The organism is Streptomyces sp. NPDC101160 (assembly GCF_044768205.1).
In the GTDB taxonomy this organism is placed as follows: Bacteria; Actinomycetota; Actinomycetes; order Streptomycetales; family Streptomycetaceae; genus Streptomyces.
The window spans coordinates 1-54598 of the sequence record NZ_JBIWPJ010000009.1 but is presented as its reverse complement, the minus strand read 5'-3'; the positions used below and the strand labels follow the sequence as shown (position 1 = coordinate 54598).

The following is a 54598-nucleotide window of genomic DNA, read 5'->3' as shown; positions in this document are numbered from 1 at the left end:
GCCGCTCGCCACCGCGCGCAAGGCCGTGACGACCCGGCGCACCCGCCCGGCGCCCCGGCCGCCCGAGGGGACCCCGCCCCGCGCGGAACTCGCCCTGCAGGCGCGCAGGGTGCTCGCCGACGCGGTGCGGATCGCCCGCTGGGCCGCGTCCGGCCGGCAGGCCGAGACGGCACTCCCCGCACTCCCGGACGGCGAACGGGCCGCCGCCGCACTGGATCTGACCCCCGGACAGGTCCGGGCCGGCTGGGACCGCGCCCGGCTCGCCGGACTCGTCGAGCTGCACGGCGGCACCGTCCGCCCCGGCTGGCGGCTGACGGCGTGGGACCGCGACGACTCCGCCGTGCTGCGCGGCTGGGTCGCCCTCTTCGACGCCTGGTCGCTCGCCCACCCGGAGCCCGAGGGCGTGGCGCCCGGCGCCGTCGCCGAGGTCGTCGAGGCCGTCCCCCAGGTCCTCTCGCTGCTCCAGCTGTCCGCGGGGCCCGTCCCCGTGACCGGCCTGCTCGACCTGCTGCGCCAGCGCGTCGCCGAACTCCGCGAGGAGCGCTGCGAGGTCCCCGCCGCCGGCACCGTGCCCGAGCCGGTCCCGGCCGCCGAGGGCCTGCCCGCGCTGCTCGACTGGGCCCTCGCGGGCCTCGCCGACGTCGGCGCCCTCACCCTCGGCGACGGCCCGGACGGCGGCCAGGCCACCCTCACCCCGCTCGGCAACTGGGCGGTCTGGGTCAAGCTGGAGCAGATCTGCGTCGCCGCCCAGAGCCCGGCCGGCAACATCGAGCAGTCCGCCGAGGACATGCTCCGCGGCTGCGCCCGGCTCACCCCCGGCCCGGCCCGCGACGAGTACCGCGCCTGGCTCGCCGCCCGCACCCTCTCCAGCGCCGTCGCCGAGCTGATCGCCGTCGCCCGCGGCGAGGACGCCCTGCTGCGCGGGCTCGCCTTCGAGGCGCTGCGGGTCGTCGGCGCCCCGGCCGAGCCCGAGGTGCGCGCCGCCCTCGCGGAACCGTCCCTCCGCCCGTACGCGCTGCTCTGGCTCGCCGAGTACGAGGGCGCCGACCCGGACGAGGCCCCCGAGGTGCTCACCCGCGAGGAGGCCACCTGGCTGTGGGTGGACACCGCGGCCGCCGTCGCCGACCACGGCGAGAGCGACCTGCTCGTCCGCCACCTCGACTCCGCCGTCCAGGGCACCGTCCCCGCCCTGCTCGACGAGGTCCGCGCCGTCGGCCATCCCCGCACCGTCCAGGTCCTGGTCGCCCTCGCCGCCGCCCACCCCGACCCGGCCCTCGCCAAGGCGGTCCGCCGCGCCGCCTTCCAGGTCCACACGGGCGGGGCCTGACGGGCCCGGCGGCGTGACCTACCCGGCGCCGCCGGGGGCGTACGTCCCGAAGCTCCAGACGTTGCCCTCGGCGTCCCGGGCCATGTAGTCCCGGGCGCCGTAGTCCTGGTCGGTCGGTGGCATCACGATCTCCGCGCCGGCCGCGACCGCCCGGGCGTGGTGGGCGTCCACGTCGGCGACGCGGACATACACCCCGACCGGGCCCGCGCCGGACATCGCCCTGTCGAACGCGCTGCCGGTGCCCTTGCTGCCGAGCATCACCGTCCCGTTGCCGTAGGACAGCTCGGCGTGCATCACCCGGCCGTCCTCGTCCTCGAACACGGCGTCCGCGGTGAAGCCGAACGCCTCGGTGAGCCGGGCGACGGCCGCCTTGGCGTCCTTGTAGAGCAGGGTCGGGCAGATGTCGGGTGCGTCCGTCATCGTGATCGCTTCCTTTCCGTTCGAGCGCCGTTCGAGTGCCGGGCCGCCGGGCCACGGGCTCCGCGTCACCGGAAGGTGTCGCAGCGCGCCATGTCGCCGGTGCTGTAGCCCGTGGAGAACCACTGCTGCCGCTGCGCCGCCGAGCCGTGCGTCCAGCTCTCCGGCGACACCCGGCCCTGGAAGCGCTCCTGGATCCGGTCGTCGCCGACCGCCGCCGCCGCGTCCAGGCCGTCGCGGATGTCCTCGTCCGTGAGCCGGGTGAGCAGCGGCCGGCCCGTCCTGTCGTCGGGCGTGGTCGTCGCGTGCCGCGCCCACACGCCCGCGTAGCAGTCGGCCTGGAGCTCCACCCTGACCGCGTTCGAGTCCGCGCCGGTCCGGCCGTCCTGGGCGCGGGCCAGCGTGCCCATCAGGTCCTGCACGTGGTGGCCGTACTCGTGCGCCACCACGTAGGCCTGCGCGAAGGGTCCGCCCGTCGCGCCGAACCTGGTGCGCAGCTCGTCGAAGAAGCCCAGGTCCAGATAGACCTGCCGGTCGCCCGGGCAGTAGAAGGGGCCGACCGCCGAGTTCGCCGTGCCGCACCCGGTCGGGACCTGGCGGCTGAACATGACGGTGGCGGCGCTCCCGTACCGCCCGCCGCGCCGCGCGTACTCGCTCCGCCAGAAGTCCTGCACGCTGTTGACGACCGCCACGATCCGGCAGTCCTCCCGGGTGTTGGCGTCCGAGCCCTTCTTGCAGGTCTGGGCCACCTGGGAGACCGACGAGGAGGTCGCGCCCGGCTCGTCGCCGCCGGCGGAGAGCCCCAGCTGTTCGGGCCCCACGCCGAAGACCAGGCCCAGGACGAGCGCCACGAAGCCGATGATCCCGCCGCCGATGGTGGCACCGCCGCCGGGAATACGACCGCCCCGGACGTCCTTGACCTCCGAGGTGTCCAGATCGGCGTCGTCGTCGAACTGCATGCCACCGCCCTCCGCCCGCCCTGTGCTTTTCTGCCGAGTATCGGTAGATCCGCCGGATGCCACCCCTTTTACGGGGCATGTGAGGTATGTCGCGTGGCCGAAAAGCAGTTGCACGTGCCCGTTAGACTTGCCGCATGGCCATTCTCCCCGTGCATTAGCGGCGTCGAAGCTCCGCCCAGCCGCCCTTCCGCCGTTTCCCACCGCCCTGGAGTCTGTCCGTGATCACCGCTTCCGGCATCGAGCTGCGCGCCGGCGCCCGTGTCCTCATCGAGTCCGCTTCCTTCCGCGTCGCCAAGGGCGACCGCATCGGCCTCGTGGGCCGCAACGGAGCGGGCAAGACCACCCTCACCAAGTGCCTCGCGGGCGAGGGGCAGCCCGCCGGCGGCACCATCAGCCGCTCCGGCGAGGTCGGCTACCTCCCGCAGGACCCGCGCACCGGCGACCTCGACGTCCTCGCCCGCGACCGGATCCTGTCGGCCCGCGGCCTCGACGTGCTGATCCGCAAGATGCGGCAGAACGAGGAGCGCATCGCCACCGGCAGCGGCGCCACCCGCGAGAAGGCCCTGCGGCAGTACGAGCGCCAGGAGACCGAGTTCCTCACCAAGGGCGGGTACGCGGCCGAGGCCGAGGCGTCCACCATCGCCGCCGCCCTCGGGCTGCCCGACCGGGTGCTCGGCCAGCCGCTGCACACCCTCTCCGGCGGTCAGCGCCGCCGTATCGAGCTCGCCCGCATCCTCTTCTCGGACGCCGACACCCTGCTCCTCGACGAGCCGACGAACCACCTCGACGCCGACTCGATCGTCTGGCTGCGCGACTACCTCAAGACGTACCGCGGCGGCTTCATCGTCATCTCCCACGACGTGGACCTCGTCGAGACCGTGGTGAACAAGGTGTTCTACCTGGACGCCAACCGCTCCACGATCGACGTCTACAACATGGGCTGGAAGCTCTACCAGCAGCAGCGCGAGGCCGACGAGAAGCGTCGCAGGCGCGAGCGCCAGAACGCCGAGAAGAAGGCCGCCGCGCTCAACTCGCAGGCCGACAAGATGCGCGCCAAGGCCACCAAGACCGTCGCCGCGCAGAACATGGCCAAGCGCGCCGAGCGCCTGCTGTCCGGCCTGGAGGCCGTCCGGGTCTCCGACAAGGTCGCCAAGCTGCGCTTCCCGGAGCCCGCGCCCTGCGGCAAGACCCCGCTCACGGCGGAGGGCCTGTCCAAGTCGTACGGCTCCCTGGAGATCTTCACCGATGTGAACCTGGCCATCGACAAGGGCTCCCGCGTCGTCATCCTCGGCCTCAACGGCGCCGGCAAGACGACGCTGCTCCGGCTGCTCGGCGGCGTCGAGCAGCCCGACACCGGCCAGGTCACCCCGGGCCACGGCCTCAAGCTCGGCTACTACGCCCAGGAGCACGAGACCCTCGACCCGGAGCGCACGGTCCTGGAGAACATGCGCTCCTCCGCGCCCGACCTCGACCTCGTCGAGGTGCGCAAGGTGCTCGGCTCCTTCCTCTTCTCCGGCGACGACGTCGACAAGCCGGCCGGCGTGCTCTCCGGCGGCGAGAAGACCCGGCTCGCGCTCGCGACCCTGGTCGTCTCCTCGGCGAACGTGCTGCTCCTCGACGAGCCCACCAACAACCTGGACCCGGCCAGCCGCGAGGAGATCCTGGGCGCGCTGCGGACGTACAAGGGCGCGGTCGTGCTGGTCACCCACGACGAGGGCGCAGTCGAGGCGCTCGACCCGGAGCGGATCATCCTGCTGCCCGACGGCGTCGAGGACCTGTGGGGTGCCGACTACGCGGACCTGGTCGCCCTGGCCTGACCCGCTGAACCCGGTGGGGATCATGTCGGGCTGGATCATTCGGCTCATGGGTGATCCTTCATCTGAGTGAGTGCGTCTCATACCCCCTGCGCGGGCCCTGCGGAATCCTTCCGCCAGGGCCCGCGCGGCGTTTTTCCGCAGGGCGCGCCGCTGACCTGGTACTTCCTGGCCGGGAGGGCTTCCGGGCGGCCGGCGAGCCCGCCGGAACGATCAATTCCGGTCGTGACGGTGTGTGCTGCCCGGCGCAAGCGAATGGCACGGACCTTGTCGAATGGGTGGCCAGGACGCACGGGAGGGGTGATCATGAGAAGTCCAGAGCGCACTTCCCATGAGGAGGCACGGGTGGCCGAGACTCTGAAGAAGGGCAGCCGGGTGACCGGCGCCGCGCGCGACAAGCTCGCGGCAGACCTGAAGAAGAAGTACGACTCCGGTGCGAGCATCCGGGCGCTGGCCGAGGAAACCGGCCGCTCCTACGGATTCGTCCACCGGATGCTCAGCGAGTCCGGAGTCACGCTGCGTGGACGCGGCGGAGCGACACGGGGCAAGAAGGCGGCCTCGGCCTGACATCGGGGCGGCTCGATCGGTCCACCGGGTCTCTCGGTGGCCACCCGGTCGACCGTGCGGTCGACCGGGTGGTTACTGTGCAGTCACTTAGCATCGGCTGCAGTGACGGATGCAGTGCTGCACCGTAACCGGGAGGCGCCCCATGACTACGCTCGACGACTCCGAGCACACTGAGCTCGTTTTCGACAAGGACGGTGTACGGCTCACCGTCGAGGACGCCGTTGCCACGGTGGCCCTGACCAACCCGGCGAAGCGCAACGCCCAGTCTCCCGCTCTGTGGCGGGCGTTGACGGAAGCCGGACGGTCACTGCCGGGCAGCGTACGGATCGTGGTCCTGCGCGGCGAGGGTAAGTCCTTCTCCGCCGGCCTCGACCGGCAGGCGTTCACGCCCGAGGGCTTCGACGGAGAGCCGTCCTTCATCGACCTGGCGCGCGGCAGCGACGAGGACCTCGACGCGACCATCGCCGAGTACCAGGAGGCGTTCACCTGGTGGCGCCGCAGCGACATCGTGTCGATCGCGGCCGTCCAGGGCCACGCCATCGGGGCCGGCTTCCAGCTGGCCCTGGCGTGTGACCTGCGGGTCGTCGCCGACGACGTGCAGTTCGCCATGCGCGAGACCAGCCTGGGCCTCGTCCCGGACCTGACCGGGACGCACCCGCTCGTCTCGCTGGTCGGCTACGCCCGCGCGCTGGAGATCTGCGCGACCGGACGCTTCGTCCACGCCGAGGAGGCCGAGCGCATCGGCCTCGCCAACATCGCCGTACCGGTGGCCGAACTCGACGCCGCCGTACGGGACTTGAGTGCCGCCCTGCTGGCCGCGCCGCGCTCCGCGACGATCGAGACCAAGGCGCTGCTCCAGGGCGTCTCCGGACGCTCGTACGAGGAGCAGCGCGTCGCCGAACGCGCGGCGCAGGCGCGCCGCCTGCGCGACCTGGCGGGCCTGGGCGACTGACGCGGCGCGGTTCGGCTTGGCCGGGACGCCGCGCCGTGACCCTGCCGGCTGTTGTCGTTCGGCACGGCTGGGCTCGGACGTCGCGCGGCGGCGTCGTCGCGGCGTCGTCGCTCGGCTCGGCGTAACCGAGTTCGATGACCGCGCCGCGCCGTCGCCGCTCGGCTCGGCGTAACCGAGTTCGGTGACCGCGCCGCGCCGTGTCGTCGCCGGTCGGCCCGGCTGAGCTCGGGCGCTGCGCCGTGGCGTCGTCGCTCGGTTCGGCGCCACCCGGCGGCCTCGCTTCACCTCAGCTCCGACACCACCACCGTGACCGTCGTCGCCCCAGGGGCGGCGGCGGTCACGGCCGTACGGGCCGCCCGCGCCACGTCCAGGGCGCGGTGGCCCGCCGTCACCGCCACCTCGATGCGCAGCCGGCCGTCCGGACCGTGCTGGAGCGCCGGGCCGAAGGCGTCCGTGAGCGCGGCCACGCCGGGCACCGCGAGGGCGGCGAGCGCCGCCGGGTCGTCGGGCGTCGGGGGCGAGGTTCGCCCGGACGGCGCAGTGGCGGCCGTCCGCTCGGGAGACGCGTCGAGCAGCTCCGTCACCCGCAGGTCCACCTCGCTCACGGCGAGGCCGAGCGCCCGCTCCGCCACGTCGAGGAGCGCCACCCGCAGCCGCGCCGCGAGCTGCGGCAGCGGGCGGCTCGCCGTCGCCGCGAAGTCCAGCGTGAGCCGCAGATCCCCGGGCGGCAGCCCGCCCGGCGGTACCGGGAAGGGCGAATCCACGGCCTCGCCCACGAGCCGGAAGCGCGGGCGGTCGGGCACCACGCCCCGTACCCCCGAGGCCGCCTCCGTCAGCGCCGCCCGTACCGCCCGCTCCGCGATCCACGCACCGTCCGCCGCGTCGCCGAGCGGCAGCAGCCGGTCCGTCACGCGCCACATCTCAGCCGTCGTCATTGCTCCAGCCTGCCGCATCCCCGGCGCGAGACCGGGTAAGCACCCGTAGTGTGAGCAAAAGAGGGGAAACGGTGACGGAAGGGACAGGCGGCTATGACCGACAGCACGCGCACCGACCAGAAGACCCAGACCCCGGTGATCAAGCGCGGCGGCGGCGACCCCGCCACCCGCGGGCGCACCACGATCGCCGACGGCGTCGTCGAGAAGATCGCCGGACTCGCCGCGCGGGACGTCGTCGGCGTCTACGCGATGGGCAGCGGCCTCTCCCGCACCCTCGGCGCCATGCGGGACCGCGTTCCGGGCGGCGGGAAGGCGACGTCCGTCACCCGTGGCGTGAAGGCCGAGGTCGGCGAGGTACAGACCGCGCTCGACCTGGAGATCGTCGTCGACTACGGGGTCTCCATCGCCGATGTCGCCGGCGCCGTCCGGGAGAACGTCATCGCCGCCGTCGAGCGGATGACCAGCCTGGAGGTCGTCGAGGTCAACATCGCCGTCAGCGATGTCAAGGTGCCGGACGAGGAGGAAGAGGAGCCGGAGTCGAGGCTCCAGTAGCCGGGCCCGGACGGCCGGCGTATGCGGAAAGCGCGAGCGGAAAGGCAAGGGCTCAGCATGAGCATGGCTGCGGTCGGCCTGGTGGCCGGCATGGCGCTGGGGTTCGCCGGATACTTCGGCGGCTTCGGCGCGTTCCTCCTGATCGCGGCACTGGGCGCGATCGGCTTCGTGGTCGGCCGGTTCGCCGACGGGGATCTGGAACCCGGCGACCTCTTCCGGGGCCGCGAGCGCGGCGAACGGCGGCGGTGACCCCGGGTGCCGGTACTGGTCAGCGAGCCGGTCGGGGCGGCCGCCCGGGGCGCCACCACGATCGCCGACCGGGTCGTCGCGAAGATCGCGGCCCAGGCGGCCCGCGAGGCGATCGACGCCGTCCCCAAGGACGGCTCGCCCCCGCACGCCTCGGTGGTCGTCCACCGTGACATCGCGCATGTCTCGGTGAGCCTCGAACTCGACTACCCCACCGACATCGGCCGCCAGTGCGGTGCCGTCCGCGGCCGTGTCCGTCACCGTGTGGAGACCCTGGCCGGCATCGCGGTCCACGAGGTCGACGTGCACGTCGAGCGCCTCCACTCCGCGCACACCGCGCACGGCCACAAACGGGAGCGGTTGAAATGACCGAGTCACACGAACCGGCCCCCGAGCGGGATCCCGTGCCCGGCTCGGACGCCGGCCCGCCCGGGTCCGACGCCCGTGGCGCCCAGCCCGTATCAGTGTCCGGCTCCTGGGCCGGCCGGTCGCCCGAGGCCGGTCCCCCGGACGCGGCCGACGCCGACGGCGTGCCCGTGCCGGCCGACGTGCCAGGGCCGCCCGTGCGTCGGTTCTGGTCCGTGCGCCGGATTCCCGCCGCCGTGCTCGCGGCCGTTCTGCTCGGCGGTGCCGGGCTGTTGCTGTACGACGTCGCCGCCGTCCGCGCCGATCACACGGCCATGGCCTGGCGCCGTTCCCTCGCGAACGACCTCGCGAGCCGCCCGATGGACGACGATTGGGTGCTCGCCGGCGCGGCCGTCGCCGTCGTGCTCGGCGTCTGGCTGCTGCTGCTCGCGCTCACCCCGGGGCTGCGCGCCGTGCTTCCCATGCGCCGCCGGCATCCCGACGTGCGCGCCGGGCTCGACCGGGAGGCCGCCGCGCTCGCGCTGCGCGACCGCGCGATGGAGGTGTCCGGCGTGCAGTCCGTGCGGGTCAAGGCCGGCCGCGCCAAGGTGGCCGTACGGGCCGTGGCGCACTTCCGTGAGGTCGACGAGGTGCGCACCGACCTGGAGGCCGTGCTCGCCACCGGCGTCGACGAACTCGCGCTCGCCCATCCGCCGGCCGTGAGGCTACGGGTGGCCCGGCCGCCCAGGAAGGGGTGACGCCGTGACCCGGGTACTGCGGCGCGTCAACCGGATCGTGCTCGCCCTCGCCGGACTGCTCCTGGTCGTGGGGGGCGGGGCCGCGCTCGTGGCCGGACTCGGCGTCTCCCTGCCGTCCTGGTGGCCCTGGTCCGGCCCCGACGACGTGGTGCTCAGCCGCGCCGAACGACAGCACTGGCGCGCCGAGGGCTGGTGGTGGCCGGTGGTCATCGCCGTGCTCGGGCTCGTCGTACTGCTCTCCCTGTGGTGGCTGATCGCCCAGTTCCGGCGGGCCCGGCTCCGCGAGGTCGTCGTCGACACGGGCGACGGCGAGGGGGCCGTGGTGCACGGCCGGACCCTGCAGGACGTCCTGGAGGCGGACGCGGCGGCCCAGGAGGGCGTCGCCCGGGCCCGGGTCGCGCTCACCGGCCGGCGCACCGCGCCGCGTACCCGGGTCGCCCTGCTCCTGGAGCCGTACGCCTCCCCGGCCGCCGCGCTGACCGCGCTCGCCGACACGGCGCTCGGCAACGCCCGTACGTCCACGGGCCTGCCCGCCCTGCCGACCGAGGCCCGGCTGCGGGCGGTCAAGCACCGGGCCCGCCGGGTGGCGTAGCCATCGGCCTCTCGGCCCCGCCGGGCCGGGGGCGCCCACTCCACCTCGCGCACCGCCCGCCCGCGGACCGCCCGGCCGCGCACCCGCCCGGCCGCGCACCCGCCCGGCCGCGCACCCGCCCGGCCGCGCACCGCCCGGCCGCGCACCGCCCGGCCGCGCACCGCCCGGCCGCGCACCCGCCCGGCCGCGGACCGTCGCGCCCGGACCGGTCCGGGCAGACCCCGCCCGCCCGGCCCGTCCGTCGGGCAGACCCGACCCGCCCCGAACCGTCAGAAGCCGCTGCGCGCCCCGCCGTCCACCGGCAGCATCACTCCCGTGAGGTACGACGCGGCGGGGGAGAGCAGGAACGCGGCCGTGCGGCCGAACTCCTCCGGCGTGCCGTAGCGGCGCAGGGGGATCGTCGCCTCGTTCGCCGCGCGGGCCGCGTCCGCGTCTCCGGACATCGCGTCGAGCGAGCGGACCCGGTCGGTGTCGATGCGGCTGGGCAGCAGGCCGACCACGCGGATGCCGCGCGGGCCCAGGTCGTTGGCGAGGGACTTGGCGAAGCCCGCCAGGCCCGGGCGAAGGCCGTTGGAGATGGCGAGGCCCGCGATGGGCTCGTGCACCGAGGCGGACAGGACGAAGCCGATGACGCCGCCTTCGGGCAGCGTCTCCGCCGCCGCGCGGGCGAGCCGTACCGCGCCCAGGAAGACGGTGTCGAACGCGGCCGACCACTGCTCGTCGGTGTTGTCGGCGGCGAAGCCCGGCGCCGGGCCGCCCACGCTGATGAGGACGCCGTCGAACCGGCCGAACCGGGCCCGCGCCTCCGCGATCAGCCGGGCCGGGGTCTCCGGGTCGGAGTTGTCCGCGGCGATGCCCGCCGCGTCCGGGCCGAGCGCGGCGGCCGCCTCGGCGACCGTCTTCTCCTCGCGCCCGGTGATCAGCACCTTCGCGCCCTCGGCGAGCAGCGCCTCCGCCGAGGCCCGGCCGAGCCCTCGGGTCGCGCCGGTCACCACGTACACACGGTCCTTCAGCCCAAGATCCATGGCCCGATTCTAGGTTGACGGCCACAGGGGTCTACGCGGGCACCCGCACGATCCCCGGTCCCGGTGCCGGTGCCGGTGCCGGTTCCGGTTCCGGTCCCGGTTCCGGTGCCGGTTCCGGCCCCGACCCCGGTTCCGGTTCCGGCCCCGACCCCGGTTCCGGCCCCGACCCCGGTTCCGGTTCCGGCCCCGACCCCGGTTCCGGTCCCCGTCCCGGTTCCGGTGCCCGTCCTGGTCCGCGCGCCGCGCTGACCAGGCCGTCCCTGCGTCACGCGCTCTCCTCGGCGGCCAGCGCCAGCGCCGCGCCCACCAGGCCGATGTGGCTGAACGCCTGGGGGAAGTTGCCCAGTTGCCGGCCCGCCACCGGGTCGTACTCCTCCGCCAGCAGCCCCACGTCGCTGCACAGCCCGACGAGCCGCTCGAACAGCTCCCGCGCCTCCTTCACCCGCCCGGTGAGCCGCAGCGCGTCCGCCAGCCAGAACGAGCACACCAGGAACGTGCCCTCCTCGCCCGGCAGGCCGTCCACCGGTGTCCCGGACCCCGCTCCCGCGCCCGGCGTCGAGTAGCGGCGCACCAGACCGCCCTGCACCAGCTCCGCCCGTACCGCGTCGACCGTGCCCACCACCCGTGGGTCCTCCGGTGGCAGGAAGCCCACCCGGGGGATCAGCAGCGTGGCTGCGTCCAGCTCGCGCGAGCCGTACGCCTGGGTGAAGGTGTTGCGCTCCGGGTCGTAGCCCTTCACGCACACCTCCGCGTGGATCTCGTCCCGCATGGTCCGCCAGCGCGCCGCGTCGCCCGGCAGCGACGGGTCGGACTCCAGGGTGCGCACCGCACGGTCGGCCGCCACCCAGGCCATCACCTTGGAGTGCACGAAGTGACGGCGCGGTCCGCGCACCTCCCACAGTCCCTCGTCGGGCTCGCGCCAGGTCGACTCCAGGAAGCCGAGCAGGCTCAGCTGGAGGTTCCACGCGTGCCGCCGCGGCGGGATGCCGGCCTCCCGCGCCCGGAAGAGGGAGTCCATCACCTCGCCGTAGACGTCGATCTGGAGCTGGTCCACGGCCGCGTTCCCGGTCCGCACCGGCGCCGAGTCGGCGTAGCCGCGCAGCCAGGGCAGCACCGTCTCGGGCAGCCTGCGCTCGCCGGCCGGCCCGTACATGATCTGCAGGTCGGCCGGGTCGCCGGCCACCGCGCGCAGCAGCCAGTCGCGCCAGGCCGCCGCCTCGTCCACGTATCCGGTGGAGAGCAGCGCGTCGAGGGTGAAGGCGGAGTCGCGCAGCCAGCAGGCCCGGTAGTCCCAGTTGCGCACGCCGCCGAGGTCCTCGGGCAGGGAGGTGGTGGGCGCGGCGACGATGCCTCCGGTGGGGGCGTAGGTGAGCGCCTTGAGGGTGATGAGCGAGCGGACGACGGCGTCCCGGTAGGGCCCCTCGTAGGTGCAGCGGGCGGCCCACTCGCGCCAGTCGGCGAGCGACTGCTCCAGGGACTCGAAGGGGTCGACGAGTTGCGGGCGCGGCTCGTGGGAGGGGTGCCAGGTGAGCACGAACGCGACCTTCTCGCCGGCGGCGACGGTGAAGCTGGAGCAGGTCGCGAACTGCTGCCCCCACGTCTTCACCGGCGGATCGCTGCGCAGCCATACGGAGTCGGGCCCGGCGACCGCCACCCGGTGGCCGTCGGCGCGGCGCACCCACGGCACGATCGAGCCGTAGTCGAAGCGCAGCCGCAGCGCAGCGCTCATCTCCACCTTGCCGCTGACGCCCTCGACGATGCGGACGAGGTCGGGTGCCCTGTCGCGCTGTGGCATGAAGTCGACGACCTTGACCTCGCCGGTACGGGTCTTCCAGGTGGTCTCCAGGACCAGGCTGTCCTCGGCGTAGCGGCGGCTGGTGCAGGACGTGGCGCCCTTGGGGGCGAGCCGCCAGTGGCCGTTGTTCTCGTCGCCGAGGAGGGCGGCGAAGCAGGCGGCGGAGTCGAAGCGGGGCAGACACAGCCAGTCGATCGACCCGTCGCGGCCGACGAGCGCGGCGGTCTGGAGATCGCCGATGAGGGCGTAGTCGTCGATACGTTGCGTCACGCTTTGGGCTGTTCCCGGAAGCGGCGACGGTCAATCAGGAGGACGGGAGGACAGGCAGGCAGGAGGGACGGCAGGCCGGCGGTCAGGCGCTCGCAGCGGCCGGTTCCGGTGTCTCCTCCGAGGCCTCGGCCTCCCGGGCCGCGGCCTCCCGGTCGCGCCGCTCGCGCCGCGCCAGGATCACCCAGCCCACCGGGACGCCGGCGGCGAACAGCCACCACTGCACGGCATAGGCCATGTGCGGGCCGATCGATTCGTGGTCGGGTCCGGGGATCAGCTCGGGGGAGCCGCCGGCCGGCTCGGGCGCGGCCTGCTCGATGTAGCCGCCGAGGACCGTGCGGCCGAGCAGCGCGGTCTGCTGCGCGCTGTTGATCAGCATGACCTGGCGGTCCGGCAGGCCCTTGAGGTCCTTGATGCCGCTGGCGCCGCTGGTCTCGTCGGCCATCAGGCGTCCGGTCACGGTGATCTCGCCCTTGGGCGCCGGCGGCACCTTCGGGAAGGACCGCTGGTCGTCGGCGGCCGGGATCCAGCCGCGGTTGACCATGACGACCTTGCCGTCCTTCAGGACGAACGGGGTCAGGACGTGTACGCCGACGCGGTCGTCGGAGGAGGTGCGGCGGCGCACCACGACCTCGTGCGCGGTGTCGAAGGTGCCGGTGGCGGTGACCTGGCGCCAGAAGTCGCCGCGCGGGACGGTGTGCCCGGGGGAGGTCAGCCGCTCGACCGGGACGGGCTGCGCCTTGAGGTTGTCCGCGATCAGGGTGTTCTGGGCGACCCGGCTCTCGTGCCGGTGGAACTGCCAGAAGCCCAGCTTGATCATCACCGGGATGAGCAGGAGGGCGATGAGGGTGAGGATCACCCACTGCCGGGACAACAGGAAGCGGTACACCCCATGACCGTACAACTCGGGCCACGGGGTGACCGCAGCGGGGGTTCCGGCCGCGGGCGACCGGAGCAGAGGATCGTTTCGTCGGACCGTTCGGACCCGTTCCGTCGGACCGTTCGGACCGGTGTCGGCGCTCACCCCACCTTGTCGACGATGCCCACCTTCCCCTCGGCGCGGGCGCAGTGGCCCCCGCAGTACCAGTGGCCCTCCACCTCGACGCCCTGTCCGATGATCTGGACCCGGCAGTGCTCGCAGATGGGCGCCATGCGGTGGATGGCGCAGGAGAAGCAGTCGAAGACGTGCACCGCGCCCTGCGCGTGCACCTCGAAGGACATGCCGTAATCGTTTCCGCAGACCTCACAACGTGCCATGCGCCACAGGGTGGCGCCACGTGCGGCGGAAGACCGGGCGGCACGCCCGGTTCCGGCGGTCCGTCACTCGTCCGCAGGCGTCACGCGCGCCGTCACGGGGGCGTGTCACCCGCGGGCGTCAGGCGTCGGCCGGGGCCACGTCCCGCAGCAGCTGGGTGTAGGCGGCCTCGTCGACGATCGGCGTGCCGAAGGACTTGGCCTTGACCGTCTTGGAGGTGGCCGCGTCCGGGTCGTTGGTCACGAGCAGACTGGTGAGCCGCGACACACTCGACGCCACGTGGAGTCCCGCCTCGACCGTGCGGTCCTCCAGGAGCTCGCGGTCGATGGAGGTGTCGCCGGAGAACGCCACCCGCATGCCCTGCTTGAGAGGTTTGTCCGACTCGTACCGTCCCGGGTTCGGGTACGGGCACGCGGGCCGCTTCCGCGAGGGCCGCCAGCCGTTCGTACGGTACGACGCCTGGTAGCCGATCCGCGGCTGCGCGGGCGCCGACGCCCACTCGGTCAGTGGACGGCATTCGAGCAGCGGCAGCCGTACGCCCCGCTCGGCGGCCGTGTGCAGGCTCGGCCGGAACGCCTCGGCGAGCACCCGGGCGTCGTCCAGCGCGTTGTGCGCACGCTGCTGCACCACGCCGAAGTGCGCGGCCAGCGACTCCAGCTTGTGGTTGGGCAGCGGCAGCGACAGCTCCTTGGACAGCGCGATCGTGCACAGCCGCTGCCGCACCGGCGCGGTGGCCTCGGCGCGCGCGTACTCACGGGCGATCATCTGCCAGTCGAACATGGCGTTGTGCGCGACGAGCACCCGGCCGTCGAGCCGGGCCGAGAACTCCTCGGCGATCTCCGGGAAGAGCGGCGCACCGGCCAGCACGTCGCTGGTCAGCCCGTGGATCCACACCGGCCCCGGATCGCGCTCGGGGTTGACCAGGGTGTACCAGTGGTCCTCGACGTTCCCCTGCGCGTCCAGCCGGTAGACGGCAGCCGACACTATCCGGTCGTCGCGGGCGAGGCCGGTGGTCTCCACGTCGACGACCGCGTACCCCTGTGGGTAGGCGGCCGGCCACGTCGCTGCTGTCGTACGGTCGTCGAGCATGGTCACTGAGAATACGGGCCCGCACTGACAGCCCGGCCCCCGGTGTCCCTTTTGTGTCCGGAACCCGTCACCGGAGGCCGGGACGAGGAGGGGCTCATCCGGTCGGCGGCGCCAGCAGCCCGGCCACCAGCGCCCGTACCGCCGTCCCGAACAGCGCCTCCGTGTCGATCGGCGCGGCGAGCGCGCGGGCGAGGTCCGGGTCCGCTTCCGCGGTGCCGGTGACGGCCGCGTCGTCCGCCCACAGTTCGGTCTCGGCGGGGGACTGGGCGGGTGAGCGCTCGCGGTTGCGTTCGACGAGGACGTGGCCCACGACCTGGAACTGGACGGCGCGGACGAGTTCGGCGGCGCGGTGGCCGCGCAGGCCGGCGGCGTGGGCCTCGTGGACGAGGGCGCGCTGGGCCGGCAGGAACATGCGTTCCGTGAGGCCGCGTTCGTGGACGAGGGCGACCAGGTGCGGGCGCTCGCGCAGGGCACGGCGGAGCAGCAGGGCGACCGAGACGATCCGCTCGGCCGGGCCGGCCCCGCGCGGGCGGAGGGTGCCGAGGTCGGCGACGGTGCGTTCGACGAGGGCGTCGAGGAGCGACTCGCGGTTGCCGACGTGCCAGTAGATCGAGGTGACGGCGGTGCCGAGTTCGGCGGCGAGGCGGCGCATGGTGAGGGCGGCCGGGCCGTGCTCCCTGACCAGGGCGGCGGCCGTGTCCAGGACCTCGTCGCGGGTCAACGCGGTGCGTGCCATCCGATCAGCTCCCCCAACTCCCGTGTGTGTCACGCCTCTTTACCCGCCGGGGTGGCCGGTGTAACTGTGTTACAGGGCCGATACCTTCCCGCATTCCCGAAGGGTGGTACGTCATGGCACGAGTACGGTACGGGGCGCGCAGCGCGGCGGAGCTCGCCGCGACGCGCGAGAAGAGCGCCGGGCTCCCCGACATCTGGTCGACCGGGGTCGTCGCGGTCTGGGAGACCGACCCGGACGTGGTGGCGGCCGTCCTGCCGCCGCCGCTCAAGCCCACCGCGCGCCCGCTGGTCCGCGTCAACATCAGCAAGGTCGACCTGCCCGGCTATCCGCTCGGCGCCGGCTCGGTGGCCGTCGCCGCCGCCCACGGCGCCACCGAGGGCTGGTATCCGCTGGTCATGCCGATGACCCACGAGCGCGCCCTGACCGGCGGGCGCGAGGTGTTCGGCGAGCCGAAGAAGCTCGGCGAGGTCGTCGTCGAACGCGACGGGCTGGTCGTCCACGCCTCCCTCGCCCGGCACGGCATCGCCTTCGTCGAGGTGCGCGGCGCGGTCTCCGGTGCGCTGCCGCTGCCCGAGCCCACCGAGAAGACCGACTTCTACTTCAAGTTCCTGCCGGCGGTCGACGGCTCGGGCTTCGACGGCGACCCCGTCCTCGTCCACTGCCTGCGCAACGAGAAGGTGCGGAAGCTGGAGCGGGTCACCGGCGACGTCGTCCTGCGCGAGTCCATGTTCGATCCCGTCGCCGACCTGCCGGTGCGCCGGCTCGTCGAGATCACCATCGGCGAGAAGACGACCGACCAGCGGGGCCGGGTCGTCGAACGGGTCAGCACCGAGGCCCTGTTGCCGTACCTCCACCAGCGGTACGACGACCCGCAGCAGGCGCTCGACGCGCCGCCCGAGGGCTCGGTGCCTCAGGGCTCGGCAAAGGGGAGCGTCTGATGGAACTGCGCGAGGGACAGGTCGCCGTCGTCACCGGCGCCGCCAGTGGCATCGGGCTCGCCATGGCCCGCCGCTTCGCCGCCGAGGGCCTCGCGGTCGTCCTCGGCGACGTCGAGGAGACGCCGCTGGCCAAGGCCGCCGAGGAGCTGATGGAGAGCGGGGCGCAGGTCCTCGCCCGTACCGTCGACGTCAGCGATCCCGGCTCCGTACGGGCCTTCGCCGACGCCGCGTACGACACCTTCGGCGCCGTGCATGTGCTGTGCAACAACGCGGGCGTCGGCTCCGGGGCCGAGGGCCGCATCTGGGAGCACGAGCCGAACGACTGGAAGTGGGCCTTCGCGGTCAACGTGTGGGGCGTCTTCCACGGCATCCAGGCCTTCGTGCCGCGGATGCTCGCGGGCGGCGAGCCCGGCCACGTCGTCAACACCTCCTCCGGCGACGGCGGTATCGCCCCGCTGCCCACCGCCTCCGTCTACGCCGTCACCAAGTCCGCCGTCGTCACCATGACGGAGTCGCTCTACGCGCACCTGAAGGCGGAGCGGGCGCGGGTCGGCGCCTCCGTGCTCTTCCCCGGGCCGCACATGCTGCGCACCGGGCTGTGGGAGTCGCACCGCAACCGGCCCGAGCGGTACGCCAAGCAGCGGCCGCGCCGGACCCCTTACCGCAGCCTCGACCAGTGGGAGGCCGCGATGAAGGAGGCCGGGCACGAGGTCGCCTTCACGCCGGTGGAGGAGGTCGCCGGGCACGTCGTCGACGGGATCAGGGCCGACCGGTTCTGGATGCTCCCGGCGAGCGAGCACAGCGACCGGCAGATCAGAGCGCGTTCGCAGTCGATGCTCGACCGCGCCAACCCGTCGTACCTGGAGAGCTTCATCCTCGACTGAGGGGCTTCGCCATGACCAACGAGCGCCATGAGGACCCGTATCTGATCATCTCGTCCGACTGTCACGCCGGGCTGCCGACCGAGCGGTACCGGCCCTATCTCGACTCCCGCTTCCACCGCGCCTTCGACGACTTCCTCGCCGGGCGTGACGCCCGCCGCGAGGCCATGACCCGGCTCGGGGTGCGCAACGAGGACTTCGCGAACAAGTGGTTCACCGACCACGAGGAGGGGCTGCGCGGCGGCTGGGACGCGGCGCAGCGGATGAAGGAGCTCGACGGCGACGGGGTGGCCGCCGAGGTCGTCTTCCCCGACGCGGACGCCGTCGACAGCCAGACCGCCGCGCCCTTCGGCGTCGGTCTGGGGCTCTCCGGCGACCAGGACCCGGAGCTCGGCATGGCGGGCGCGCAGGCGCACAACCGCTGGCTCGCCGACTTCGTGTCGCAGAACCCGGCGCGGCACTGCGGGGTGGCGCTGCTGCCCGTCACCGCCGAACCGGCCGCGGTGGTCGCCGAGATCCACCGGGCCAGGGAGTCCGGGCTCGGCGCGCTGATGATCCCGTCCATGTGGGTGGACAAGCCGCCCTACCACGACCGGCGTTACGACCCGGTGTGGGCGGCCGCCGCCGAGACCGGGATGCCGGTGGTCACCCACTCGGGCGCGGCACCGCGCCAGGAGTACGGCGACCACCTCGGGATCTACGTCTCCGAGGTGACGTGGTGGCCGGCCCGGCCGCTGTGGTTCCTGCTCTGGTCCGGGGTGTTCGAGCGGCACCCGGGGCTGCGCTTCGGGATCGCCGAGTCCGGCTGCTGGTGGCTGCCGAACCTGCTGTGGTTCATGGACCGGCTCTATCTGGGCGCGCACGGCGGCAAGAAGCTGTCCCCGTTCGCGGAGCTGAAGCGGCCGCCGAGCGAGTACCTGGACCGGCAGGTGTTCATCTGCGCGACCAACACCAAGCGGCGGGAGCTGGCGCAGCGCTACGAGATCGGCGTCGACAACATCCTGTGGGGCTCCGACTTCCCGCACCCGGAGGGCACCTGGCCGAACACCCGGGCGTGGCTGCGGAACACCTTCCACGACATCCCGGTGGCGGAGACGCGGCGGATGCTCGGGCTGGCCGCGGCGGAGGTCTTCGGATTCGATATCCAGAAACTGGATCCGATATCCAAGCGCATCGGCCCCACCCCCGCCGACCTCGGCCAGCCCGCCGACCAGGCCGCCGTCGAGGCCTCCTGGGCCCGCTCCCGCGAGGTCGGCCGGCACTGGCTCACCGACCACGACTTCCCGGTCCTGGGGGTGACGCCGTGACCTCCGACGCCACGGACCGCTACACCGTCATCTCCGCCGACTGCCACGCCGGCGCCGACCTCCTCGACTACAGGCCGTACCTGGAGAAGAGGCACCACGACGACTTCGACGCCTGGGCGGCCACCTACGTCAACCCGTACGAGGACCTGCTCGCCGACACCGCCGACCGCAACTGGAACTCGAAGCGCCGGCTGAGCGAGCTGGAGGCGGACGGCGTCGTCGCCGAGGTCGTCTTCCCCAACACCATCCCGCCGTTCTTCCCCAAGGCGTCGCTGATGGCCCAGCCGCCCACCCGGGCCGAGTACGAGCGCCGCTGGGCCGGGCTGCAGGCGCACAACCGCTGGCTCGCCGACTTCTGCGCGGACGCGCCGGGGCGGCGGGCGGGCGTGGCGCAGATCCTGCTCAACGACGTCGACGCGGCCGTCGCCGAGATCCGCCGCACCCGCGAGGCGGGGCTCACCGGCGGCATCCTGCTGCCCGGCGTCCCGCCCGGCTCGACGGTCCCGGAGCTGTACTCCGAGGTCTACGACCCGATCTGGGCGGTCTGCGCCGAGCTCGGCGTCCCGGTCAACCACCACGGCGGCTCCGCCTCACCGCCGCTCGGCGACGAACCGGCCGCCCGGGCGGTGTTCATGGTGGAGACCACCTGGTTCTCGCACCGGGCGCTGTGGCACCTGATCTTCGGCGGCGCCTTCCGGCGCCACCCGGGGCTCAGACTGGTGCTCACCGAGCAGGGCTCGGGCTGGATCCCCGGTGTCCTGCGGATGCTGGACTACTACCACGACCGGCTCGTCGCGGCCTCGACCACGGCCTCGACCGCGGAGTCCAAGTTCGGCACCGGCCTCGCCGAGTCCATGGGCGAGGGCAAGGGCCCGAGCGAGGTCTGGCGCGACAACTGCTTCGTCGGCGCGAGCTTCATGCGCCCGCACGAGGTGCCGCTGCGCGAGCTGATCGGCCTCGACAAGATCATGTGGGGCACCGACTACCCGCACGACGAGGGCACCACCCCCTACTCCCGCGAGGGCCTGCGGATCGCCTACGCGGGCCTGCCCCGGGAGGAGGTCGCCGCGATGGTCGGCGGCAACGCGGCCCGCGTCTACGGCTTCGACCTCGCGTACCTCGACACCCTCGCCGCCGTCCACGGCCCGACCGTCGAGGAGATCGCCGCACCGCTCACCGAGGTCCCGGCCGGCGCCACCAGCCCGGCCTTCGCGAAGGGCGGGTCGGTACGCGTCTGGTGACCCGCCGGGTGCGACCCTCCAGGGGTGACCGAAGCCCCCGTACACGACGAGGCCCACGCCGCCGGCCTCGGCTCCCGGCTCAACTGGCTCCGGGCCGCCGTGCTCGGAGCCAACGACGGAGTCGTCTCCACCGCGGGCCTCGTCGTCGGCGTGGCCGGCGCCACCGGGTCCCGCGACGCCCTGCTCACGGCGGGGCTCGCGGGCCTCCTCGCCGGCTCGATGTCGATGGCGGCGGGGGAGTACGTCTCCGTCTCCACCCAGCGCGACTCCGAGAAGGCAGCCCTCGCCAAGGAACGCCGCGAACTGCGCGAACAGCCCGAGGCCGAACTCGCCGAACTCGCCGACCTGCTCGCCCGCCGCGGCCTGACCCCCGCCGTGGCCCGCGAGGCCGCCGTCCAGCTCACCGAACGCGACGCCCTGCGCGCGCACGCGCGCGTGGAACTCGGCATCGACCCGGACGACCTCACCAACCCCTGGCACGCGGCCGCCGCCAGCTTCCTCGCCTTCACCGCCGGCGCCCTGCTCCCGCTCCTCGCGATCGTCCTGCCGCCGTCCGCCCACCGCCTCTGGGTCACGGTCGTCTCCGTCCTCGCCGCCCTCACCCTAACCGGCTGGTGGTCCGCCCGCCTCGGCGCCGCCCCGGCCGCCCGGGCCGTCGCGCGCAACGTCGGCGGCGGCGCGCTGGCGATGGCGGTGACGTACGCGGCGGGATCACTGCTCGGCGCGGCGGGCGTCTAGACACCCCCTGGGGAGCGCCTCCTCACGGACGGAACCCCGCGCGCGATGTACGGTGAACGTCGTACAACACTGGAAAGCAGCACCAGCAGCACCCGAGGCAAGGAACGTCCGTCATGCGCGCCACCACCATCCACGCCCCCTTCGACATGCGCGTGGAGGAGGTGCCCGACCCCGTCATCCAGAACCCGACCGACGTCGTCGTCCGCGTGGTCCGCGCCTGCATCTGCGGCAGCGACCTGTGGGCCTACCGCGGCGAGTCCGCCCGGCAGCCCGGCCAGCGGATCGGCCACGAGTTCCTCGGGATCGTCGAGGAGGCGGGCGCCGAGGTCCGCGGCTTCGCCAAGGGCGACCTCGTCGTCGCCCCGTTCGTCTGGTCCGACGGCAGCTGCGACTACTGCGCCGAGGGCCTCCAGACCTCCTGCCCCAACGGCGGCTTCTGGGGCTCGGCCGGCTCCGACGGCGGCCAGGGCGAGGCCGTCCGCGTCCCGCACGCCGACGGCACCCTCGTCAAGCTGCCCGCCGACGCCGCCTCCGACGACCACCTGCTCACCGCGCTCCTGGCGCTCTCCGACGTGCTGGGCACCGGCCACCACGCGGCCCTCGGCGCCGGCGTGCGCAAGGGCGCCACGGTCGCCGTCGTCGGCGACGGCGCGGTCGGCCTGTGCGGTGTGCTCGCCGCCAAGCGGCTCGGCGCCGAGCGGATCATCGCGCTCGGCCGGCACACCGCCCGCACCGACATCGCCCGCGCCTTCGGCGCCACCGACGTCGTCGCCGAGCGCGGCGAGGCCGCCGAGGCCGCCGTGCGCGAGCTCACCGGCGGCCAGGGCGCCCACGCCGTCATCGAGGCCGTCGGCACCGAGCAGTCCATGCGCACCGCCGTGAACATCACCCGCGACGGCGGCGCCATCGGCTACGTCGGCGTCCCGCACGGCTCGGGCACCGGCCTCGACCTCTCCGTCATGTTCGACCGGAACATCGCCCTGCGCGGCGGCGTCGCCCCCGTCCGCGCCTACATCCCCGAGCTGCTCCCGGACGTCCTCGACGGCACCGTCGACCCGTCCCCCGTCTTCGACCTGACCGTGGACCTCGACGGCGTCCCCGCGGGCTACAAGGCGATGGACGAGCGCACCGCCCTGAAGGTCCTCGTCAAGCCGTAGCCGGAGCCGTGGTTCAGGCCCCGAGCCACACGGGGTCGTCGGCCCCCGCGACGCCCGGCGGGCGCGACCAGCCCGTCGGGCCGCCCTCGTACGAGACGGGCGAGAGCGCGTGCCGCAGCCGCCCGAGCGGGCCGTCCGTCTCCGTGAGGTGGTCCTCGGGGTGGTAGCCAGGCAGGGTGTGCGTCAGCCAGTGGCCGGTCTGCGCGAGCGCGAGCCGTACGAGCCGGGTGCCGCCCTGCTCGCGCTGCTCGGTCAGCGAGCGCAGCACGGCGGCGGCCAGCAGATAGCCGGTCCCGTGGTCCAGGGCCTGCGCCGGCAGCGCGCCCGGCCGGTCCGGCGAGCCCTCCACGGCGGCGATGCCCGTCGCCACCTGCACCAGGCTGTCGAAGCCGCGCCGGCCGCCCCAGGGCCCGTAGTCGCCCCAGGCGGAGAGCCGGGCCACCACCAGGCCGGGCCGGTGCAGGTCGAAGCGGTCGAGGGCGCCGGGCCGGTAGCCGGTCACCAGCACGTCGGCCGCGTCGAGGAGTTCGTCGAACGTACGCCGGTCGGACGGCCGGTCCAGGTTAAGGGCCGCCGTCCGCTTGCCGACGCCCGTGTCGGCGTGCTGGTCCGGCAGTTCGGGGTTGTCCGGCGGGTCGATCCGCAGCACGTCCGCGCCGAGCAGCGCGAGCGTCCGGGTCGCGACGGGGCCCGCGATCACCCGGGTCAGGTCGAGCACCCGCAACGGGCGCTCCTGGGCCCCGCCCGCACGCCCACCGCCCGCACCCCGGCCGGCCGTACCTCGCCGCGGCGCCGCCTCGTCAAGCCGTTCCCGGGTGAGCAGCGGGCGCGCCGCCACCTCCCGGCCCTGCTCGTGCGCGGCCCACTCCTCCGGCGTGCGCAGGGCGACCGCGAGGCCCCCGGCCCCGTACACCGCGGTCTCGACCTCGACGGCCTTCCGCTCGCCGATCGCGGCGGCCACATCCTCCACCGAGTCGGATCCTGGATCCAATGCCGTCAGCAACGCCGCCTTGTGGTGCGGGTAGTTGGCATGCGTCCGCACCCAGCCGTCGGCCGCCCGCCAGAACCGGGACAGCGGCGCGAAGTTCACCGGCGCCCGCCCGTCCACCCGCAGATGCCGCTCGCTGACGAAGGCCGTGGCCACCGCCCCGTCGTCGACCCGCACCCGCCCCGCGGCCCCCGCGTGCTCCACCGCCGCGAGTCCCGCCACGGCGACCGTCGCCCGGGCCAGGTCCATCACCGGCAGCCGGGCCCCGAGCAGCCCCGCGGGGCCGCTGTACGCCACCCGGTCGAGCAGGGCGGGATCGCCGCCCAGGGCCGACCACAACAACTCCGTACCCGTGTGCACTGTGTCGTCCATGGACACACAGTAGAACCGCCCGTGGCACTCAGTGCCACGGGCGGTTCGTCACAGCTGTGCGCGATTACTTGCGGACCGCGGCGAGCGCGTCCGCGATGCCGGCCCCGTAGAAGCCGTTCTTCTTGTCGGCGCCTTCCTTGCACACCGCGTCGACGGTGCCGTTGCCGTCGATGTCGTACGGGTTGGTGCAGTCGTGCTCGTCCGCCTGCGCGTACAGCAGCGCCTTCAGGGCCGCCGGGCTCGCGTTCGGGTGCGTCGACTTCAGCAGCGCGAGGACGCCCGCCACGTGCGGCGAGGCCATCGAGGTGCCGGCCTTGTAGTTGTAGCCGCCGTCGACCGTGGTCGACAGGATGCGGCCGTTGACCGCCGGGGCGTCCGGGGTCTGCCACTCGGTCCTGTCGCCGCCCGGCGCCGCGATGTCGATGACGTCGTAACCGTAGTTGGAGTAGGACGCCTTCAGGCCCTTGGCGCCGGTCGCGGAGACCGTCACCACGCCCGGCAGCATCGACGGGTAGTCGAAGCACTCCTTCGGGTCGATGGTCCGGGTGGCCGCGGTGGTGTCGTTGGGGCTGGTGGTGTCGGTGATCGCGTCGGCCGCCAGGTCGAACTTCGAGTTGCCGGCCGCCGCCACGCTGACCGTGCCCCTGCGCTCCGCGTAGCGGGTCGCGCGGGTGACCGCCTCGATGAGGGCCTTCTGGTCCTCGTCGTTCTTGCAGGCGAACATCCACGGGTCGGTGTAGTAGCTGTTGTTGGTGACGTCGATGCCGTGCTCGGCCGCCCACACGAAGCCGCAGACCACGGCCTCGGTGTAGAAGAAGCCGTCCGGGGTCGACACCTTGATGCCGGCGAGCTTCACGCCCGGCGCGACACCGGTGATGCCGATGCCGTTCTTGGCGGCGCCGATGGTGCCCGCCACGTGCGTGCCGTGGTCGCTCTCGCCCTTCTTGGGGCGCCACGAGCCGGGCGTCGTGTCGGCCTTGCCGCTCACGCAGTTGGCGGAGGCGGCGGCGTCGAAGTTCGGCGCCAGGTCCGGGTGGGTGTCGTCCACACCGGTGTCGATGATGCCGACGGTCACGTTCCGGCTGCCGAGGGTGATCTCGTGGGCCTTGTCCGCCTTCATGGCCGGCATGTCCCACTGCAGCGGCTCGAACGGGTCCTGGTCGCCCGTGGCCGCCGCCTCGGCGGCCTTGATCTCGGCCGGGGTCAGCGCCTGGTCGGCCTCGTCGAGGGAGTCGTCGGCCGCGGCCTTCAGCGGGGCGGTACGGGTCGCGCCCGCCGACACCACGCCACGCACCTGGCGGATGGTCTTCGCGAACTCGGGGTTCCGCGAGTGGACGACTATGACGCCTATCTGGTCGTAGGACACGACCACCTCACCGCCGGCGGCGGCGATGGCCTTGCGCACCGAATCGGCCGCCCAGCGGGCGTTGTCGACGTTGACGACGTACGACAGCATCGGGCCGTCCGTGGCCACGGCGGCCGTCGGCACGTCGCTCAGCTCCGCGGCGGAGGCGGCGCCCGAGGGCAGGAAGCCGAGCGAGGCCGTGAGCGCGAGACCGACCGGCAGAGCGAGTGCTCGGCCGCGCCGCGATCCCAGATGAGCCATGGGTTCTCCACATCATCCGTATGTACTGCCCGGACGCCGATTGCGCGCGGGCAGGTGCATGACGAGCGAAGTTATCGCTGATCTTCCCCGGCCATCAATGAGTTGAGAAGACTTCATGAAGATCCGACGAAAGAATTCCACTCGCTGAACCACTTCGCGCCGCGCCCCGTGCCGTTGTGCAGGGGAGGGGTCCCGACCGGAACCCCCGTCTCCGCACCCCTGGTGAGGCCCCCTTGACCAAGCCGTCCACCCCCGCGTCACGAGGAGAGTCCGTGGCTACCGAAGCACCGCCGCCGCTGCCGAGTAACGGAACCGGGACCGACAGCGGTCCCGCCCAGCCCACCACGGAACAGTTCGTCGAGGTCCAGGAGAGCCAGGAGTTCGGCGAACTCCGCCGCACCTACCGCTCCTTCGCCTTCCCCCTCACGATCGCCTTCATCGCCTGGTACCTGCTCTACGTGCTGCTCTCCAACTACGCGGGCGGCTTCATGGGCACCAAGCTCTTCGGCAACGTCAACGTCGCCCTGGTCCTCGGCCTCGGCCAGTTCGCCACCACGTTCCTCATCGCCTGGCTCTACTCGCGGCACGCCGCCGCCAGGCTCGACCCGAAGGCCGACGCCATCAAGTCCCGCCTGGAATCCCGCCCGGAGACCCGTACGGAGGCCGACGCATGAGCCACCCGGCACCCGTCCCGAACTCCGTGCTCGCCGCCGCCTCCACCGAGCACCGGCCCCTGATCATCACCCTGTTCGCGGTGTTCGTCGCCGCGACCCTCGGCATCACCGTGTGGGCCGGCCGGCAGACCAGGAGCGCCTCCGACTTCTACGCGGGCGGACGGCAGTTCACCGCCTTCCAGAACGGCCTCGCGGTCTCCGGCGACTACATGTCCGCCGCCTCCTTCCTCGGCATCGCGGGCGCCATCGCCCTCTTCGGCTACGACGGCTTCCTGTACTCGATCGGCTTCCTCGTCGCCTGGCTGGTCGCCCTGCTGCTCGTCGCCGAGCCGCTGCGCAACTCCGGCCGCTACACGATGGGAGACGTCCTCGCGTACCGGATGCGGCAGCGTCCCGTCCGCACCGCCGCCGGCACCTCCACGATCGTCGTGTCGATCTTCTACCTGCTCGCCCAGATGGCCGGCGCCGGCGTCCTCGTCTCGCTGCTGCTCGGCATCACCAGCGACGCCGGCAAGATCCTCATCGTGGCCCTGGTCGGCCTGCTGATGATCGTGTACGTCACCATCGGCGGCATGAAGGGCACCACCTGGGTCCAGATGGTCAAGGCGGTGCTCCTCATCGCGGGCGCGCTGCTCATGACCTTCCTGGTGCTGCTGAAGTTCCACTTCGACATCTCCGACCTGCTCGGCGCCGCGGCGGAACAGAGCGGCAAGGGCACGGCGTTCCTGGAGCCCGGCCTCAAGTACGGTGCCAGCGGCACCTCCAAGCTGGACTTCATCTCGCTCGGCATCGCGCTGGTGCTCGGCACGGCGGGCCTGCCGCACATCCTGATCCGCTTCTACACGGTGCCGACCGCCAAGGCCGCCCGGAAGTCGGTGAACTGGGCGATCGGCATCATCGGCGCCTTCTACCTGATGACGATCGCGCTCGGCTTCGGCGCCGCCGCCCTGGTCGGCCCGGCCGCGATCAAGGCCCAGAACCCGGCCGGCAACACCGCCGCCCCGCAGCTCGCCGAATACCTCGGCGGCGGAGTCGGCACCACCGGCGGCGCGATCCTGCTCGCCGTCATCTCCGCGGTGGCCTTCGCCACCATCCTCGCCGTCGTCGCCGGCCTGACCCTCGCCTCGTCGTCCTCCTTCGCGCACGACATCTACGCCAACGTCATCCGCAAGGGGAAGGCGACGGAGCAGGAGGAGATGAGGGCCGCCCGCTGGGCCACCGTGCTCATCGGCGCCGTCGCGATCGTCCTCGGCGCCTTCGCCCGCGACATGAACGTGGCCGGACTGGTCGCGCTCGCCTTCGCGGTCGCCGCCTCCGCGAACCTCCCGACGATCCTCTACAGCCTCTTCTGGAAGCGCTTCACCACCACCGGCGCCCTGTGGTCGATCTACGGCGGCCTGGCGAGCTCCGTCATCCTGGTGCTCTTCTCGCCCGTCGTCTCCGGCAACCCCAAGACGTCGATGTTCAAGGGCGTCGACTTCCACTGGTTCCCGCTGGAGAACCCCGGCCTGATCTCCATCCCGCTCGGCTTCCTGCTCGGCTGGCTCGGCACCGTGCTGTCCAAGGAGGAACCGGACCGCGGCAAGTACGCGGAACTCGAGGTCAAGTCCCTCACCGGTACCGGAGCGCACTGAGCCGCACACGTTCCGCTGCGCGCCACCGGCCGCGTCGTAGAGTTCTACGACGCGGCCGGTCCTGTCCTTATGGCAAACAGCCCTGCCCGATGTCCGAGCGGTCACGTAGGCTCGGGATCAAGCGAACCGGAAGAACCCGAACCGGAAGTGCCCGGACCGGAAGAAGGGGAGGGGCCCAGTGCTCATCGACACGTACGGACGCGTCGCCACCGACCTGCGCGTCTCCCTGACCGACCGGTGCAACCTGCGCTGCACCTACTGCATGCCCGAAGAGGGCCTGCAGTGGCTGGCCAAGCCCGACCTGCTCACCGACGACGAGATAGTCCGCCTCGTCCGCATCGCCGTCACCGACCTCGGCGTCACCGAGGTCCGCTTCACCGGCGGCGAGCCGCTGCTCCGCCCCGGCCTCGTCGGCATCGTCGAGCGCTGCGCCGCCCTGGAGCCCCGCCCCAAGCTCTCCCTCACCACCAACGGCATCGGGCTGAAGCGCACCGCGGCCGCCCTCAAGGCCGCCGGCCTCGACCGGGTCAACGTCTCGCTCGACACCCTTCGGCCCGAGGTCTTCAAGACCCTCACCCGCCGCGACCGCCACCACGACGTCCTCGACGGCATGGCCGCGGCCCGCGACGCGGGCCTCACCCCGGTCAAGGTCAACGCGGTGCTGATGCCCGGGCTCAACGAGGACGAGGCCCCCGAGCTGCTCGCCTGGGCCATGGAGCACGCGTACGAGCTCCGGTTCATCGAGCAGATGCCGCTGGACGCCCAGCACGGCTGGAAGCGCGACGGCATGATCACCGCCGGCGACATCCTGGAGTCGCTGCGCACCCGCTTCACGCTCACCCCCGAGGGCGCCGACGAGCGCGGCTCCGCCCCCGCCGAGCGCTGGGTCGTCGACGGCGGCCCGCACACGGTCGGCGTCATCGCCTCCGTGACCCGCCCCTTCTGCCGGGCCTGCGACCGCACCCGGCTCACCGCCGACGGCCAGGTGCGGACCTGTCTGTTCGCCACCGAGGAGACGGACCTGCGGGCCGCGCTGCGCTCGGACGCGCCGGACGCGGTGGTCGCGGAGATCTGGCGCAAGGCGATGTGGGGCAAGAAGGCCGGCTCCGGCCTGGACGACCCGGACTTCGCGCAGCCCGAGCGCCCGATGTCAGCGATCGGCGGCTGAGTCCCACTCGGCGAGCGGGACGACGTCCTTCAGGAAGCCCCGTACGCCGAGGAACTGGGAGAGGTGCTCGCGGTGCTCCTCGCACGCGAGCCACGTCTTGCGCCGCTCCGGCGTGTGCAGCTTGGGGTTGTTCCAGGCGAGGACCCAGACCGCGTCGGCCCGGCACCCCTTCGCGGAACAGATCGGCTTCTCTTCACTCACTGGACCCAGGATCACCTGATCATTGTCCAGCAAGGGCGATGCCGAGCAGCCACGGGGGGAGCTGCCCGGCATCGGTCCGTCGCTCCGACGGGGGATGCGGAGCGCGTAGGCAGTATGTCACGGCGCATGGGGTGCGGTGCACCGGAACTTCATGATTGATCTGAGCTTTTCTTGAGCTGTGCGCTCATCGCATGTCACTGAGTGTGAGGGCCCTGGCCGTCCCGGGCATCCCTGCCGGGGGCGATCGCCTCCCGCACCGGGCCGGCGACGAAGGTCGAGGGCAGCGACGGCGTGTTCTCCCGGCCGGCGTTGGCGATCACCACGGCGATGTAGGGGAGCACCGCGCCGAGCACCAGGGCCACGATCGCCACGGGCCGTTCCACGTTCCACAGGGTGGCGGCGAGGATCACGGACACCGTCCGGATCGACATCGACACCACGTAACGGCGCTGCCGGCCGCGCACGTCCTCGGCGAGGCCCTGCCGGGCACCGGTGATCCGGAAGACCTCGGTTCCGCCATGCTTCCGCATCACACTCCACCGCCCACGGGCCATGCCGGACCCTCCCCGGTCCGGACCTGTTTCCACGGTACGCCCGCCGTGCCGCACCGAGGAGACCGGGGCACGTATGGCCTCGTCCGACGTGCGCCGTACGGCCGACCGGCCGAGACTGGGCACACATGCGCACGTGAGGGCGCCCGAGGAGGCGACGATGGGCTGGTTGTGGGCGATCATTGTGGGCCTGGTCCTGGGCCTGATCGCGAAGGCGATCCTGCCGGGCAAGCAGCAGATCCCGATCTGGCTGACGATCATCTTCGGCATGCTGGGCAGCGTGCTCGGCAACGCCGTCGCGACCTGGATCGGAGTCAACGACACCAGAGGCATCGACTGGACCCGCCATCTGCTGCAGCTCATCGGCGCGGTCGCGGTGGTGGGTCTCGGGGACATGCTGTGGGTCTCGGTCAAGGGAAACAAACAGCGCGCCTGACGCCGGAAAACGCGGGAGGAGGCCCGGGACGTCGGTCCCGGGCCTCCTCGTGTCCGCGTACGGTACGGGGCTCAGCCCTGCGGCACGTACTCGATCGCCGCCAGGTTCTTCTTGCCCCGGCGCAGCACCAGCCAGCGCCCGTCGAGGAGATCGTCCGCCGACACCTCGGCGTCCTCGGCCGTCACCTTCGCGTTGTTGACGTAGGCGCCGCCCTCCTTCACCGTGCGGCGGGCCGCCGACTTGCTCGGCACCAGGCCGACCTCGGCGAACAGGTCCACGACCAGGCCGAGCTCCGAGACCCGCGCGTGCGGCAGCTCGGAGAGCGCCGCGGTCAGCGTCGCCCCGTCGAGCTCGGCCAGCTCGCCCTGACCGAACAGCGCCTTGGACGCGTCGATCACGGCCCGGCACTGGTCGGCGCCGTGCACGAGGGTGGTGAGCTCCTCGGCGAGCGCGCGCTGGGCCGTGCGGGCCTGCGGCCGCTCGGCGGTGAGCGCCTCCAGCTCCTCCAGCTCCTCGCGGGACTTGAAGGAGAGGATCCGCATGTACGTGGAGATGTCACGGTCGTCCACGTTCAGCCAGAACTGGTAGAACGCGTACGGCGTGGTCATCTCCGGGTCCAGCCAGACGGCGCCGCTCTCGGTCTTGCCGAACTTGGTGCCGTCGGCCTTCACCATCAGCGGGGTCGCGAGCGCGTGGACCTCGGCGCCCGGCTCCAGCTTGTGGATCAGGTCGAGGCCGGCCACCAGGTTGCCCCACTGGTCGGAGCCGCCCTGCTGCAGCGTGCAGCCGTAGCGCCGGTACAGCTCCAGGAAGTCCATGCCCTGGAGCAGCTGGTAGCTGAACTCGGTGTAGCTGATGCCCTGCTCGGACTCCAGACGCCGGGCGACGGAGTCCTTGGTCAGCATCTTGTTGACCCGGAAGTGCTTGCCGATGTCCCGCAGGAACTCGATCGCCGACAGGCCGGCGGTCCAGTCCAGGTTGTTCACCATGACCGCGGCGTTCTCGCCCTCGAAGGACAGGAACGGCTCGATCTGCGAACGCAGCCGGTTCACCCAGTTCGCGACCGTCTCGGGGTCGTTCAGGGTGCGCTCGGCCGTCGGCCGCGGGTCACCGATCTGGCCGGTGGCCCCGCCGACCAGCGCCAGCGGCCGGTGCCCGGCCTGCTGGAGCCGGCGGACGGTGAGCACCTGGACCAGGTGGCCGACGTGGAGACTGGCCGCGGTCGGGTCGAAGCCGCAATAGAACGTGACGGGACCGTCCGCGAGCGCCTTGCGCAGGGCGTCTTCGTCGGTGGACTGGGCGAAGAGCCCGCGCCACTTCAGCTCGTCGACGATGTCGGTCACGTCGTCCGTCTCCTCGGGGTGGTCATGATGATGGTGGTGATGGAGGTAACCCGGCCAGTCTAGGGCGTGTCCGGGCCGGTTCCTGGCCGTTTACGGTCCGGTCTCACGGCTTGGAACAGCTCAGACGCCCTTGCTGACCGAGCTCATGTTGAAGTCCGGCACCCGCAGGGCGGGCATCGCGGCCCGGGTGAACCAGTCGCTCCACTCGCGCGGCAGCGTCTTCTCCGTCCGGCCCGCCTCGGTGGCCCGCGACAGCAGGTCGACCGGCGACTCGTTGAACCGGAAGTTGTTCACCTCGCCGACCACCTCGCCGTTCTCCACCAGGTAGACGCCGTCCCGGGTGAGGCCGGTGAGCAGCAGCGTCGCCGGGTCGACCTCGCGGATGTACCAGAGGCAGGTCAGCAGCAGACCGCGCTCCGTGGCGGCCACCATCTCCTCCAGGGACTTCTCGCCGCCGCCGTCCAGGACCAGGTTCCCGGCCCCGGGCGCCACGGGCAGCTGCGTGAGTCCCGCGGTGTGCCGGGTGGTGATCAGGTGGGCGAGCCTGCCGTCCCGTACCCAGTCCACCGGCGAGATCGGCAGGCCGTTGTCGAAGACGGAGGAGTCGTCGCCGGAGGCGTGCGCGAGCACGAAGGGCGCGGACTCCAGGCCCGGCTCGTTCGGGTCGCTGCGCAGGGTCAGCGGCAGCGGGGAGAGGGTCTCGCCGACGCGGGTGCCGCCGCCCGGCTTGGAGAAGACCGTGCGGCCCTCCGCCGCGTCCCGGGCCGCCGAGGACCACAGCTGGTAGATCATCAGGTCGGCCACGGCGGCCGGCGGCAGCAGCGTCTCGTACCGCCCGGCCGGCAGCTCGATCCTCCGCTCGGCCCAGCCGAGCCGGATGGCGAGCTCGGCGTCGAGCGCCGCCGGGTCGACGTCCTTGAAGTCCCGCGTGGAGCGCCCGGCCCACGCGGAGCGGGGTCGGCCCTCGGCAGTCGCTGCCGACTTGGCGTTGAGCTCCAGGGTGCCGTTCGGCTGGTCGTGGCGCAGCCGCAGCCCGGTCGACGTGCCGAGGTAGCTGGAGGTCAGCTCGTGGTTGGCGAAGCCGTACAGCTCGCGGCCGCCCGCCCGGGCCCGGGCGAAGGCCTCGCCGAGCGCCGGCGCGAAGGCGTCGAAGACGGCGGAGGAGGTCTCGGCCGGGGCGTCGGTGAAGTCCGGCGACGCGGCCACGCCCTCGACCAGCGGCTGGGCGTCCTCGGCCGGGCCCGCGGCCCGCGCCGCCTCCTCGGCGGCCCGCACCAGCGGCTCCAGGTCCTCGGCGGTGACCGCCGAGCGCGACACGACACCGGAGGCGGTGCCCTGGGCGCCGTCGACGGTGGCGATGACGGTGAGGGTACGGCCCCGGGTGACACCGTTGGTGGTCAGCGCGTTGCCGGCCCAGCGCAGATTGGCGGAGGACTGCTCGTCGGCGATGACGACGCACCCGTCCGCGCGGGACAGCTCCAGGGCCCGCTCGACGATCTCGTACGGCTTGCTGACGCGGCTCATCGACCGGCCTCCTGCGTGGTGTTAAGGATGTTGACACCCCGGAACAGGGCGGACGGGCAGCCGTGCGACACCGCGGCGACCTGGCCCGGCTGGGCCTTGCCGCAGTTGAACGCGCCGCCGAGGACGTACGTCTGCGGGCCGCCGACCTGCTCCATGGAGCCCCAGAAGTCGGTGGTCGTCGCCTGGTACGCGACGTCCCGCAGCTGGCCGGCGAGCCGGCCGTTCTCGATGCGGAAGAAGCGCTGGCCGGTGAACTGGAAGTTGTAGCGCTGCATGTCGATCGACCAGGACCGGTCGCCGACCACGTAGATGCCCCGCTCCACGCCGCCGATCAGGTCCTCCGTCGACAGCCCGCCCGGGTCCGGCTGCAGCGACACGTTCGCCATCCGCTGCACCGGCACGTGCGCGGGGGAGTCGGCGTAGGCGCAGCCGTTGGAGCGGCCGAGGCCGGTCAGCTTCGCGATCCGGCGGTCCAGCTGGTAGCCGACGAGCGTGCCGTCCTTCACCAGGTCCCAGCTCTGCCCCTCGACGCCCTCGTCGTCGTACCCGACGGTCGCGAGGCCGTGCTCGGCGGTCCGGTCACCCGTCACGTTCATGATCGAGGAGCCGTACGTCAGCTTGCCCAGCTGGTCGAAGGTGGCGAAGGAGGTGCCCGCGTACGCCGCCTCGTAGCCGAGCGCGCGGTCCAGCTCGGTGGCGTGGCCGATCGACTCGTGGATGGTCAGCCACAGGTTGGACGGGTCGACCACCAGGTCGTAGCGGCCGGCCTCGACACTCGGCGCCCGCATCTTCTCGGCGAGCAGCGCCGGGATCTCGTCCAGCTCCCTGTCCCAGTCCCAGCCGGTCCCGGTCAGGTACTCCCAGCCCCGCCCGACCGGCGGCGCGAGCGTCCGCATCGAGTCGAACTCGCCGGTCGTCTCGTCCACCGCGACCGCGGTGAGCTGCGGGTGCAGCCGGACCCGCTGCTGGGTGGTGACGGTGCCCGCCGTGTCCGCGTAGAACTTGTTCTCGAAGACGGTCATCAGCGAGGCGTCGACGTGCGCCACGCCGTCCGCCCGCAGCAGCCGCGCGCTCCAGTCGGCGAGCAGCCCGCTCTTCTCCTCGCCCGAGACGGTGAACGGGTCGATCTCGTACGAGGACACCCACACCTTGTCGGCGTGCACCGGCTCGTCGGCCAGCTCCACCCGCTCGTCCGAGCCCGCCGCGGCGATCACCTTCGCCGACAGCTTGGCCATGGCCACCGCCTGCGAGGCCACCCGCGCGGCCCCGTCCATGGTCAGGTCCACCCCGGACGCGAACCCCCAGGCCCCGCCGTGCACCACCCGCACCGCGTAGCCGAGGTCCGTGGTGTCCGAGGAGCCCGCGGGCTTGGCGTCCCGCAGCCGCCAGGTGGCACTGCGCACCCGCTCCAGGCGGAAGTCGGCATGATCGGCGCCGAGCGCCCGCGCCCGCGCGAGGGCGGCGTCGGCGAGCGCCCGCAACGGAAGCTGGGTGAAGGCTTCGTCGAGGGAGTGCGTCCCAGATTGCACAGCTGTCTCCTGTCGTGTGAGACCGGTCGCCCCCGATCATGTCGCGCTTTCGGCCGGGATGCCCAGAGGTTTCTGTAGGGATCCGACAGTGCCGTCCTTACGCCACTGTCAGGCCCCGATTCTCCGTATCGCGGAAGGGACCGATAGGTTTTCGGCATACCAGACCGCTATCGAAAGGGTGATCCGTTGAGCCGCTCGGTTCTCGTCACCGGAGGCAACCGGGGCATCGGCCTCGCCATCGCCCGCGCGTTCGCCGAGGCCGGCGACAAGGTCGCGATCACGTACCGCTCGGGCGACCCGGCGGAGCTCGAGAAGGCCGGGTTCCTGGCCGTCAAGTGCGACATCACCGACTCCGAGCAGGTGGAGCAGGCGTACAAGGAGATCGAGGAGAAGCACGGTCCGGTCGAGGTCCTCGTGGCCAACGCCGGCGTGACGAAGGACCAGCTCCTCATGCGCATGTCCGAGGACGACTTCACGTCCGTCCTCGACACCAACCTCACCGGTACCTTCCGGGTCGTGAAGCGTGCCAACCGCGGCATGCTGCGCGCCAAGAAGGGCCGTGTCGTGCTGATCTCCTCGGTCGTCGGTCTGCTCGGCTCGGCGGGTCAGGCGAACTACGCCGCCTCGAAGGCCGGACTGGTCGGTTTCGCGCGCTCGCTGGCCCGGGAGCTCGGCTCGCGCAACATCACCTTCAACGTCGTCGCGCCCGGTTTCGTCGACACCGACATGACCGCCGTCCTCACGGACGAGCAGCGCGCCGGCATCGTGTCCCAGGTTCCGCTGGGCCGCTACGCGCAGCCCGAGGAGATCGCCGCCACGGTGCGCTTCCTCGCCTCGGACGACGCGTCGTACATCACTGGAGCCGTCATCCCGGTTGACGGCGGATTGGGCATGGGTCACTGATCACATGAGCGGAATTCTCGAGGGCAAGCGCATCCTGATCACGGGTGTGCTGATGGAGTCCTCCATCGCCTTCCACGCCGCGAAGCTGGCCCAGGAGCAGGGCGCGGAGATCATCCTCACCGCCTGGCCCCGGCCGACGCTGACCGAGCGCATCGCCAAGAAGCTGCCCCACCCGGACAAGGTCAAGGTCCTGGAGCTCGACGTCTCCAACGACGAGCACCTCGCCCGCCTGGAGGGCCAGGTCCGCGAGCACCTGGGCGACCGCCTCGACGGCATCGTCCACTCCATCGGCTTCGCGCCGCAGGACGCGCTCGGCGGCAACTTCCTGAACACGCCGTTCGAGTCGGTTGCCACCGCCATGCACGTCTCGGCCTTCTCGCTGAAGTCCCTGACGATGGCGCTGCTGCCGCTGATGACCGAGGGCGGCTCCGTCGTCGGCCTCACCTTCGACGCGCAGTTCGCGTGGCCGCAGTACGACTGGATGGGCCCGGCCAAGGCCGCGCTGGAGGCCACCAGCCGCTACATGGCGCGTGACCTGGGCAAGCAGAACATCCGCTGCAACCTCATCTCGGCGGGTCCGCTCGGCTCCATGGCCGCGAAGTCCATCCCGGGCTTCTCCGACCTGGCGAGCGTCTGGGACACCCGTTCCCCGCTCCAGTGGGACCTGACCGACCCGGAGCCGGCCGGCCGCGGCATCGTCGCGCTGCTGTCCGACTGGTTCCCGAAGACGACGGGCGAGATCGTCCACGTGGACGGCGGTCTGCACGCGATCGGCGCCTGACCTCAGGTGATACGAGGGGCCGGGTGCCCGCCGGTGAGGCGGGCACCCGGCCCCTCGCCGTCTCCCGAGTCGAAAAGTCGGGCGAGTCGCCGCAGACTGGACCAGAGCGTGACGTTCCGGCTACTGGGTGGGGAGGAGGTGCGGACATGCGCGCGCTGCATCGCGGGGCCGCCGCACTCGCCACCACCGCAGCCCTCCTCACCGGCATCGCCGTCGCGGCCGAGGTGCGTGCCGCTCCCGCTCCCGTGGCCCCCGCGGAGCGGACCCCCGCTGCCGCGCGGAAGGACTCCGAGAACTTCGGCGCCTCCTGCCGCACCCTGGTCCAGGGCTCCGTCGTCACCGCCCACTGCCAGAACCCCTTCCCCCGAACCGACCGCGTCCGCCTCCATGTGGAGTGCGCCCGCTGGTGGGACGTGGACACCGACAGCGCCCCCGTCGCCGTCGCCCCCGCCGACTACGCCCAGGTCACCGGCCGCTGCTGGAAAGAGGTCCGCTCGGCCTGGATCACCCACGAACCGGCGCCTCAGGGCTCCTGAGGCCCGGGAGCCGGGGTTCAGGGTTCCGGGGTTGAGGGCTCCGGGGTTCAGGGTTCCGGGGTTGAGGGTTTCGGGTTTCAGGGCTCCTGGGGCTCCGGGCTGCGCAGGCACATGAAGGGGTAGCCGGCCGCCTCCGTGGCAGCCCGTTCGGCGTCTCCCTCGCGGATCGCCTCGACCAGCCGCCCGTGGTCCATGTGGTTCTCCGGCCGCAGCTCCCGGCCCACGTCCTCGCGCAGCCAGGCGCGCAGCACATGCCCGAGGTCGGCGTAGAGCTCGGTCAGCACGTCGTTGTGCGAGGCGACCACCACCGCGTGGTGGAAGACCGCGTCCGCCGTCACGAACTCCTCCGCGTCGCCCGACCGCCACGCCTCCTCGCGCCGGGCGAGCAGCGCGTCGATCTGCTTCAGGTCCCGGTCGGTGCGCCGCCGGGCGGCGAGGCGGGCCGCCGAGGACTCCAGGGTGGCGCGCAGCTCCGCCACGTGCCGCGGATCGGAGTCGGCGAACCGGCGGTGCATCACCCCGGCCAGCTCGCTCGTCGCGACGACGTACGTGCCCGAGCCCTGCCGGATGTCGAGCAGCCCGTTGTGGGCGAGCGCCCGGACCGCCTCGCGGACGGTGTTACGGGCCACCCCGAGCTGCTCGACCAGCTCGGGCTCCGTCGGGATGCGTGTGCCCACCGGCCACTCGCCCGAGGTGATCTGGTTGCGCAGCTGGGTGATCACCTGGTCGGAGAGCCCGCTGCGGCGGGGCTGGCCGAGCGCCATGGCCGCACCTTCCATTTTCGTTCGAGATTGGACAACCAATCATCCCATGATTCTATGATGAGCCTCATGCCTGACGAGCCGCAGACACTCGAGCCCACCACCAGGAAGCAGACCGGAAGCAAGCCGACCGGCGCCGCCACAGGCGCCGATTCTCCCGCACCCGCCGCACCCGGAACCGCACCGGCCGCATCCGGAGCCGCACCCGCCGGAACCGGAGCCGCGCCCGCCCGCTGGGTCGGCCGGCTCGTCGTCGTCGGACTCGTCCTCGCCGCGCTCAACCTGCGTCCGGCGATCACCAGCCTCGGCGCTCTCCTCGAAGAGGTCAGCGAAGGCCTCCACATGAGCGGCAGCGTCGCCGGCGTCCTCACCTCCGTACCGCCGCTCTGCTTCGCCGTCTTCGGCATCGCCGCCCCGCGCCTCGCCCGCCGCTTCGGCCCCGCGGCCGTCGTCTGCGCCGGCATGGCCGCGATCCTCGCCGGCCTCGCCCTGCGCCCGTTCGCCGGCGGCACCGCGACCTTCCTCGCCGCGAGCGCCCTCGCCCTCATGGGCATCGCGCTCAGCAACGTCCTGATGCCGGTCATCGTCAAGACGTACTTCCCGGACCGCATCGGCAGCATGACCGGCCTCTACTCCATGGCCCTCGCCCTCGGCACCTCCCTGGCCGCCGCCGCGACCGTGCCCATGACCGAGGCCCTCGGTGGCAGTTGGCGGCTCGGGCTCGGCGTCTGGGCGGTCGTCGCCGCCCTCGCCGTCCTCCCGTGGCTCCCGCTGGTCCGCGGCCGCGCCACCGCCGTCCGGGCGCCCTCGGGCGGGGGAGCGGCAACGGCCTCCCCGGCGCAGGTCCAGGCCGCGCCCCAGGTCCAGGCCGCGCCCCAGGCTCCGGCCGCGCCGCGCATCACCCGCAGCCGCACGGCCTGGACGCTCGCCGTCTACTTCGGCCTCCAGGCCACCGGCGCGTACATCACCATGGGCTGGATGCCGCAGATCTTCCGCGACGCCGGCGTCCCCGCCTCCACCGCGGGCGTGCTCCTCGCCGTCACCATGGTCATGGGCGTGCCGCTCGCCTTCGTCATCCCCGGCCTCGCCACCCGGATGCGCCACCAGGGGCCCATCGTCGTGGCCCTCGGCCTGTGCGGCCTCGCCGGCTACACCGGCCTCTACCTGGCCCCGGCCGGCGGCGCCTGGGTCTGGGCGCTGCTCCTAGGCGTGTCCAACTGCTCGTTCCCGCTCGCCCTCACCTTGATCGGGATGCGCTCGCGCACCGGCACCGGCGTCGTGAAGCTCTCCGCCTTCGCCCAGAGCGTCGGCTACCTCATCTCGATCCCCGGCCCGCTCCTGGTCGGCGTCCTCTACCAGCACAGCGGCGGCTGGGGCCTGCCCGTCATGCTGATGGGCGGCCTGATGATCCCGCAGATGGTCGTCGGCACCCTCGCCGGGAGGGACCGGACGGTCGAGGACGAATGCTGAGATGCGAGACTGGCCCCATGCCCGTACTTGAACCGAATCCCCCCAACGGTCAGAAGAAGCTGCTCGTCGTGCTCGGCGCGATGCTCGTCATCACGGCCGTGATCGCCGTCATCGCCTCCTTCGCCTCGCCGTCCTAGCAGCGGGGTGGGGGTAGCCCCCCATCCCCTAGGGGGCGGGTCTCAGGGTCAAGTGGGTGGAACACCTGATGGGCCGGGGCCCCGGCGCTCCGTAGGTTGGAGGCATCGCACAGATCCCGACCACGGAGGCGGCCATGACGGCGCGAACCCACACCGGAGTCCGGCCCGTTCGGAGCCTGCCGGGCACCGTCGACACCCGGCTGCCCTGGTGGACGCTCGCCCTGTCCGCGGTCGCGTTCGTCGGTCTGTTCCTGCTCATAGCGGCGCCGGGCGACGCGCCGGGGACGGCCGGTGACCCGGAGGTGGGGCGCATTCTGGAACGGATCCAGCAAACCCTGTCTCTCTGAGTCGAGCCGGTCCGATTCGTGCGAAGCTGAGGACCATGAGCGTCGACACACCCCGCAGGATCGTGCTGCTCCGCCACGCCAAGGCCGACTGGCCCGAGGTCTCCGACCACGATCGCCCGCTCGCCGACCGCGGCCGCAAGGACGCCCCCGTCGCGGGCCGCAAGCTCGCCGACACCGGCATCGAATTCGACCTGGCCCTCTGCTCCACCGCGGCGCGCACCCGGGAGACCTGGAAGCTCGCCGTCCAGGAGATGCCCCACCGCCCCAGGACCGTGTACGAGGAGCGGATCTACGAGGCATCGCTCGGCGAGCTCATCGCCGTGATCAACGAGACGCCGGACGACGTCACCGACCTCCTGCTCATCGGCCACAACCCGGGGATGCACGCGCTCGCCGACGCCCTCTCGGGCACCTCCGCGGGCGACGCCATGGCCCGGATGACCCGCAGCGGCTTCCCGACCGCCGCCTTCGCGGTCGTGGCCTTCGACGGCTCCTGGAAGAACGTCGAGCACGGCATGGACGGCACCCTGGTCGACTACTGGACCCCGCACGACTGAGCGGTACGCGTTCCTACGCATCCTGTACGGGGAGGGGCCCGGCCGTCGCACGACGGCCGGGCCCCTCCCCGTAGCGCACACAGCCGGTAAGCGCGGGCACGAACCCGGGCACGCACCCGGGCGCGTACCGGCACGCACCGGAGCGCGTACGGCACTCAGTGCAGCAGCTCGCCCGTGCCGCCGTCGGCCGCCTCGACCTCCTCGCGGGTGATGCCCAGCAGATAGAGCACCGTGTCCAGGAACGGCACGTTCACCGCCGTGTCCGCCGCCCGGCGCACCACCGGCTTGGCGTTGAACGCCACGCCGAGGCCCGCCGCGTTCAGCATGTCCAGGTCGTTGGCGCCGTCGCCGATCGCGACCGTCTGCGCCAGCGGCACCCCGGCCTCCTCGGCGAAGCGGCGCAGCAGCCGCGCCTTGCCCGCCCGGTCCACGATCATCCCGGTCACCCGGCCGGTGAGCTTCCCGTCCACGATCTCCAGGGTGTTGGCCTGGGCGAAGTCGAGCCCCAGCTTCTCCTTGAGGTCGTCCGTGACCTGCGTGAAGCCGCCGGAGACCACACCCACCTGGTAGCCGAGCCGCTTGAGGGTACGGATCAGGGTGCGCGCCCCGGGCGTGAGCCGCACCTCGGCGCGGACCTTGTCCACCACCGACGCGTCCAGGCCCGCGAGCAGCGCCACCCGCGCGTGCAGGGACTGCTCGAAGTCCAGCTCGCCGCGCATCGCCGCCGCCGTCACCTCGGCGACCTTGTCCTCGCAGCCGGCGTGGGCCGCGAACAGCTCGATGACCTCGTCCTGGATGAGCGTCGAGTCGACGTCCATCACCACGAGCCGCTGGGCCCGGCGGTGCAGCCCGGCGGAGACCACGGCCACGTCGACGCCGACCGCGTGCGCCTCGGGGGCGAGCGCGGTGCGCAGCGGCTCCGTCTCGCAGCCCGACACGGCGAACTCGACGGCCGTCACCGGATACTTGGCGAGCCGGAAGATCCGGTCGATGTTGCCGCCGACCTCGGCGATCCTGGCCGCTATGGCGGCCGTCTGCTCGGCGGTCAGCGGGTGCCCGAGCACGGTGACGTGCGAGCGGCCCTCGCCGCGCGGCCGGTTGTCACCGGTGCCCGAGATGATCTCGGCCTGCAGCTTCATGGACTCGGCCCAGCTGTGCACGGTCGCCCGCAGCTCGCCCTGACCGGCGACGGTCGGCTCGGTGACGAGCGCGCACAGGACGAGCCGGCCGCGGGAGACGACCTGCTCGATGTCCACGACGTCGACGGAGTAGGCGGCGAGGGTGTCGAAGAGGCCGGCGGTGATCCCGGGGCGGTCCTTCCCGAAGATCTTGACCAGGAGAGTGGGAACGTCCGCGTCGGGGACGCCGGGGACGTCGGGAACGTCTGAGGTCTGCGATGCGCTCATGGTGCTTCCACCGTATCGGGCACCGGGTGCCACCCGGCCTCCCGTCCCGCCTGACGGACACCCGCCCGGTCGCAGAGTCGCCGTCGGACCGCGCCCCGTGTTCGCCCCCGGACCCGCCCGCCGCGCGCCCCGATCCACGCCCAGTGGCCGCGTACGCAAGCTCTTCACGCTGCCCGACTTTCGAATCGGGGCTACGGCCTGAAATAGTTCCCACCGGATGTTCACCATCCCTGGGCTCCCGATGACGGGGGTGCATCGGGGGACAAGTAGTGGGGCATGGAGTGCCAGAACTCGTACTGGAATTGAATGGAAGGACCTGGACCCTCGATCCGTCCAGGTCGTACACCCTGGGCCGGGACCCTCAGGGTGACCTGGTGATCGACGACGCCAGGGTCTCGTGGCGACACGCCACCATCAGCTGGGGCGGCCGGAGTTGGGTCATCGAGGACCACGGCTCCACCAACGGCACGTTCGTGCAGGGCCAGCGGATCCACCAGGTGGAGATCGGCCCCGGCTCGGCCGTCCACCTCGGCAACGCCACCGACGGCCCGCGGCTCAACCTCGCCGCCGCCGGAGCACCGGCCCAGCCGCAGGCCCAGCAGGCCGTGCCGCAGGCCGTACCGCAGCAGCAGGCGCCGCACGCCGTGCAGCAGCCCGCGCACCTGCCCCACGGCCTGCACCAGGAGGTCACCCACCAGGGTCCGCCGCAGCAGCAGCCCGGCTGGCAGCAGCAGGCCCCCCACGCGGGCGGGCACCAGGTCCCGCCGCAGGTCCCGCACCAGCAGGCCGGCCACGGCGGCCCCCAGGGCGCGGCCCCGGTCCACGGCGACCGCAGCCCCACGACCTTCTACGAGATGACGCTCGGCCGCGTCATGCGCATCGGTCGTGCCCTCGGGAACGAGCTGGTCGTCTCCGACCTCCAGGTCTCCCGCCTGCACGCCGAGTTCCACGCGACGCCCGACGGGCGCTTCGAGATCCGCGACCTCGGCTCGCACAACGGCACGTACGTCAACGGTCTGCCGATCCCGAAGGGCGGCACCGCCCTCCTCGGCCCGAACGACATCGTCGGCGTCGGCCACTCGACCTTCCGGATCGTCGGCAACCAGCTCGAGGAGTTCGTCGACACCGGCGACGTCTCCTTCTCGGCCCGTCACCTCACGGTGACCGTCGACGGCGGCAAGCAGATCCTCAAGGACGTCACCTTCGGCGTCCCGGAGAAGTCGCTCATCGGCGTCATCGGCCCCTCCGGCTCCGGCAAGTCGACCCTCCTCAAGGCGCTCACCGGCTACCGGCCCGCCGACCAGGGCGACGTCCTCTACGACAACCGCAGCCTCTACAAGCAGTTCGCCGAGCTGCGCCAGCGCATCGGTCTGGTCCCGCAGGACGACATCCTGCACAAGGAGCTGACCGTCCAGAAGGCGCTCAAGTACGCCGCCAAGCTCCGCTTCCCCGCGGACACCAGCGAGCAGGAGCGTGCCGAGCGCGTCGGCGAGGTGCTGCGCGAGCTCAAGCTCGACATCCACAAGGAGAAGAAGGTCACCTCCCTCTCCGGCGGCCAGCGCAAGCGTGTCTCGGTCGCCCTGGAGCTGCTGACCAAGCCCTCCCTGATCTTCCTGGACGAGCCGACCTCCGGCCTCGACCCGGGCATGGACCGCGATGTCATGCAGCTGCTGCGCGGCCTCGCCGACGACGGCCGCACGGTCCTCGTCGTCACCCACTCGGTGGCCGAGCTGGCCCTGTGCGACAAGCTGCTCGTGATGGCGCCCGGCGGCTCGGTGGCGTACTTCGGTCCGCCGGAGGAGGCGCTGAACTTCTTCGGCTACTCCACCTGGGCCGACGTCTTCTCCGCGTTCGAGAACTACCGCGACTACGACTGGGCGGGCCGCTGGAAGGGCTCGCAGCACTACCAGATGTACGCGGCGGAGATCGACGCCGTCGCCGCGCAGCCGGTGCAGATGCCGCACCAGGCCCAGCAGGCGATGACCAAGCCGCCCAAGCCGCAGGGCTGGGGCTCCCAGCTGTGGACCCTGATCCGCCGCTATGTGTCGGTGATCGCCTCCGACCGGGGCTTCCTGGCCCTGATGGTGATCCTGCCGGCCGTGCTCGGCGGCGTGTCCGTGGTCATCCCCGCCAAGTTCGGCCTGGCCCCGCCCGAGCTGCCGTCCCGGTTCAACGGAGCCGCCGGCACGATCATGCTGATCCTCACGGTCGGCATGTGCTTCTCCGGCGCCGCGAACTCGGTCCGTGAGCTGATCAAGGAACGGGTCATCTACGAACGGGAGCGCGCCACCGGCCTGTCCCGCTCGGCGTACCTGATGTCCAAGGTGATCGTCCTCGGCCTGATCACCGCCTTCCAGGGCGTGATCATCTGCGGCATCGGCTTCACGCCGCGGAAGATGCCCACCGAGGGCCTGATCATGCCGCCGGCCGTCGAGCTGTGCCTGGTGATCATCGCGCTCGGCCTGACCTCGATGATGGTCGGCCTGGTGATCTCCGCCCTGGTGAAGACCGCCGAGAAGACCATGCCGCTGCTGGTTATGTTCGCGATCGTCCAGGTCGTGTTCACCGGCGTCCTCTTCCAGGTGTACAGCTCGCCCGGCCTGGAGCAGTTCGCCTGGCTCATGCCCTCCCGCTGGGGCATCGCGGGCGCCGGCACCACCCTGGACATGGCGCACCTGATGGCGCCCTGGGACCCGAAGAACCCGACCGACCTGGACCCGCTGTGGGAGCACAGCGCCGGCCAGTGGGGCTTCAACATCACGGTGCTGCTGGTCATGACCGCCGTCCTCGGCGTCCTCGTGGCGCGGCTGCTGCGCCGTCACGAGCCCGAGGTCATGCGCAAGTGACGCCTGCGTAGAGACGCCCCGAAGGGCGGCACCCCGCACGGGGTGCCGCCCTTCGGCGTACGGGCGCGGAGGCTCAGTACGCGCTGTTGACGTTGTCGATCGAGCCGTAGCGGTCGGCCGCGTAGTTGCAGGCGGCGACGATGTTGGCGACCGGGTCGTACTGGTCGAACTTGGTGCCGGCGATGTGGTACGCCTTGAAGGTCGGGTAGATCACCTGGAGCAGGCCCTTGGACGGGACGCCGTTGATGGCGTTGATGTCCCAGTTGTTGATCGCGAACGGGTTGCCGCTGGACTCGCGCATCACGTTCCGGTAGATGCCGTTGTACGTGCCCGGGATGTTGTGCTTGTCCATGATGTACAGGGACTCGCGGATCCATCCGTCGAGGTTGTTCGCGAAGATCGGCTTGCGGACCGTGGAGCGGTTCGCGGCGGCCTTCTGCGCGGCGCGCTTCTTGGCGTCGGCCTCGGCCTTCTTCTTGGCCTCCGCCTTCTTCTTCGCCTCGGCGGCCTTGGCGGCGGCGTCGGCCTTGGCCTTCGCGGCCTTCGCCTTGGCGGCGGCAGCGGCCTTGGCCTTGGCGTCGGCCTCCTGCTTCGCCTTGAGGGCGAAGGTGGAGCTCTGCTGGTCGAGGCTGGCAGCGAGCGCCTTGGCCTGCGGGCTGCTGGCGTCGTAGGACCAGGCGACCTGCTGGGTGTTGGCCAGGGCCTGCGGCTCGGTCTCGGTGGAGCCGTGGTTGCCCGGGACGAGGGTGAAGCCGAGCGCTGCGGCGCTCAGAGCGGCGACGCCGGCGATGGTGGCCTTGTGGGTCTTCTTCAGACCACGACTGTGGCCAGGGGTGTTCGCAGACATGCAGGAATACCTCTTCGAATCGCAGGGGGTCGCTCAGGCCGGGGGCGGCGCTGCGCCTCGCATCGGCGGCGACGGACGCAATTCTTAGCGGCAGCAAAATGCTGTGGCAAAGGTGTGACGTACGATCCCGGGTAGTGGATCAGGTGCCCCGCGGGAGCGCCACCGGGCCGCTTTGTGACCGGTTGGGGTGGCATTCATCCGGCTTTTACGTATCCACTAGGGGGATTCGTAAGTGACGTGCGTCCTATGCGCGGGCTCACATCGGCCGCGTAACAGACTCACCAGGCGTTGCGTGAGCAATGCGCACGGTGAGGTGCTGCCCGGGCACCCCCGGACCTAGGTCTCCGGTCCCGCCCCGCCGCCGTCCGCGGACGGATACGGACTGTCACACCCCGCCGGTACGGTGATCCCATGACCCATCGACCGAGCTCGGGCCTGGCCGCCGTGAGCAGCGCGCTCCTCGCGATGAACCGCCAGATGGAGGTCCGCGACGTCCTCAAGACGATCGTGGCCTCGGCCCGCGAGCTCCTCGACGCCGAGTACGCGGCGCTCGGCGTCCCCGACGACCACGGCGGCTTCGCCCAGTTCGTCGTCGACGGCGTCAGCGACGACGTGTGGCGCGCCATCGGCCCGCTGCCGCGCCAGCACGGCATCCTCGCCGCCATGCTCCACAAGGCCGAGCCCGAGCGGCTCGCCGACGTCCGCAAGGACCCCCGCTTCGAGGGCTGGCCGACCGCCCACCCCGAGATGTCCGACTTCCTGGGCCTGCCCGTCCGCGACGGCGACGAGATCCTCGCCGCCCTCTTCCTCGCCAACAAGCGCTGCCCCAAGCCCGAGGGCAGCTGCGGCTTCACCGCCGAGGACGAGGAGCTGCTCACCCTCATCGCCCAGCACGCCGCCATCGCCCTCACCAACGCGCGCCTGTACGAGCGCAGCCGCGAGCTCACCATCGCCGAGGAGCGCTCCCGCCTCGCGCACGAGCTGCACGACGCCGTCAGCCAGAAGCTGTTCTCCCTGCGGCTCACCGCCCAGGCCGCCGCCGCCCTCGTCGACCGCGACCCGGCCCGCGCCAAGGGCGAGCTCCAGCAGGTCGCCGAGCTCGCCGCCGAGGCCGCCGACGAGCTGCGCGCCGCCGTCGTCGAGCTGCGCCCCGCCGCGCTCGACGAGGACGGCCTCGTCCACACCCTGCGCACCCAGATCCAGGTCCTCGACCGCGCCCACACCGCGCGCATCACCTTCGAGGCCGCCGGCATACGGGCCCTGCCCGCCGCCCAGGAGGAGGCCGTGCTCCGCGTCGCCCAGGAGGCCCTGCACAACGCGCTGCGGCACTCCGGAGCCGGTCTGGTCACCGTCACCCTCGGCCGCAGCGGCCAGGGCGCGAGACTCACCGTCACCGACGACGGCAAGGGCTTCGACCCCACGACCGTCCGCAGCGCCGGCCGTCACCTCGGCCTGGTCTCCATGCGCGACCGGGCCGCCGGCGTCGGCGGCGGACTCAGCGTGACCTCGGCCCCGGGGCGCGGCACCACGATCGAGATGGAGGTTCCCGGTGGCTGAAGAAAAGAGGGGCAGCGCGGAGCGCTTCGACAGAAGGGCGGTGGTGGGAGACGGGAGGGCGATCCGAGTCCTGCTCGTCGACGACCACCAGGTCGTCCGGCGCGGCCTGCGCACCTTCCTCGAGGTACAGGACGACATAGAAGTGGTGGGGGAGGCGTCCGACGGCGCCGAGGGCGTCGCCCGCGCCGAGGAGCTGCGGCCGGACGTCGTCCTCATGGACGTCAAGATGCCCGGCACCGGCGGCATCGAGGCCCTGAAGCAGCTGCGCGAGCTCGGCAACCCGGCGCGCGTCCTCATCGTCACCAGCTTCACCGAGCAGCGCACGGTCGTCCCCGCGCTGCGCGCGGGTGCCGGCGGATACGTCTACAAGGACATCGACCCCGACGCCCTCGCCGCCGCCATCCGCTCCGTCCACGCCGGGCACGTCCTGCTCCAGCCCGAGGTCGCCGACGCGCTCCTCAGCCAGGACGACCACGGCCCGGGCGGCGGCACGGGGCGCGGCTCCACGCTGACGGAGCGGGAGCGGGAGGTCCTGGGCCTGATCGCGGACGGGCGCTCCAACCGGGAGATCGCCCGCGCGCTCGTCCTCTCCGAGAAGACGGTGAAGACGCACGTCTCGAACATCCTCATGAAGCTGGACCTCGCCGACCGCACCCAGGCCGCGCTCTGGGCCGTACGGCACGGCCTGACCTCGTAACCGCGTTCCCCTCTTCATACTGTCGGGCGTATGTCCCCCACATGGCGCAACCGAACGGGGGCGGCGGCGTTCTTCAGGGCGTGCTGCGGCGGACCGGCCGCGGCGATGACCAGGAGGAACCTCTCGTGAACAACCTCAAGAAGGCCGCCGCCCTCACGATGACCGTCGGCGCCGTGCTCGCCGCCGGTGCCGGCGTCGCCTCCGCCGACAGCGGCGCCGACGCCCAGGCCGTCCACTCGCCGGGCGTCGCCTCCGGCAACGTGGTGCAGGCCCCGGTCCACGTCCCCGTGAACGTCTCCGGCAACACGATCAACGTGATCGGCCTGCTCAACCCGGCCTTCGGCAACACCGCCGCCAACTCCTGACGGCTGCCCCCGCACACTCCCGGCCCCTGGACGATCCCCCAGGGGCCGGGCCCCGTTCCGCCCCCGACAGGACCGGCTAGAAGCCCCTGTCCCTCTCCCTCTCCTCCACGTACGCGTTGTACGCGGCCACCTGTGCCCTCCGCGCCACCCGCTCCACCGGCCGCAGCGCCGCGCCCCTCGCCGCCATCTCCGACGCGCTCACCGCGCCGCCGTGGCCGTGGTCGTACGCCAGGTCGACGAGGAGCCCGATGCGCTGGGCCAGCTCCAGGACGCGGACCGCGCGGGGCGGGTAGCCGGGGGCGAGGACCTCGCGGCCGGCCTCGGCGCGGGCGCGGTAGGCGTCGCGGGCCGCGTCGGCCGCCGGGCCGGAGGCGGCGACGTCGAGGCGGGTGAGGACCGTCGTCGCCTCGCGCAGCGCCTCCGCCAGCTCCCGCTCCGCCTCGCCGAGCGAGGGGACGTCCGCCGGCGGCGCCTCCCGCACCGGCAGGCAGTGCCAGACGACCTCCACGTGCAGATCGCCCGCCGGCCCCGCCTCCGAGACCTGCGGCACCAGGCCGTACGGCGCGCCGAAGCCGACCGCCGCCTCCTCCGCGTCGAGCGCCCGCGCGTTGAACTCCGGCGGACCGCTCAGCCCCAGCGGATGCCCCGGCGCCGGCAGCGCGACCCGCCACCCGGTCACCCCGAGCCGCCGCAGCCGCCCGAGCGCCAGCGTCAGGCCCACCGGCCCCGCCTCGCCCGGCAGCCCCTCGACGCGGTGCACCGCGTCCTCCCCGACAATGGCGAGCGCCGCGTCGTCCGGCGACACCGCACCGGCCAGCAGGGCATTGCCCCAGGCGGCCAGACGTCCTGAGCGTGGTTCCGAAAGCATGCCCCCAGAGTAGGGACTCCCGACGACCCCCAAGGCGCAAACCGGGCCACGACGGAGCCCCCAGGGCCAGCCGCGGCCCGCCGGTGGCGTAGGTTTTCCCTGGACGCCGCGCCCACCGGCGCAAGGCGACGACCGAACTCGACCACAAGGGGAGACAACGCGCTCATGAGCGATGTACTGGAGCTGGTGGACGTATCCGTGGTCCGCGACGGACGGGCTCTGGTGGACGAGGTCTCCTGGTCGGTCAAGGAGGGTGAGCGCTGGGTCATCCTCGGCCCCAACGGCGCCGGCAAGACCACCCTCCTCAACATCGCCTCCAGCTACCTCTTCCCCACCAAGGGCAGCGCCACCGTCCTCGGCGAGCGCCTCGGCGGCGTCGGCACCGACGTCTTCGACCTGCGCCCCCGCATCGGCGTGGCCGGCATCGCCATGGCGGAGAAGCTGCCCAAGCGCCAGACCGTGCTGCAGACCGTCCTCACCGCCGCGTACGGCATGACCGCCACCTGGCACGAGGACTACGACCCGGTCGACGAGCAGCGCGCCAAGGCCTTCCTCGACCGCCTCGGCATGAGCGACTACCTGGAGCGCAAGTTCGGCACCCTCTCCGAGGGCGAGCGCAAGCGCACCCTGATCGCCCGCGCGATGATGACCGACCCCGAGCTGCTGCTCCTCGACGAGCCCGCCGCCGGGCTCGACCTCGGCGGCCGTGAGGACCTGGTCCGCCGCCTCGGCCGGCTCGCCCGCGACCCCATCGCCCCCTCGATGATCATGGTGACCCACCATGTCGAGGAGATCGCCCCCGGCTTCACCCACGTCCTGATGATCCGCCAGGGCAAGGTCCTCGCCGCGGGCCCGATGGAGACCGAGCTGACCTCCCGCAACCTGTCCCACTGCTTCGGCCTGCCGCTCGTCGTCGAGCGCAACGGCGACCGCTACACCGCCACCGGCCTGCCGCTCAAGTAGCCGCCGGGCAGCCTTCAGGCCGTCGTCCGGCAGTCCTCCACGCGCCGAGTCCGCACAGCTGCGGCGCCCTGTCACGTACGACCCCACCGCCCTACCATGACCATGTGGACATCGACGCATGGATCTGGTGGCTGATCGGCGCGGTGGGGCTCGGCATCCCTCTCGTCCTCACCGCGATGCCGGAGTTCGGCATGCTCGCCGTCGGCGCGGTGGCCGGAGCGGTGACCGCCGCCCTCGGCTTCGGCGTCGTCTCCCAAGTGGTCGTCTTCGCCGTGGTCTCCGTCGCGCTCATCGCCGTGGTCCGCCCCGTCGCGGCCCGCCACCGCGACGGCCGGCCCCAACTCGCCACCGGCATCGATGCCCTGAAAGGCCGTCAGGCCGTCGTCCTGGAACGGGTCGACGGCAGCGGAGGCCGCATCAAGCTGGCCGGCGAGGTCTGGTCCGCCCGTGCCCTCGACTCCGGGCAGAGCTTCGAACCCGGCGAACAGGTCGACGTCGTCGACATCGACGGCGCCACCGCCGTCGTCATGTGACCCATGTGACCGAACATCACCCATGACCCTCCGCGGTCTGGGAAACTCGATCATCGAGATCATCATCTGGTCATCAACCCGGCAGCGAAGGGCACAGGGAACACGATGTCAGCCATCATCATCGTCCTGATCATTCTGGTGGTGCTTGTCTTCATCGCCCTGATCAAGACGATCCAGGTCATCCCACAGGCCAGCGCCGCCATCGTCGAGCGCTTCGGCCGCTACACCCGCACCCTCAACGCCGGCCTCAACATCGTCGTCCCGTTCATCGACCGCATCCGCAACCGGATCGACCTGCGCGAACAGGTCGTCCCGTTCCCGCCCCAGCCGGTGATCACCCAGGACAACCTGGTCGTCAACATCGACACCGTCATCTACTACCAGGTGACCGACGCCCGCGCCGCCACCTACGAGGTCGCCAGCTACATCCAGGCCATCGAGCAGCTCACCGTCACCACCCTGCGCAACATCATCGGCGGCATGGACCTGGAGCGGACCCTCACCTCCCGCGAGGAGATCAACGCGGCCCTGCGCGGCGTCCTCGACGAGGCCACCGGCAAGTGGGGCATCCGCGTCAACCGCGTCGAGCTCAAGGCCATCGAGCCGCCCACCTCCATCCAGGACTCGATGGAGAAGCAGATGCGCGCCGACCGCGACAAGCGCGCCGCCATCCTCACCGCCGAGGGCATCCGGCAGTCCCAGATCCTCACCGCCGAGGGCGAGAAGCAGTCCGCGATCCTGCGCGCCGAGGGCGAGGCCAAGGCCGCCGCGCTCAAGGCCGAGGGCGAGGCCCAGGCCGTCCGCACGGTCTTCGAGGCCATCCACGCCGGCGACCCGGACCAGAAGCTGCTCTCCTACCAGTACCTCCAGATGCTGCCGAAGATCGCCGCGGGCGACGCCAACAAGCTCTGGATCGTGCCCAGCGAGATCGGCGACGCCCTCAAGGGCCTCTCCGGCGCCTTCGGCAACGTCGCCCCCGGCGTCCCCGGCTTCAACACCAAGGGCTCCGCGCCGAACGACGGCGGCGAGCGCCGCGAAGAGCCCACCGTCGACTGACGGTTCGGGTGTTGGGTGACACGTACACGTAATCCTCTTCCTGGTGCATGATCAGTGCGAGCCCCTCGACTCCGCCGCAAACGGAGCGGGGAGGCGACTCACTGACCCGTAAGGAGATGGCGTTGTCCATCTGGGAAGCACTGGCAGTCTTCGGCGCCGGCACCGCAGCCGGCGCCATCAACACGATCGTCGGATCAGGAACGCTCATCACGTTCCCCGTCCTGCTCGCCACCGGCCTGCCGCCGGTCACCGCGAACGTCTCCAACACCCTCGGCCTCGTCTCCGGCTCCATCAGCGGAGCCATCGGCTACCGCAGCGAACTCAAGGGCCAGACCGCCCGGGTCCTCCGCCTCGGCGGCGTGACCCTCGTCGGCGGACTCGTCGGCGCGATCCTGCTCCTCGCCCTGCCGTCCGACGCCTTCGACGCGATCGTCCCCGTCCTCATCGGACTCGCCCTGGTCCTCGTCGTCCTCCAGCCCCGCATCGCCGCCGCCGTCCAGCGCCGCCGCGAGGCCAGCGGCACCGAGGCCCACCCGCACGGCGGCCCCGCCCTCCTCGTCGGACTCTTCCTCGCCAGCGTGTACGGCGGCTACTTCGGCGCCGCCCAGGGCGTCCTCTACCTCTCCCTGATGGGCCTGCTGCTCCACGACAGCCTGCAGCGCATCAACGCCGTCAAGAACATCCTCGGCGCCGTCGTCAACGGCATCGCCGCCGTCTTCTTCCTCTTCGTCGCCGACTTCGACTGGACCGCCGTCCTCCTCATCGCCGTCGGCTCCACCATCGGCGGCCAGATCGGCGCCAAGGTCGGCAAGCGGCTCTCGCCCACCGTCCTGCGCGGCGTCATCATCGCCGTCGGCATCGTCGCCATCCTCCAGCTCACCCTGAGGTAACGCGCACAGAAGCAACCGCACACGGCAGCGGGCCCGCCCCGGAAAGGGACGGGCCCGCACGTCGTACGGAAACAGAAGGAGTTACGCCGCCGCCTGGCCGGCCAGCCAGCCCGGCAGCTCCGACCGCTCCGCCGCCTTCAGCGCGAGCAGCATCGCGTCCTGCGGAGTCGGCACGAACGGCTGGTGCAGCAGCGGCATCCCCGCCTGCTCCGGCGTCCGGTCCGCCTTGCGGTGGTTGTCCTCCGCGCACGAGGCGACCGTGTTCAGCCAGTGGTCCCCACCGCCCTGCGCCCGCGGCACCACATGGTCCACCGTCGTGGCGCGCTTCCCGCAGTACGCGCACCGGTGCTGGTCCCGGACCAGCACACCCCGCCTCGACCACGCGGCCTGTCTTCGGAACGGCACCCGTACGTACCGGCAGAGCCTGATCACCCGTGGCACCGGCATGTCCACGGCGGCGGCACGAACGCGCAGACCGGGGTGCTCCTGCTCCACGACGGCCTTGTCCTGCAGGACAAGCACCACCGCACGGTTGAGTGTGACCGTCGAAAGCGGCTCGAAGCTCGCGTTCAGTACCAGCGTGTCCCGCATTGTGCCCACCTCCCGTGTGCCGGCCCAGCCCCCCTTGTGGGCTCCGGGCTTGGATCAACTCTGGCCGGGCACGCCGGGTAGGACAACGCAATATCCGCGCAAAGAAAGATGCCCGCTTCTGATCTCTCCAAGACCAGAAGCGGGCAAACAACAAACGAATCTTCAGCTGTTCTCGTACTCACCCACGAGCTGCGCACGCCCGAGCGTGTGGAAGCGCAGATTGAAGCCGACCGCGGCAGGCGGGGTGTCGGCGTCCGGACCCAGCTTCTCCTGGTCCACCGCGTACACGGTGAACACGTACCGGTGCGGCCCGTCCCCCTTAGGCGGGGCGGCCCCGCCGAAGTCCTTCGAGCCGTAGTCGTTACGGGCGTGCACGGCACCCGCCGGCAGCCCCTCGAACGAACCCGAACCCGCACCCGCGGGCAGCTCCGTCACCGACGCCGGGATGTCGAACAGCACCCAGTGCCAGAACCCGCTGCCGGTCGGCGCGTCCGGATCGAAGCACGTCACGGCGAAGCTCTTCGTCTCCGCCGGGAACCCCTCCCAGCGCAGCTGCGGCGAGGTGTTCCCCGCCGCGTACACCTGAGCGTCCTTCAGCACCCCGCCCTCGACGACGTCGTCGCTCACCACCGTGAACGACGCCACCGGCGGGTGGAAGTCATGGGGAAGCGGTGCCCTCTTGCCCTCGGCCATGTCTGGACCTCCGTATCGCTGACCGGCCTTGTGAAGGCGAGCCTAGAACCAGTTGCGGCGCCCGCCGACCTCGGCGAGCCACTGGTTCAGATACGCCGCCCAGTCGGTCGTGTGGAAGTCGTGCAGCCCCACCTGGAAGGCGCGGTACGAGTCGCTGCCCTCGGTGAACAGACCCGGCTTCTTGTCCATCTCCAGGACGACGTCCATCGCCCGGTCGTCCGCGACGAAGCTGACCTCGACCTGGTTCAGACCCCGGTACTGCGACGGGGCGAAGAACTCGATCTCCTGGTAGAAGGGCAGCCGCTGCCGCGTACCCCGGATGTGCCCGCGCTCCATGTCCGCGTTCTTGAAGCGGAAGCCCAGCTGGATGAAGGCGTCCAGGATCGCCTGCTGCGCCGGCAGCGGGTGCACGTTGATCGGGTCCAGGTCACCGGAGTCCACCGCACGGGCGATCTCCAGCTCCGTCGTCACCCCGATGTGCATCCCGCGCAGCTGCTGCCCGGCGATCGCGGTGACCGGCGTCTCCCACGGGATCTCCAGACCGAACGGCACCACGTGCACCGCCCCGGCCTGCACCTCGAAGGCACCGCCGAGCCGCACCTTCACGAACTCGATGTCCTGCTTGTACTCCGAGTCGCCGCTCTCGACCTCGACCCGCGCCTGCAGGCCGACGGACAGCCCCTCGATCTGCTGGGCCACCGAACCGCCCTGGATCCGCACCTCACCCTGGACGACGCCACCCGGGACGACGTTCTCCTCGGTGAGCACGGTCTCCACCGAAGCACCGCCGGCCCCCAGGCTCGCGAGCAGCTTCTTGAACCCCATGAACGACTCCTTCTCTCTGTCTCTGTGTACGTCTGTCAGTCCTGCGCTGTCCTGACCCCTACATACGCCCGACGACCGTAGCCGGTTCCCCACCACTCCCCGTTACGCTCGGACGCCATGAGCGAGAGCCCCGACCGTACGCCGCTCCCGCGGAGCTTCTTCGACCGCCCGGTCCTGGAGGTCGCCCCCGACCTCCTCGGCCGCACGCTCGTACGGAACTCCCCGGACGGCCGCATCGAGCTGCGCCTCACCGAGGTGGAGGCGTACGCGGGCGCCATCGACCCCGGCTCGCACGCCTTCCGCGGCCGCACCGCACGCAACGCCGTCATGTTCGGCCCGCCCGGACACGCGTACGTCTACTTCACCTACGGCATGTGGCACTGCCTCAACCTGGTCTGCGGCCCCGAGGGCGAGGCGAGCGGAGTGCTCCTCCGCGCGGGGGAGATCCGCACGGGCGCCGAACAGGCACGGAAGCGCCGGCTCTCCGCGCGGTACGACTCCGAGCTCGCGACGGGCCCGGCCCGCCTCGCCACGGCCCTCGACGTCGCCCGCTCCCTGAACGGCACCGACGTCTGCGCCGGCCCGGACGCCCCCCTCGCCGTCCTCCACGGCACCCCGCCCGCACCCGACCTCATCCGCAGCGGCCCCCGCACCGGCGTGGGCGGCGAAGGCGCCCCACACCCCTGGCGCTTCTGGATCGACGGCGACCACACCGTGAGCCCCTACCGGGCCCACGTGCCACGCAAGCGCACGGCCGGCGCTGGGCTTGACTCGGGTCCGAGGGGTGAGTAATGTGGCCCGAGCCGCTGGAGACGGGCAGTGCTTACTCCAGTCTCCCGGAGCGGCCACTCACTCACTTACAACGGATCCCGACAGGGCTTATTTCGGCATACCGAAATTTGTTCCAATCGGCTCGATTATGAGTCGCCAGGGAAACCCGCTAAAGTAGTGGACACGCCGGAAGGCCCCGAAAGAACGACGAAAGTCGGGAAAGCGGGACCGGAAAGCACCGAGGAAATCGGATCGGAAAGATCTGATAGAGTCGGAAAC

The 54598-nt window shown here is 72.1% G+C and carries 58 protein-coding genes (1 of these 58 cut by a window edge); 35 read left to right on the top strand and 23 right to left on the bottom strand.

Features of this window, described 5'->3' with window-relative positions; all coding sequences use genetic code 11:
* Positions 1 to 1327, top strand: the 3' portion of a protein-coding gene (locus ACIRSU_RS28125) for a hypothetical protein (RefSeq protein WP_403797688.1). It extends 65 nt beyond the left edge of the window; the window shows 1327 of its 1392 coding nt (coding positions 66–1392); the start codon falls outside the window, past its left edge; it ends in the stop codon at positions 1325 to 1327.
* Positions 1328 to 1345: 18 nt separating this feature from the next.
* On the opposite strand, the gene ACIRSU_RS28120 is transcribed toward ACIRSU_RS28125, so the two are convergent.
* Positions 1346 to 1747 (bottom strand): VOC family protein, encoded by a 402-nt coding sequence (locus ACIRSU_RS28120; RefSeq protein ID WP_403797686.1) that lies wholly within the window; start codon positions 1745 to 1747, stop codon positions 1346 to 1348.
* Positions 1748 to 1812: 65 nt separating this feature from the next.
* A complete protein-coding gene (locus tag ACIRSU_RS28115; protein ID WP_403797684.1) occupies positions 1813 to 2703 on the bottom strand; it encodes a neutral zinc metallopeptidase in 891 nt (296 codons plus the stop codon).
* A 218-nt stretch (positions 2704 to 2921) separates the two neighbouring features.
* On the opposite strand from ACIRSU_RS28115, the gene ACIRSU_RS28110 reads away from it, so the two are divergent.
* The 3 genes from ACIRSU_RS28110 to ACIRSU_RS28100 all read left to right on the top strand — a co-directional run bounded on the left by ACIRSU_RS28110 (position 2922) and on the right by ACIRSU_RS28100 (position 6036).
* Positions 2922 to 4520: an ABC-F family ATP-binding cassette domain-containing protein gene (locus ACIRSU_RS28110; RefSeq protein ID WP_403797682.1), complete on the top strand. Its 1599-nt coding sequence runs from the start codon at positions 2922 to 2924 to the stop codon at positions 4518 to 4520.
* Positions 4521 to 4862: 342 nt separating this feature from the next.
* Complete coding sequence (locus tag ACIRSU_RS28105; RefSeq protein ID WP_006123601.1) at positions 4863 to 5084, top strand: helix-turn-helix domain-containing protein; 222 nt, start codon at positions 4863 to 4865, stop codon at positions 5082 to 5084.
* A gap of 142 nt (positions 5085 to 5226) precedes the next feature.
* Complete coding sequence (locus ACIRSU_RS28100) at positions 5227 to 6036, top strand: enoyl-CoA hydratase/isomerase family protein (protein ID WP_403797679.1); 810 nt, start codon at positions 5227 to 5229, stop codon at positions 6034 to 6036.
* A 281-nt stretch (positions 6037 to 6317) separates the two neighbouring features.
* Here ACIRSU_RS28100 and ACIRSU_RS28095 read toward each other — a convergent pair whose 3' ends face one another.
* Positions 6318 to 6971: a hypothetical protein gene (locus ACIRSU_RS28095; RefSeq protein ID WP_403797677.1), complete on the bottom strand. Its 654-nt coding sequence runs from the start codon at positions 6969 to 6971 to the stop codon at positions 6318 to 6320.
* Positions 6972 to 7064: 93 nt separating this feature from the next.
* Here ACIRSU_RS28095 and ACIRSU_RS28090 point away from each other — a divergent pair, with 93 nt between their 5' ends.
* The 5 genes from ACIRSU_RS28090 to amaP are packed head-to-tail and all read left to right on the top strand — an operon-like array spanning position 7065 to position 9464.
* On the top strand, positions 7065 to 7523 hold the full coding sequence (locus ACIRSU_RS28090; protein WP_403797674.1) for an Asp23/Gls24 family envelope stress response protein: 459 nt from the start codon (positions 7065 to 7067) through the stop codon (positions 7521 to 7523).
* Positions 7524 to 7580: 57 nt separating this feature from the next.
* Positions 7581 to 7772 carry a hypothetical protein gene (locus ACIRSU_RS28085; protein WP_403797671.1) on the top strand — a complete coding sequence of 64 codons (192 nt, stop codon included), beginning with the start codon at positions 7581 to 7583 and terminating at the stop codon, positions 7770 to 7772.
* A 15-nt stretch (positions 7773 to 7787) separates the two neighbouring features.
* Entirely contained in the window at positions 7788 to 8138 is a 351-nt protein-coding gene (locus tag ACIRSU_RS28080) for an Asp23/Gls24 family envelope stress response protein (RefSeq protein WP_403798573.1), read from the top strand.
* On the top strand, positions 8135 to 8872 hold the full coding sequence (locus ACIRSU_RS28075; RefSeq protein ID WP_403797669.1) for a DUF6286 domain-containing protein: 738 nt from the start codon (positions 8135 to 8137) through the stop codon (positions 8870 to 8872). Before ACIRSU_RS28080 ends, ACIRSU_RS28075 begins: the two co-directional genes overlap by 4 nt.
* A gap of 4 nt (positions 8873 to 8876) precedes the next feature.
* Complete coding sequence (amaP, locus tag ACIRSU_RS28070; protein ID WP_403797666.1) at positions 8877 to 9464, top strand: alkaline shock response membrane anchor protein AmaP; 588 nt, start codon at positions 8877 to 8879, stop codon at positions 9462 to 9464.
* A 269-nt stretch (positions 9465 to 9733) separates the two neighbouring features.
* Here amaP and ACIRSU_RS28065 read toward each other — a convergent pair whose 3' ends face one another.
* The 6 genes from ACIRSU_RS28065 to ACIRSU_RS28040 form a co-directional block, all read right to left on the bottom strand.
* Positions 9734 to 10489 (bottom strand): SDR family oxidoreductase, encoded by a 756-nt coding sequence (locus tag ACIRSU_RS28065; protein WP_403797663.1) that lies wholly within the window; start codon positions 10487 to 10489, stop codon positions 9734 to 9736.
* A 265-nt stretch (positions 10490 to 10754) separates the two neighbouring features.
* Positions 10755 to 12554, bottom strand: coding sequence for a glycoside hydrolase family 15 protein (locus ACIRSU_RS28060; protein WP_403797661.1), 1800 nt, complete (start codon positions 12552 to 12554; stop codon positions 10755 to 10757).
* A gap of 82 nt (positions 12555 to 12636) precedes the next feature.
* The gene (locus tag ACIRSU_RS28055; RefSeq protein WP_403797659.1) at positions 12637 to 13440 is read right to left on the bottom strand and encodes an SURF1 family protein; all 804 of its coding nucleotides are present in this window, start codon (positions 13438 to 13440) and stop codon (positions 12637 to 12639) included.
* A gap of 131 nt (positions 13441 to 13571) precedes the next feature.
* Positions 13572 to 13808, bottom strand: a complete 237-nt coding sequence (locus ACIRSU_RS28050; RefSeq protein ID WP_403797656.1) for a hypothetical protein — start codon at positions 13806 to 13808, stop codon at positions 13572 to 13574.
* 118 nt (positions 13809 to 13926) lie between these two features.
* A complete protein-coding gene (locus ACIRSU_RS28045) occupies positions 13927 to 14901 on the bottom strand; it encodes a DEDDh family exonuclease (protein ID WP_403797654.1) in 975 nt (324 codons plus the stop codon).
* An 88-nt stretch (positions 14902 to 14989) separates the two neighbouring features.
* Positions 14990 to 15631, bottom strand: coding sequence for a TetR/AcrR family transcriptional regulator (locus ACIRSU_RS28040; protein WP_403797651.1), 642 nt, complete (start codon positions 15629 to 15631; stop codon positions 14990 to 14992).
* Between the two features lie 113 nt (positions 15632 to 15744).
* On the opposite strand from ACIRSU_RS28040, the gene ACIRSU_RS28035 reads away from it, so the two are divergent.
* The 6 genes from ACIRSU_RS28035 to ACIRSU_RS28010 all read left to right on the top strand — a co-directional run bounded on the left by ACIRSU_RS28035 (position 15745) and on the right by ACIRSU_RS28010 (position 21893).
* Positions 15745 to 16569, top strand: a complete 825-nt coding sequence (locus tag ACIRSU_RS28035) for an acetoacetate decarboxylase family protein (RefSeq protein WP_403797648.1) — start codon at positions 15745 to 15747, stop codon at positions 16567 to 16569.
* Positions 16569 to 17453, top strand: coding sequence for an SDR family NAD(P)-dependent oxidoreductase (locus tag ACIRSU_RS28030; RefSeq protein ID WP_403797645.1), 885 nt, complete (start codon positions 16569 to 16571; stop codon positions 17451 to 17453). Before ACIRSU_RS28035 ends, ACIRSU_RS28030 begins: the two co-directional genes overlap by 1 nt.
* Before the next feature lie 11 nt (positions 17454 to 17464).
* On the top strand, positions 17465 to 18757 hold the full coding sequence (locus ACIRSU_RS28025; protein WP_403797642.1) for an amidohydrolase family protein: 1293 nt from the start codon (positions 17465 to 17467) through the stop codon (positions 18755 to 18757).
* On the top strand, positions 18754 to 19998 hold the full coding sequence (locus ACIRSU_RS28020; protein WP_403797639.1) for an amidohydrolase family protein: 1245 nt from the start codon (positions 18754 to 18756) through the stop codon (positions 19996 to 19998). Before ACIRSU_RS28025 ends, ACIRSU_RS28020 begins: the two co-directional genes overlap by 4 nt.
* A gap of 24 nt (positions 19999 to 20022) precedes the next feature.
* Complete coding sequence (locus ACIRSU_RS28015; protein WP_403797637.1) at positions 20023 to 20736, top strand: VIT family protein; 714 nt, start codon at positions 20023 to 20025, stop codon at positions 20734 to 20736.
* 113 nt (positions 20737 to 20849) lie between these two features.
* A complete protein-coding gene (locus ACIRSU_RS28010; RefSeq protein WP_403797634.1) occupies positions 20850 to 21893 on the top strand; it encodes a zinc-dependent alcohol dehydrogenase family protein in 1044 nt (347 codons plus the stop codon).
* Between the two features lie 13 nt (positions 21894 to 21906).
* On the opposite strand, the gene ACIRSU_RS28005 is transcribed toward ACIRSU_RS28010, so the two are convergent.
* A complete protein-coding gene (locus ACIRSU_RS28005) occupies positions 21907 to 23253 on the bottom strand; it encodes a CoA transferase (protein ID WP_403797631.1) in 1347 nt (448 codons plus the stop codon).
* Positions 23254 to 23317: 64 nt separating this feature from the next.
* Positions 23318 to 24859, bottom strand: coding sequence for a S8 family peptidase (locus ACIRSU_RS28000; protein WP_403797629.1), 1542 nt, complete (start codon positions 24857 to 24859; stop codon positions 23318 to 23320).
* A gap of 272 nt (positions 24860 to 25131) precedes the next feature.
* Between ACIRSU_RS28000 and ACIRSU_RS27995 the strand changes: the two genes are divergently transcribed.
* From ACIRSU_RS27995 to moaA, 3 genes are all read left to right on the top strand, one after another.
* Positions 25132 to 25533 carry a DUF485 domain-containing protein gene (locus ACIRSU_RS27995; RefSeq protein ID WP_403797626.1) on the top strand — a complete coding sequence of 134 codons (402 nt, stop codon included), beginning with the start codon at positions 25132 to 25134 and terminating at the stop codon, positions 25531 to 25533.
* Positions 25530 to 27167: a cation acetate symporter gene (locus ACIRSU_RS27990; RefSeq protein ID WP_403797623.1), complete on the top strand. Its 1638-nt coding sequence runs from the start codon at positions 25530 to 25532 to the stop codon at positions 27165 to 27167. The genes ACIRSU_RS27995 and ACIRSU_RS27990 overlap by 4 nt, the downstream gene beginning before the upstream one ends.
* Positions 27168 to 27345: 178 nt before the next feature.
* The gene (gene moaA, locus ACIRSU_RS27985; protein WP_403797620.1) at positions 27346 to 28335 is read left to right on the top strand and encodes a GTP 3',8-cyclase MoaA; all 990 of its coding nucleotides are present in this window, start codon (positions 27346 to 27348) and stop codon (positions 28333 to 28335) included.
* Here the strand turns inward: moaA and ACIRSU_RS27980 are convergent.
* A complete protein-coding gene (locus ACIRSU_RS27980; protein ID WP_403797618.1) occupies positions 28318 to 28536 on the bottom strand; it encodes a hypothetical protein in 219 nt (72 codons plus the stop codon). The genes moaA and ACIRSU_RS27980 overlap by 18 nt on opposite strands.
* A 194-nt stretch (positions 28537 to 28730) precedes the next feature.
* Complete coding sequence (locus ACIRSU_RS27975) at positions 28731 to 29066, bottom strand: DUF3099 domain-containing protein (protein WP_403797616.1); 336 nt, start codon at positions 29064 to 29066, stop codon at positions 28731 to 28733.
* Between the two features lie 181 nt (positions 29067 to 29247).
* On the opposite strand from ACIRSU_RS27975, the gene ACIRSU_RS27970 reads away from it, so the two are divergent.
* Positions 29248 to 29523: a GlsB/YeaQ/YmgE family stress response membrane protein gene (locus ACIRSU_RS27970; RefSeq protein WP_403798570.1), complete on the top strand. Its 276-nt coding sequence runs from the start codon at positions 29248 to 29250 to the stop codon at positions 29521 to 29523.
* 71 nt (positions 29524 to 29594) lie between these two features.
* Here ACIRSU_RS27970 and tyrS read toward each other — a convergent pair whose 3' ends face one another.
* The 3 genes from tyrS to ACIRSU_RS27955 all read right to left on the bottom strand — a co-directional run bounded on the left by tyrS (position 29595) and on the right by ACIRSU_RS27955 (position 33919).
* The gene (gene tyrS, locus ACIRSU_RS27965; protein ID WP_403797613.1) at positions 29595 to 30866 is read right to left on the bottom strand and encodes a tyrosine--tRNA ligase; all 1272 of its coding nucleotides are present in this window, start codon (positions 30864 to 30866) and stop codon (positions 29595 to 29597) included.
* A 120-nt stretch (positions 30867 to 30986) separates the two neighbouring features.
* The gene (locus ACIRSU_RS27960) at positions 30987 to 32390 is read right to left on the bottom strand and encodes a metallopeptidase TldD-related protein (RefSeq protein ID WP_403797610.1); all 1404 of its coding nucleotides are present in this window, start codon (positions 32388 to 32390) and stop codon (positions 30987 to 30989) included.
* The gene (locus ACIRSU_RS27955) at positions 32387 to 33919 is read right to left on the bottom strand and encodes a TldD/PmbA family protein (RefSeq protein ID WP_403797607.1); all 1533 of its coding nucleotides are present in this window, start codon (positions 33917 to 33919) and stop codon (positions 32387 to 32389) included. Before ACIRSU_RS27955 ends, ACIRSU_RS27960 begins: the two co-directional genes overlap by 4 nt.
* 186 nt (positions 33920 to 34105) lie before the next feature.
* Between ACIRSU_RS27955 and fabG the strand changes: the two genes are divergently transcribed.
* The 3 genes from fabG to ACIRSU_RS27940 all read left to right on the top strand — a co-directional run bounded on the left by fabG (position 34106) and on the right by ACIRSU_RS27940 (position 36139).
* Positions 34106 to 34822, top strand: coding sequence for a 3-oxoacyl-[acyl-carrier-protein] reductase (gene fabG / locus ACIRSU_RS27950; RefSeq protein ID WP_403797604.1), 717 nt, complete (start codon positions 34106 to 34108; stop codon positions 34820 to 34822).
* A gap of 4 nt (positions 34823 to 34826) precedes the next feature.
* Positions 34827 to 35603 (top strand): enoyl-ACP reductase FabI, encoded by a 777-nt coding sequence (gene fabI, locus ACIRSU_RS27945; RefSeq protein WP_403797601.1) that lies wholly within the window; start codon positions 34827 to 34829, stop codon positions 35601 to 35603.
* A 146-nt stretch (positions 35604 to 35749) separates the two neighbouring features.
* Positions 35750 to 36139, top strand: a complete 390-nt coding sequence (locus tag ACIRSU_RS27940) for a hypothetical protein (protein WP_403797598.1) — start codon at positions 35750 to 35752, stop codon at positions 36137 to 36139.
* A 77-nt stretch (positions 36140 to 36216) separates the two neighbouring features.
* Here ACIRSU_RS27940 and ACIRSU_RS27935 read toward each other — a convergent pair whose 3' ends face one another.
* Positions 36217 to 36903: a FadR/GntR family transcriptional regulator gene (locus ACIRSU_RS27935; protein ID WP_403797595.1), complete on the bottom strand. Its 687-nt coding sequence runs from the start codon at positions 36901 to 36903 to the stop codon at positions 36217 to 36219.
* Between the two features lie 66 nt (positions 36904 to 36969).
* Here ACIRSU_RS27935 and ACIRSU_RS27930 point away from each other — a divergent pair, with 66 nt between their 5' ends.
* From ACIRSU_RS27930 to ACIRSU_RS27915, 4 genes are all read left to right on the top strand, one after another.
* The gene (locus ACIRSU_RS27930) at positions 36970 to 38370 is read left to right on the top strand and encodes a CynX/NimT family MFS transporter (protein ID WP_403797592.1); all 1401 of its coding nucleotides are present in this window, start codon (positions 36970 to 36972) and stop codon (positions 38368 to 38370) included.
* 17 nt (positions 38371 to 38387) lie between these two features.
* On the top strand, positions 38388 to 38507 hold the full coding sequence (locus tag ACIRSU_RS27925) for an SGM_5486 family transporter-associated protein (protein WP_403797589.1): 120 nt from the start codon (positions 38388 to 38390) through the stop codon (positions 38505 to 38507).
* A gap of 134 nt (positions 38508 to 38641) precedes the next feature.
* A complete protein-coding gene (locus ACIRSU_RS27920; protein WP_403797587.1) occupies positions 38642 to 38854 on the top strand; it encodes a hypothetical protein in 213 nt (70 codons plus the stop codon).
* 35 nt (positions 38855 to 38889) lie between these two features.
* Positions 38890 to 39411 (top strand): SixA phosphatase family protein, encoded by a 522-nt coding sequence (locus ACIRSU_RS27915; RefSeq protein WP_403797584.1) that lies wholly within the window; start codon positions 38890 to 38892, stop codon positions 39409 to 39411.
* 155 nt (positions 39412 to 39566) lie between these two features.
* On the opposite strand, the gene serB is transcribed toward ACIRSU_RS27915, so the two are convergent.
* Positions 39567 to 40817: a phosphoserine phosphatase SerB gene (gene serB, locus ACIRSU_RS27910; RefSeq protein WP_403797581.1), complete on the bottom strand. Its 1251-nt coding sequence runs from the start codon at positions 40815 to 40817 to the stop codon at positions 39567 to 39569.
* 269 nt (positions 40818 to 41086) lie between these two features.
* On the opposite strand from serB, the gene ACIRSU_RS27905 reads away from it, so the two are divergent.
* Positions 41087 to 43663 carry an FHA domain-containing protein gene (locus ACIRSU_RS27905; protein ID WP_403797579.1) on the top strand — a complete coding sequence of 859 codons (2577 nt, stop codon included), beginning with the start codon at positions 41087 to 41089 and terminating at the stop codon, positions 43661 to 43663.
* 73 nt (positions 43664 to 43736) lie between these two features.
* Here ACIRSU_RS27905 and ACIRSU_RS27900 read toward each other — a convergent pair whose 3' ends face one another.
* Positions 43737 to 44510: a transglycosylase SLT domain-containing protein gene (locus tag ACIRSU_RS27900; RefSeq protein WP_403797576.1), complete on the bottom strand. Its 774-nt coding sequence runs from the start codon at positions 44508 to 44510 to the stop codon at positions 43737 to 43739.
* Positions 44511 to 44921: 411 nt separating this feature from the next.
* Between ACIRSU_RS27900 and ACIRSU_RS27895 the strand changes: the two genes are divergently transcribed.
* From ACIRSU_RS27895 to ACIRSU_RS27885, 3 genes are all read left to right on the top strand, one after another.
* Positions 44922 to 46067 (top strand): GAF domain-containing sensor histidine kinase, encoded by a 1146-nt coding sequence (locus ACIRSU_RS27895; RefSeq protein WP_403797573.1) that lies wholly within the window; start codon positions 44922 to 44924, stop codon positions 46065 to 46067.
* Between the two features lie 43 nt (positions 46068 to 46110).
* The gene (locus ACIRSU_RS27890) at positions 46111 to 46764 is read left to right on the top strand and encodes a response regulator (protein WP_403798568.1); all 654 of its coding nucleotides are present in this window, start codon (positions 46111 to 46113) and stop codon (positions 46762 to 46764) included.
* 125 nt (positions 46765 to 46889) lie between these two features.
* Positions 46890 to 47129, top strand: a complete 240-nt coding sequence (locus ACIRSU_RS27885; protein ID WP_403797570.1) for a chaplin — start codon at positions 46890 to 46892, stop codon at positions 47127 to 47129.
* A 76-nt stretch (positions 47130 to 47205) separates the two neighbouring features.
* Here the strand turns inward: ACIRSU_RS27885 and ACIRSU_RS27880 are convergent, their stop codons facing one another.
* Positions 47206 to 47997, bottom strand: coding sequence for a hypothetical protein (locus ACIRSU_RS27880; RefSeq protein ID WP_403797568.1), 792 nt, complete (start codon positions 47995 to 47997; stop codon positions 47206 to 47208).
* 165 nt (positions 47998 to 48162) lie between these two features.
* Between ACIRSU_RS27880 and ACIRSU_RS27875 the strand changes: the two genes are divergently transcribed.
* The 4 genes from ACIRSU_RS27875 (at position 48163) to ACIRSU_RS27860 (ending at position 51439) form a co-directional block, all read left to right on the top strand.
* Entirely contained in the window at positions 48163 to 48960 is a 798-nt protein-coding gene (locus tag ACIRSU_RS27875; RefSeq protein ID WP_403797565.1) for an ABC transporter ATP-binding protein, read from the top strand.
* A 104-nt stretch (positions 48961 to 49064) separates the two neighbouring features.
* Positions 49065 to 49493, top strand: coding sequence for an NfeD family protein (locus ACIRSU_RS27870; protein ID WP_403797563.1), 429 nt, complete (start codon positions 49065 to 49067; stop codon positions 49491 to 49493).
* A gap of 105 nt (positions 49494 to 49598) precedes the next feature.
* The gene (locus ACIRSU_RS27865; protein WP_403797561.1) at positions 49599 to 50549 is read left to right on the top strand and encodes an SPFH domain-containing protein; all 951 of its coding nucleotides are present in this window, start codon (positions 49599 to 49601) and stop codon (positions 50547 to 50549) included.
* A 116-nt stretch (positions 50550 to 50665) separates the two neighbouring features.
* Complete coding sequence (locus ACIRSU_RS27860) at positions 50666 to 51439, top strand: sulfite exporter TauE/SafE family protein (protein ID WP_403797559.1); 774 nt, start codon at positions 50666 to 50668, stop codon at positions 51437 to 51439.
* A gap of 81 nt (positions 51440 to 51520) precedes the next feature.
* On the opposite strand, the gene ACIRSU_RS27855 is transcribed toward ACIRSU_RS27860, so the two are convergent.
* The 3 genes from ACIRSU_RS27855 to ACIRSU_RS27845 all read right to left on the bottom strand — a co-directional run bounded on the left by ACIRSU_RS27855 (position 51521) and on the right by ACIRSU_RS27845 (position 53548).
* Complete coding sequence (locus ACIRSU_RS27855; RefSeq protein ID WP_403797557.1) at positions 51521 to 52030, bottom strand: HNH endonuclease; 510 nt, start codon at positions 52028 to 52030, stop codon at positions 51521 to 51523.
* Positions 52031 to 52192: 162 nt separating this feature from the next.
* On the bottom strand, positions 52193 to 52723 hold the full coding sequence (locus ACIRSU_RS27850; protein WP_403797555.1) for a YbhB/YbcL family Raf kinase inhibitor-like protein: 531 nt from the start codon (positions 52721 to 52723) through the stop codon (positions 52193 to 52195).
* 42 nt (positions 52724 to 52765) lie between these two features.
* The gene (locus ACIRSU_RS27845) at positions 52766 to 53548 is read right to left on the bottom strand and encodes a sporulation protein (protein ID WP_403797552.1); all 783 of its coding nucleotides are present in this window, start codon (positions 53546 to 53548) and stop codon (positions 52766 to 52768) included.
* A gap of 117 nt (positions 53549 to 53665) precedes the next feature.
* Between ACIRSU_RS27845 and ACIRSU_RS27840 the strand changes: the two genes are divergently transcribed.
* Entirely contained in the window at positions 53666 to 54340 is a 675-nt protein-coding gene (locus ACIRSU_RS27840; RefSeq protein WP_403797550.1) for a DNA-3-methyladenine glycosylase, read from the top strand.
* Positions 54341 to 54598: the final 258 nt, after the last annotated feature.

Coding starts and splice junctions, on each gene's coding strand:
- ACIRSU_RS28120 (WP_403797686.1), bottom strand. CDS start 1,747: ATGACGGACGCACCCGACATCTGCCCGACCCTGCTCTACAAGGACGCC.
- ACIRSU_RS28115 (WP_403797684.1), bottom strand. CDS start 2,703: ATGCAGTTCGACGACGACGCCGATCTGGACACCTCGGAGGTCAAGGAC.
- ACIRSU_RS28100 (WP_403797679.1), top strand. CDS start 5,227: ATGACTACGCTCGACGACTCCGAGCACACTGAGCTCGTTTTCGACAAG.
- ACIRSU_RS28095 (WP_403797677.1), bottom strand. CDS start 6,971: ATGACGACGGCTGAGATGTGGCGCGTGACGGACCGGCTGCTGCCGCTC.
- ACIRSU_RS28090 (WP_403797674.1), top strand. CDS start 7,065: ATGACCGACAGCACGCGCACCGACCAGAAGACCCAGACCCCGGTGATC.
- ACIRSU_RS28085 (WP_403797671.1), top strand. CDS start 7,581: ATGAGCATGGCTGCGGTCGGCCTGGTGGCCGGCATGGCGCTGGGGTTC.
- ACIRSU_RS28075 (WP_403797669.1), top strand. CDS start 8,135: ATGACCGAGTCACACGAACCGGCCCCCGAGCGGGATCCCGTGCCCGGC.
- ACIRSU_RS28065 (WP_403797663.1), bottom strand. CDS start 10,489: ATGGATCTTGGGCTGAAGGACCGTGTGTACGTGGTGACCGGCGCGACC.
- ACIRSU_RS28050 (WP_403797656.1), bottom strand. CDS start 13,808: ATGGCACGTTGTGAGGTCTGCGGAAACGATTACGGCATGTCCTTCGAG.
- ACIRSU_RS28040 (WP_403797651.1), bottom strand. CDS start 15,631: ATGGCACGCACCGCGTTGACCCGCGACGAGGTCCTGGACACGGCCGCC.
- ACIRSU_RS28035 (WP_403797648.1), top strand. CDS start 15,745: ATGGCACGAGTACGGTACGGGGCGCGCAGCGCGGCGGAGCTCGCCGCG.
- ACIRSU_RS28030 (WP_403797645.1), top strand. CDS start 16,569: ATGGAACTGCGCGAGGGACAGGTCGCCGTCGTCACCGGCGCCGCCAGT.
- ACIRSU_RS28025 (WP_403797642.1), top strand. CDS start 17,465: ATGACCAACGAGCGCCATGAGGACCCGTATCTGATCATCTCGTCCGAC.
- ACIRSU_RS28010 (WP_403797634.1), top strand. CDS start 20,850: ATGCGCGCCACCACCATCCACGCCCCCTTCGACATGCGCGTGGAGGAG.
- ACIRSU_RS28005 (WP_403797631.1), bottom strand. CDS start 23,253: ATGGACGACACAGTGCACACGGGTACGGAGTTGTTGTGGTCGGCCCTG.
- ACIRSU_RS28000 (WP_403797629.1), bottom strand. CDS start 24,859: ATGGCTCATCTGGGATCGCGGCGCGGCCGAGCACTCGCTCTGCCGGTC.
- ACIRSU_RS27990 (WP_403797623.1), top strand. CDS start 25,530: ATGAGCCACCCGGCACCCGTCCCGAACTCCGTGCTCGCCGCCGCCTCC.
- ACIRSU_RS27975 (WP_403797616.1), bottom strand. CDS start 29,066: ATGCGGAAGCATGGCGGAACCGAGGTCTTCCGGATCACCGGTGCCCGG.
- ACIRSU_RS27970 (WP_403798570.1), top strand. CDS start 29,248: ATGGGCTGGTTGTGGGCGATCATTGTGGGCCTGGTCCTGGGCCTGATC.
- ACIRSU_RS27960 (WP_403797610.1), bottom strand. CDS start 32,390: ATGAGCCGCGTCAGCAAGCCGTACGAGATCGTCGAGCGGGCCCTGGAG.
- fabI (WP_403797601.1), top strand. CDS start 34,827: ATGAGCGGAATTCTCGAGGGCAAGCGCATCCTGATCACGGGTGTGCTG.
- ACIRSU_RS27940 (WP_403797598.1), top strand. CDS start 35,750: ATGCGCGCGCTGCATCGCGGGGCCGCCGCACTCGCCACCACCGCAGCC.
- ACIRSU_RS27935 (WP_403797595.1), bottom strand. CDS start 36,903: ATGGCGCTCGGCCAGCCCCGCCGCAGCGGGCTCTCCGACCAGGTGATC.
- ACIRSU_RS27930 (WP_403797592.1), top strand. CDS start 36,970: ATGCCTGACGAGCCGCAGACACTCGAGCCCACCACCAGGAAGCAGACC.
- ACIRSU_RS27925 (WP_403797589.1), top strand. CDS start 38,388: ATGCCCGTACTTGAACCGAATCCCCCCAACGGTCAGAAGAAGCTGCTC.
- ACIRSU_RS27920 (WP_403797587.1), top strand. CDS start 38,642: ATGACGGCGCGAACCCACACCGGAGTCCGGCCCGTTCGGAGCCTGCCG.
- ACIRSU_RS27915 (WP_403797584.1), top strand. CDS start 38,890: ATGAGCGTCGACACACCCCGCAGGATCGTGCTGCTCCGCCACGCCAAG.
- serB (WP_403797581.1), bottom strand. CDS start 40,817: ATGAGCGCATCGCAGACCTCAGACGTTCCCGACGTCCCCGGCGTCCCC.
- ACIRSU_RS27900 (WP_403797576.1), bottom strand. CDS start 44,510: ATGTCTGCGAACACCCCTGGCCACAGTCGTGGTCTGAAGAAGACCCAC.
- ACIRSU_RS27895 (WP_403797573.1), top strand. CDS start 44,922: ATGACCCATCGACCGAGCTCGGGCCTGGCCGCCGTGAGCAGCGCGCTC.
- ACIRSU_RS27880 (WP_403797568.1), bottom strand. CDS start 47,997: ATGCTTTCGGAACCACGCTCAGGACGTCTGGCCGCCTGGGGCAATGCC.
- ACIRSU_RS27875 (WP_403797565.1), top strand. CDS start 48,163: ATGAGCGATGTACTGGAGCTGGTGGACGTATCCGTGGTCCGCGACGGA.
- ACIRSU_RS27865 (WP_403797561.1), top strand. CDS start 49,599: ATGTCAGCCATCATCATCGTCCTGATCATTCTGGTGGTGCTTGTCTTC.
- ACIRSU_RS27860 (WP_403797559.1), top strand. CDS start 50,666: ATGGCGTTGTCCATCTGGGAAGCACTGGCAGTCTTCGGCGCCGGCACC.
- ACIRSU_RS27855 (WP_403797557.1), bottom strand. CDS start 52,030: ATGCGGGACACGCTGGTACTGAACGCGAGCTTCGAGCCGCTTTCGACG.
- ACIRSU_RS27850 (WP_403797555.1), bottom strand. CDS start 52,723: ATGGCCGAGGGCAAGAGGGCACCGCTTCCCCATGACTTCCACCCGCCG.
- ACIRSU_RS27845 (WP_403797552.1), bottom strand. CDS start 53,548: ATGGGGTTCAAGAAGCTGCTCGCGAGCCTGGGGGCCGGCGGTGCTTCG.
- ACIRSU_RS27840 (WP_403797550.1), top strand. CDS start 53,666: ATGAGCGAGAGCCCCGACCGTACGCCGCTCCCGCGGAGCTTCTTCGAC.